Source organism: Azospirillum picis (genome assembly GCF_017876115.1).
In the GTDB taxonomy this organism is placed as follows: domain Bacteria; phylum Pseudomonadota; class Alphaproteobacteria; order Azospirillales; family Azospirillaceae; genus Azospirillum; species Azospirillum picis.
Genome location: NZ_JAGINO010000001.1, coordinates 1 through 56,072, shown reverse-complemented (window position 1 = coordinate 56,072; position 56,072 = coordinate 1). Strand labels below are relative to the sequence as shown.

The 56,072-nt window shown below is 68.4% G+C and carries 50 protein-coding genes, 2 tRNA genes and 2 pseudogenes (1 of these 54 running past the window's edge); 20 read left to right on the top strand and 34 right to left on the bottom strand.

All coding sequences use genetic code 11. From position 1 onward, the window contains the following. From J2850_RS00265 to J2850_RS00250, 4 genes are all read left to right on the top strand, one after another. Positions 1-107: the 3' end of a ribonuclease E/G gene (locus J2850_RS00265; RefSeq protein ID WP_211113719.1), read on the top strand. 1,120 nt of this gene lie to the left of the window's left edge; only the last 107 of its 1,227 coding nucleotides appear in the window; the start codon falls outside the window, past its left edge; it ends in the stop codon at positions 105-107. Positions 108-238: 131 nt separating this feature from the next. Further along, positions 239-454 carry a DNA gyrase inhibitor YacG gene (locus tag J2850_RS00260; protein WP_209977603.1) on the top strand — a complete coding sequence of 72 codons (216 nt, stop codon included), beginning with the start codon at positions 239-241 and terminating at the stop codon, positions 452-454. Between the two features lie 119 nt (positions 455-573). Continuing rightward, a tRNA-Phe gene (locus tag J2850_RS00255) sits at positions 574-649 on the top strand. A 112-nt stretch (positions 650-761) separates the two neighbouring features. Then, a tRNA-Phe gene (locus J2850_RS00250) sits at positions 762-837 on the top strand. A 361-nt stretch (positions 838-1,198) separates the two neighbouring features. On the opposite strand, the gene J2850_RS00245 is transcribed toward J2850_RS00250, so the two are convergent. Together J2850_RS00245 and J2850_RS00240 are read right to left on the bottom strand one after the other, a co-directional pair. Beyond that, a complete protein-coding gene (locus J2850_RS00245) occupies positions 1,199-1,669 on the bottom strand; it encodes a glycine-rich domain-containing protein (RefSeq protein WP_209977601.1) in 471 nt (156 codons plus the stop codon). Further along, entirely contained in the window at positions 1,656-2,651 is a 996-nt protein-coding gene (locus tag J2850_RS00240) for a helix-turn-helix transcriptional regulator (RefSeq protein WP_209977599.1), read from the bottom strand. The genes J2850_RS00245 and J2850_RS00240 overlap by 14 nt, the downstream gene beginning before the upstream one ends. Positions 2,652-2,711: 60 nt before the next feature. Between J2850_RS00240 and J2850_RS00235 the strand changes: the two genes are divergently transcribed. Further along, positions 2,712-3,050 carry a hypothetical protein gene (locus J2850_RS00235; RefSeq protein WP_209977597.1) on the top strand — a complete coding sequence of 113 codons (339 nt, stop codon included), beginning with the start codon at positions 2,712-2,714 and terminating at the stop codon, positions 3,048-3,050. 54 nt (positions 3,051-3,104) lie between these two features. On the opposite strand, the gene J2850_RS00230 is transcribed toward J2850_RS00235, so the two are convergent. Both J2850_RS00230 and J2850_RS00225 read right to left on the bottom strand, forming a co-directional pair. Then, the gene (locus tag J2850_RS00230; RefSeq protein ID WP_209977595.1) at positions 3,105-3,794 is read right to left on the bottom strand and encodes a phage tail protein; all 690 of its coding nucleotides are present in this window, start codon (positions 3,792-3,794) and stop codon (positions 3,105-3,107) included. 136 nt (positions 3,795-3,930) lie between these two features. Further along, positions 3,931-4,572 (bottom strand): phage tail protein, encoded by a 642-nt coding sequence (locus J2850_RS00225; protein ID WP_281414944.1) that lies wholly within the window; start codon positions 4,570-4,572, stop codon positions 3,931-3,933. A 687-nt stretch (positions 4,573-5,259) separates the two neighbouring features. Here J2850_RS00225 and J2850_RS00220 point away from each other — a divergent pair. Beyond that, positions 5,260-5,430 (top strand): hypothetical protein, encoded by a 171-nt coding sequence (locus J2850_RS00220; RefSeq protein WP_209977591.1) that lies wholly within the window; start codon positions 5,260-5,262, stop codon positions 5,428-5,430. Between the two features lie 177 nt (positions 5,431-5,607). Here J2850_RS00220 and J2850_RS00215 read toward each other — a convergent pair whose 3' ends face one another. The 11 genes from J2850_RS00215 to J2850_RS00165 form a co-directional block, all read right to left on the bottom strand. Then, a complete protein-coding gene (locus tag J2850_RS00215) occupies positions 5,608-6,444 on the bottom strand; it encodes an alpha/beta hydrolase (protein WP_209977588.1) in 837 nt (278 codons plus the stop codon). A 60-nt stretch (positions 6,445-6,504) separates the two neighbouring features. Next, positions 6,505-7,038 (bottom strand): MarR family winged helix-turn-helix transcriptional regulator, encoded by a 534-nt coding sequence (locus J2850_RS00210; protein WP_209977586.1) that lies wholly within the window; start codon positions 7,036-7,038, stop codon positions 6,505-6,507. Between the two features lie 76 nt (positions 7,039-7,114). Next, positions 7,115-7,966: a tryptophan 2,3-dioxygenase gene (kynA, locus tag J2850_RS00205; protein WP_209977583.1), complete on the bottom strand. Its 852-nt coding sequence runs from the start codon at positions 7,964-7,966 to the stop codon at positions 7,115-7,117. Beyond that, positions 7,963-9,156: a kynureninase gene (kynU, locus tag J2850_RS00200; RefSeq protein ID WP_209977581.1), complete on the bottom strand. Its 1,194-nt coding sequence runs from the start codon at positions 9,154-9,156 to the stop codon at positions 7,963-7,965. The genes kynA and kynU overlap by 4 nt, the downstream gene beginning before the upstream one ends. Positions 9,157-9,159: 3 nt before the next feature. Continuing rightward, positions 9,160-10,779 (bottom strand): benzoate-CoA ligase family protein, encoded by a 1,620-nt coding sequence (locus J2850_RS00195; protein ID WP_209977579.1) that lies wholly within the window; start codon positions 10,777-10,779, stop codon positions 9,160-9,162. 129 nt (positions 10,780-10,908) lie between these two features. Beyond that, positions 10,909-11,304 carry a RidA family protein gene (locus J2850_RS00190; RefSeq protein WP_209977577.1) on the bottom strand — a complete coding sequence of 132 codons (396 nt, stop codon included), beginning with the start codon at positions 11,302-11,304 and terminating at the stop codon, positions 10,909-10,911. Beyond that, on the bottom strand, positions 11,282-11,716 hold the full coding sequence (locus tag J2850_RS00185; protein ID WP_209977575.1) for an acyl-CoA thioesterase: 435 nt from the start codon (positions 11,714-11,716) through the stop codon (positions 11,282-11,284). Before J2850_RS00185 ends, J2850_RS00190 begins: the two co-directional genes overlap by 23 nt. Next, positions 11,716-12,906 carry an acyl-CoA dehydrogenase family protein gene (locus tag J2850_RS00180; RefSeq protein WP_209977573.1) on the bottom strand — a complete coding sequence of 397 codons (1,191 nt, stop codon included), beginning with the start codon at positions 12,904-12,906 and terminating at the stop codon, positions 11,716-11,718. Before J2850_RS00180 ends, J2850_RS00185 begins: the two co-directional genes overlap by 1 nt. 4 nt (positions 12,907-12,910) lie before the next feature. Then, positions 12,911-13,735, bottom strand: a complete 825-nt coding sequence (locus J2850_RS00175) for an enoyl-CoA hydratase family protein (protein ID WP_307353778.1) — start codon at positions 13,733-13,735, stop codon at positions 12,911-12,913. A 44-nt stretch (positions 13,736-13,779) separates the two neighbouring features. Further along, positions 13,780-14,610 carry an SDR family NAD(P)-dependent oxidoreductase gene (locus tag J2850_RS00170; protein ID WP_209977569.1) on the bottom strand — a complete coding sequence of 277 codons (831 nt, stop codon included), beginning with the start codon at positions 14,608-14,610 and terminating at the stop codon, positions 13,780-13,782. Position 14,611: 1 nt separating this feature from the next. Further along, on the bottom strand, positions 14,612-16,975 hold the full coding sequence (locus J2850_RS00165; RefSeq protein ID WP_209977567.1) for a bifunctional salicylyl-CoA 5-hydroxylase/oxidoreductase: 2,364 nt from the start codon (positions 16,973-16,975) through the stop codon (positions 14,612-14,614). Between the two features lie 279 nt (positions 16,976-17,254). On the opposite strand from J2850_RS00165, the gene J2850_RS00160 reads away from it, so the two are divergent. The 5 genes from J2850_RS00160 to fdhF all read left to right on the top strand — a co-directional run bounded on the left by J2850_RS00160 (position 17,255) and on the right by fdhF (position 25,674). Beyond that, positions 17,255-18,427, top strand: a complete 1,173-nt coding sequence (locus J2850_RS00160; RefSeq protein WP_209977565.1) for an amino acid aminotransferase — start codon at positions 17,255-17,257, stop codon at positions 18,425-18,427. A 16-nt stretch (positions 18,428-18,443) separates the two neighbouring features. After that, positions 18,444-19,094 carry a YitT family protein gene (locus J2850_RS00155; RefSeq protein ID WP_209977564.1) on the top strand — a complete coding sequence of 217 codons (651 nt, stop codon included), beginning with the start codon at positions 18,444-18,446 and terminating at the stop codon, positions 19,092-19,094. 473 nt (positions 19,095-19,567) lie between these two features. Next, positions 19,568-20,872, top strand: coding sequence for a hemolysin family protein (locus J2850_RS00150; RefSeq protein WP_209977562.1), 1,305 nt, complete (start codon positions 19,568-19,570; stop codon positions 20,870-20,872). 259 nt (positions 20,873-21,131) lie between these two features. Beyond that, positions 21,132-22,889, top strand: a complete 1,758-nt coding sequence (locus J2850_RS00145) for an NAD(P)H-dependent oxidoreductase subunit E (protein WP_209977560.1) — start codon at positions 21,132-21,134, stop codon at positions 22,887-22,889. Between the two features lie 10 nt (positions 22,890-22,899). Beyond that, positions 22,900-25,674: a formate dehydrogenase subunit alpha gene (gene fdhF, locus J2850_RS00140; protein WP_209977558.1), complete on the top strand. Its 2,775-nt coding sequence runs from the start codon at positions 22,900-22,902 to the stop codon at positions 25,672-25,674. Between the two features lie 379 nt (positions 25,675-26,053). On the opposite strand, the gene J2850_RS00135 is transcribed toward fdhF, so the two are convergent. Further along, a complete protein-coding gene (locus tag J2850_RS00135; protein WP_209977556.1) occupies positions 26,054-27,724 on the bottom strand; it encodes a methyl-accepting chemotaxis protein in 1,671 nt (556 codons plus the stop codon). A 376-nt stretch (positions 27,725-28,100) separates the two neighbouring features. Between J2850_RS00135 and J2850_RS00130 the strand changes: the two genes are divergently transcribed. Further along, entirely contained in the window at positions 28,101-28,328 is a 228-nt protein-coding gene (locus J2850_RS00130) for a hypothetical protein (protein ID WP_209977554.1), read from the top strand. Between the two features lie 27 nt (positions 28,329-28,355). Here the strand turns inward: J2850_RS00130 and cysE are convergent, their stop codons facing one another. Together cysE and J2850_RS00120 are read right to left on the bottom strand one after the other, a co-directional pair. Next, on the bottom strand, positions 28,356-29,189 hold the full coding sequence (gene cysE / locus J2850_RS00125) for a serine O-acetyltransferase (RefSeq protein ID WP_209978361.1): 834 nt from the start codon (positions 29,187-29,189) through the stop codon (positions 28,356-28,358). A 74-nt stretch (positions 29,190-29,263) separates the two neighbouring features. Beyond that, on the bottom strand, positions 29,264-30,280 hold the full coding sequence (locus J2850_RS00120; protein ID WP_209977552.1) for a helix-turn-helix domain-containing protein: 1,017 nt from the start codon (positions 30,278-30,280) through the stop codon (positions 29,264-29,266). Positions 30,281-30,439: 159 nt separating this feature from the next. Between J2850_RS00120 and pobA the strand changes: the two genes are divergently transcribed. Next, on the top strand, positions 30,440-31,639 hold the full coding sequence (gene pobA / locus J2850_RS00115) for a 4-hydroxybenzoate 3-monooxygenase (protein WP_209977550.1): 1,200 nt from the start codon (positions 30,440-30,442) through the stop codon (positions 31,637-31,639). A gap of 21 nt (positions 31,640-31,660) precedes the next feature. On the opposite strand, the gene J2850_RS00110 is transcribed toward pobA, so the two are convergent. From J2850_RS00110 to J2850_RS31595, 4 genes are read right to left on the bottom strand one after another with little or no spacing between them, the layout of a single operon-like run. After that, on the bottom strand, positions 31,661-32,203 hold the full coding sequence (locus J2850_RS00110; RefSeq protein WP_209977548.1) for a cyclic nucleotide-binding domain-containing protein: 543 nt from the start codon (positions 32,201-32,203) through the stop codon (positions 31,661-31,663). Between the two features lie 17 nt (positions 32,204-32,220). Continuing rightward, positions 32,221-35,124 (bottom strand): NHLP bacteriocin export ABC transporter permease/ATPase subunit, encoded by a 2,904-nt coding sequence (locus J2850_RS00105; protein WP_209977546.1) that lies wholly within the window; start codon positions 35,122-35,124, stop codon positions 32,221-32,223. 10 nt (positions 35,125-35,134) lie between these two features. Next, positions 35,135-37,357: an NHLP family bacteriocin export ABC transporter peptidase/permease/ATPase subunit gene (locus tag J2850_RS00100; RefSeq protein WP_209977544.1), complete on the bottom strand. Its 2,223-nt coding sequence runs from the start codon at positions 37,355-37,357 to the stop codon at positions 35,135-35,137. Continuing rightward, positions 37,354-38,619, bottom strand: a complete 1,266-nt coding sequence (locus J2850_RS31595) for an NHLP bacteriocin system secretion protein (RefSeq protein ID WP_209977542.1) — start codon at positions 38,617-38,619, stop codon at positions 37,354-37,356. Before J2850_RS31595 ends, J2850_RS00100 begins: the two co-directional genes overlap by 4 nt. A gap of 242 nt (positions 38,620-38,861) precedes the next feature. On the opposite strand from J2850_RS31595, the gene J2850_RS00090 reads away from it, so the two are divergent. After that, the gene (locus J2850_RS00090) at positions 38,862-39,614 is read left to right on the top strand and encodes a GntR family transcriptional regulator (protein ID WP_209977540.1); all 753 of its coding nucleotides are present in this window, start codon (positions 38,862-38,864) and stop codon (positions 39,612-39,614) included. A gap of 5 nt (positions 39,615-39,619) precedes the next feature. On the opposite strand, the gene J2850_RS00085 is transcribed toward J2850_RS00090, so the two are convergent. From J2850_RS00085 to J2850_RS00070, 4 genes are all read right to left on the bottom strand, one after another. Next, the gene (locus J2850_RS00085) at positions 39,620-39,997 is read right to left on the bottom strand and encodes a hypothetical protein (RefSeq protein WP_209977537.1); all 378 of its coding nucleotides are present in this window, start codon (positions 39,995-39,997) and stop codon (positions 39,620-39,622) included. An 86-nt stretch (positions 39,998-40,083) separates the two neighbouring features. Further along, the gene (locus J2850_RS00080; RefSeq protein WP_209977536.1) at positions 40,084-41,064 is read right to left on the bottom strand and encodes an endonuclease/exonuclease/phosphatase family protein; all 981 of its coding nucleotides are present in this window, start codon (positions 41,062-41,064) and stop codon (positions 40,084-40,086) included. A 34-nt stretch (positions 41,065-41,098) separates the two neighbouring features. Then, on the bottom strand, positions 41,099-41,749 hold the full coding sequence (locus J2850_RS00075) for a chemotaxis protein (protein WP_209977534.1): 651 nt from the start codon (positions 41,747-41,749) through the stop codon (positions 41,099-41,101). 119 nt (positions 41,750-41,868) lie between these two features. Beyond that, entirely contained in the window at positions 41,869-43,350 is a 1,482-nt protein-coding gene (locus J2850_RS00070) for a D-alanyl-D-alanine carboxypeptidase/D-alanyl-D-alanine-endopeptidase (RefSeq protein ID WP_209977532.1), read from the bottom strand. A gap of 102 nt (positions 43,351-43,452) precedes the next feature. Between J2850_RS00070 and J2850_RS00065 the strand changes: the two genes are divergently transcribed. Beyond that, positions 43,453-45,291 (top strand): FHA domain-containing protein, encoded by a 1,839-nt coding sequence (locus tag J2850_RS00065; protein WP_209977531.1) that lies wholly within the window; start codon positions 43,453-43,455, stop codon positions 45,289-45,291. Between the two features lie 19 nt (positions 45,292-45,310). Here the strand turns inward: J2850_RS00065 and pyk are convergent, their stop codons facing one another. From pyk to J2850_RS00050, 3 genes are all read right to left on the bottom strand, one after another. After that, complete coding sequence (gene pyk / locus J2850_RS00060; protein ID WP_209977529.1) at positions 45,311-46,735, bottom strand: pyruvate kinase; 1,425 nt, start codon at positions 46,733-46,735, stop codon at positions 45,311-45,313. A 258-nt stretch (positions 46,736-46,993) separates the two neighbouring features. After that, the gene (locus tag J2850_RS00055) at positions 46,994-47,764 is read right to left on the bottom strand and encodes a hypothetical protein (RefSeq protein ID WP_246512649.1); all 771 of its coding nucleotides are present in this window, start codon (positions 47,762-47,764) and stop codon (positions 46,994-46,996) included. 265 nt (positions 47,765-48,029) lie between these two features. Further along, positions 48,030-48,380, bottom strand: coding sequence for an alanyl-tRNA editing protein (locus tag J2850_RS00050; protein WP_307353788.1), 351 nt, complete (start codon positions 48,378-48,380; stop codon positions 48,030-48,032). On the opposite strand from J2850_RS00050, the gene J2850_RS32295 reads away from it, so the two are divergent. Further along, positions 48,274-48,969: a DDE-type integrase/transposase/recombinase gene (locus tag J2850_RS32295; protein ID WP_209977525.1), complete on the top strand. Its 696-nt coding sequence runs from the start codon at positions 48,274-48,276 to the stop codon at positions 48,967-48,969. The two genes, J2850_RS00050 and J2850_RS32295, sit on opposite strands and share 107 nt — an antisense overlap. Positions 48,970-49,049: 80 nt before the next feature. Here J2850_RS32295 and J2850_RS00040 read toward each other — a convergent pair whose 3' ends face one another. Further along, on the bottom strand, positions 49,050-49,502 hold the full coding sequence (locus tag J2850_RS00040; protein ID WP_209977523.1) for a VOC family protein: 453 nt from the start codon (positions 49,500-49,502) through the stop codon (positions 49,050-49,052). Between the two features lie 64 nt (positions 49,503-49,566). Here J2850_RS00040 and J2850_RS00035 point away from each other — a divergent pair, with 64 nt between their 5' ends. Further along, a complete protein-coding gene (locus J2850_RS00035) occupies positions 49,567-50,520 on the top strand; it encodes a LysR family transcriptional regulator (RefSeq protein WP_246512647.1) in 954 nt (317 codons plus the stop codon). After that, a pseudogene (locus J2850_RS31585) lies at positions 50,511-50,724 on the top strand (IS5/IS1182 family transposase); the annotation flags it as partial. The gene J2850_RS00035 and the pseudogene J2850_RS31585, both read left to right, overlap by 10 nt. Before the next feature lie 93 nt (positions 50,725-50,817). Here the strand turns inward: J2850_RS31585 and J2850_RS00030 are convergent. Then, entirely contained in the window at positions 50,818-51,738 is a 921-nt protein-coding gene (locus J2850_RS00030) for a LysR family transcriptional regulator (protein ID WP_209977521.1), read from the bottom strand. Positions 51,739-51,901: 163 nt separating this feature from the next. Between J2850_RS00030 and J2850_RS00025 the strand changes: the two genes are divergently transcribed. After that, positions 51,902-53,305, top strand: coding sequence for an MFS transporter (locus J2850_RS00025; protein WP_209977519.1), 1,404 nt, complete (start codon positions 51,902-51,904; stop codon positions 53,303-53,305). Between the two features lie 101 nt (positions 53,306-53,406). On the opposite strand, the gene J2850_RS00020 is transcribed toward J2850_RS00025, so the two are convergent. Next, positions 53,407-54,618: an MFS transporter gene (locus tag J2850_RS00020; protein ID WP_209977518.1), complete on the bottom strand. Its 1,212-nt coding sequence runs from the start codon at positions 54,616-54,618 to the stop codon at positions 53,407-53,409. 148 nt (positions 54,619-54,766) lie between these two features. Between J2850_RS00020 and J2850_RS00015 the strand changes: the two genes are divergently transcribed. After that, positions 54,767-55,249, top strand: coding sequence for a winged helix-turn-helix transcriptional regulator (locus J2850_RS00015; RefSeq protein ID WP_209978359.1), 483 nt, complete (start codon positions 54,767-54,769; stop codon positions 55,247-55,249). A gap of 36 nt (positions 55,250-55,285) precedes the next feature. Here J2850_RS00015 and J2850_RS00010 read toward each other — a convergent pair whose 3' ends face one another. Together J2850_RS00010 and J2850_RS00005 are read right to left on the bottom strand one after the other, a co-directional pair. After that, positions 55,286-55,540, bottom strand: a complete 255-nt coding sequence (locus J2850_RS00010; protein WP_209977516.1) for a response regulator — start codon at positions 55,538-55,540, stop codon at positions 55,286-55,288. 343 nt (positions 55,541-55,883) lie between these two features. Then, a pseudogene (locus J2850_RS00005) lies at positions 55,884-56,072 on the bottom strand (methyl-accepting chemotaxis protein); the annotation flags it as partial.

Sequence of the window (56,072 nt, the reverse complement as noted above, 5' to 3'; positions counted from 1 at the left end):
AAGACGACCCGGTGCAGACCCAGGTTTATGGCATGTCCAAGCTGGGGCTGGTCGAACTGACCCGAGCCCGACGCGGCACACCGCTGTCGGCGCTTCTACAGCCCTAGAGTCTGTCTGGTGTGTATTGAAGCACCAGACAGACTCTAGGCTTTTGGTTTTCCGTGTGAGTCACGTTTCAAGCGATACCGCTTGAAGCGATCACACTCTAGCCCGTCCCGGACCTTCCACGGAGGTTTTCTTGTCCAGCGGCTCCCCCGGCGCTTCCCGGCGCACCGTTCCCGAAGCCGGCTCGCAATGCCCGATCTGCGGCCGCCCGACGGAACCGGCCACCCGCCCCTTCTGTTCCAAGCGCTGCGCGGACATCGACCTGTCGCGCTGGCTGGGCGGAGTCTACCGAATCGAAGGCCCGGAATCCTCACCGGACAGCCGGAACTCCGAATTGGACGAGGATTGACGGGCGGGTCGCATTCTCGCGATTTTTTCTCTGGACAGCCCCGCTGAACCTCTCTAAAAAGCGCCCCACGCGACGCAGGGACGGGCCGGAAACGGCTTCCAAACCCGACGGTGCCGGATGCCCAGGTAGCTCAGTTGGTAGAGCAGGGGACTGAAAATCCCCGTGTCGGTGGTTCGATTCCGCCCCTGGGCACCACCCTTCCTCAAGGGTTCAGGTTCGATCCGCAGCTTGCATCATGCAGGTCGGTGGACAGCAAGTTTCGTCTATGCCGCACTGGCCGGAGTGGCCTTTCTTCGCGGCCTGGATTGCCCAGGTAGCTCAGTTGGTAGAGCAGGGGACTGAAAATCCCCGTGTCGGCGGTTCGACTCCGTCCCTGGGCACCATTTCCCCTTTTTGATGAAGCCCGTTCTTTTCTGTCGTCACCCGGGATGGGCCGCGTGAGCCTGTCGAACGTGTTGTGGCAGATTTGTGGCGGGTGTGGCGTCGACAGCCGCCGCCCGGGTCCCCAAGCCGCGAGAGCGCATGGGAAATATCGATACTCCAGGGAAACGGCAACAAGCCGCCCCCGCGGATCGGCTCATCGAAGGACCAACCGGTGCCGGACCGTCACCCGATCATCGGTACCGCCGTCTTCCGTTTCCCTCCTCAAGCCGCGACCCTGCGCCCGAGCTGACCGCTGCCTGACAGCCGGACCGGTGCACCCACCTGGACAAACAGGCGGGTGCACCGTCCAATCCGGATTGGTTACGCCACAGAGCGCACTATCGGCGCCTCTTCTTCCTCACCGGGCTCCACGGGACGGTTGCAGAGCGCAGCCATATTCCACTGCTGGCCGCGTCCCGCCTCGCGCGCTTCGGGATCGCGGTCCAGGAAGATGCCGAAATGCTTGGCGGCCAATTCCACCGTCTTCGACCAGCCGACGCGGAACTCATCGGTTCCATAGGCATCGGGCCAGTGATGCAGCATCCGGCCAAACGCCCCCTGGCAGAACTTGGCATACTCCCGCGTGTCCAGGATGAAGGCATGCCACGCCGGCTCCATGCCCTCCCAGGCGACAAGGCAGGTCGGCGAGTTCATGTACATCACGTTCAGCGCCATGAAAGCCCGGAGCTGTTCGGCCGACCGGGTGGCGTCGTCCTGGGAGGTACCATCGCGCATGATATGGGCGACGACGCGCGAGAAGTCGTAATTTTTCACAAAATCAAGGCTCGCCATTATGGTCCCCTTCAATCTTCGGCAGCGGGATGCCGCCGAATAGCGTTGCCGCCCGCGTAACGATGCGGGCGATATCTTGCTGACCTCCGACGGCGATCTTCGCCTTCGAGGTTGCGATCTGTCGCCGGACGGTGCCCAGCTTTCGATCGAGAGCCGTGGCTATCTGCTCGGCGCTTTCACCAGCCGCCACACGCACAGCCACTTCGGCTTGGCGCCTTGTCAGGCCATAGGCCGAGACGAGGAGCTCCTGGAGGGGCTCAGGGGGGGCGATGTCCTGTACGACGACGATGGCATGTCCTCCACGCGCCGGCATGACGGCAACGAGTTGCACGGCAGCACCGTCGTCGATCGGGACCAGGGCTTCGCCTTCCCGGCCGGTCACCACCGCAGCGATGGCCCGATGAAGCCGCATCGCATTCTCCGGGTCATCGCAGGTCAAGCGGTTTCCCAGGCCGCGCTCCAGAGCGCCACCACTCCGCAACCGGCGCACCATGAGGGACGAGCTGTCGATGAGCCGCCCCTCGGCGGTCACGACAGCAACGGCAACCCCCATGCGCTCCAGCAGCGCGGCCGTTGTGGCCTGCACCCTGTTGCGCTTCGCAAGCTCCTGTAGGCCGGGCGCAATCTCGTCACAATCGTCGTCGAACACCGAGCGCCGGGCTGGGACCCATATCTGGGCATTCCAATCGGCGTTCACTCCGGTGTGGTAGCGATCGAACGGAACGCCATCGTACCGGCGGCGAAACTGGAAGCTCTGCTCCCGCGCCCGTGCCATCCTGGCATAGGCAAGGTGCGTTTCAGGGTCGGCAAGGATGGCGGGGTCGTTGATCCGCCCTTGCTCGACGCCCACACGGAAGATGCCGTCGAACGTGACGGTCGCCGACCAATCCTGTTGCGGATGCAGCAATTGGGCCGCTGTGTTCGCGTAGACGACCACATCCCGTTCGTAAATCAGGAGTGCACCCTGGACGTCGGACGCCATTCGGATCAGATCTGCCAACGGATCTGGGATATGGGTTGTGGCCATCGACCAGGAGCCGCCTTGGGTAGAAAATCAATGAAGAAAAATCTACCGAAGAACCACCTCATTAAAATAGCAAAATTGAGATCATTCGCCGATTTTCTCCTAAAAGCTTTAAATTATGTTGCTGATATGCAACTAGGAGATATCAGGAAACAAAATTCCTTTCCAGGTTGCCCCTCTCATAAGGCGTGCTTCAAGGTGGGAAGCGCGTCGCTGGTGCGTTTGCCAATACATGACACCATGTATCCGGATAGGTCGGGTACGACCAACCGTCCATTGGTCGGCAGCGCAGATCATGACGACCTTGCCATGCATCAGTCGGTGATCGTCGATATGGGTTGGAGCAGGATGCTATGACGGAAGGGTGGTGCCATGGCTGGGTTCTCCAGACATAATCCCACCCCTGCGCCATCAGGGTCGCGGCGGATAAATCCCGTTGACGACGATACAGTAGCGGGTTGCGAGGGATGGAGAGACAGTGGGGATCGCGGTACCCGCCCCGGTGTTCCCGATGGTGACGGAACTGATGAGACCGCCACCGGATACACCACCCAGTGCCACGTCGGTGCCCGAGGAGACTGTCGGGTCGATATAGGTGTTGCTCGGATCAAGACCGTTGGTGCCCTGCGCCAGCATGTAGCCAGCCTGCGGAACGTTGGTCGTTCCGTCCACCTGCCGCGCGTTCACCTGAGCCGGAGCACCGCCGCTACCGCTCACCATTGCGGCATGCGCATGCGGCGCTAGCATGCCGACGGTCTGCGAGACACCTTCCTGACCGAACTGGCTGCCGATTGGATGGTTGGTCAGGCCGGGGCCCTGGCCGTAATGCACCGGCGTGCGTCCGCGCAGATCAGGAAGGCCGAACGTAGTGCGCCCGTCGCCGCCGTAGGTAACGCCAACAAGAGAATACAGTCCATTGTACGGATTGATAGGCAGGAGCTGCCCCGCGGCTTCCATGGTGTTATTTGGGCAATAGCTACCGGGCATAACACACACTTGGCCGACATATGCGTCATCCCCGCAGGCAGCAGCCGGCTTGGATGTCGCCACGATGGCCGCAAGGGATGCCAGGGTACAGGCCGAAAGGAATGCAGCTTTCATAATTTGCGGACCTCGCACTATTCATACGCTGGCACCCGCCCGACATCGGTGAGCGGCCATCGGTGCCAGACTGGACGGAACGCATGAAGGCGATGCCACGCCTGGAAAATCCGGGCATGGCATCGGCGCCGCCCCATCAGGGTCGCGGCGGATAGATCCCGTTGGCAACGATACAGTAACGGGTTGCGATGGATGGGGGGACGGTGGGGATCGCGGTGCCCGCCCCGGTGGTCCCAATGATGACCGCGCTGGCGGCACCGCCGCCGGAAACGCCGCCCAGCGCCACATCGGTGCCCGTGGAAACGGCCGGATCGATATAGGTGTTGCTCGGATCAAGGCCGTTGGTGCCTTGCGCCAGCATGTAGCCAGGCTGCGGAACGTTGGTCGTTCCGTCCACCTGCCTCGCCTTCACCTGAGCCGGTGCATCACCACTCCCGGTCACCACGGCCGTATGATTGTGCGGCGCCAGCATGGCGATGGTCTGCGAGACACCTTCCTGTCCAAACTTCTGCCCGATGGGATGGGCGGTCAGGCCCGGTCCCTGGCCATAATGCACCGGCGCGCGCCCACGCAGGTCAGGCACGCCGAACGTGGTGCGCGCATCGCCGCCATAGACAGTCCCCAACAAAGAATACAGCGCCTGATATTGGTTGATCTGCAAAAGCTGCCCTGTTGCTTCCAGGGTATTATTCGGGCAGTAGTTGCCGGCCATGATGCACACTTGGCCAGTGTATGCCTCTGTCCCACAGGCGGCAGCCGGCTTGGATGTCGCCGCCATCGCCGCAAGGGACGCCAGGGCACAGACCGAAAGAAACGCAGCTTTCATAATTTGTGAACCTCGCAACGATCATAAGCACAACCAATGTAGAGCAGGATTATATGGAATCACAGCTTTTAAATCCTGAATTGCTCTGATGCGTCGCGAATGAGGGAAACAGGTTTTCTGGTTGGTTCGTTAAAGGCATCCTATGGTAACGGTTGGCGCCTCTTTAATTGAAAGATTATGAAAGATATTCAGCGTGCAGAAAACGTAGCCGCGATATTTTTAAAGCGTGAATCCAATAATTGTAAATCAATCATAAGGTGAATTCCTGTGTATCTCACTGATAGACGAAATAATATCCATCGGTATCTTTATAATAAGATCTATATGCCAGAATATAACTGAAAATTTCGGCCATTTTCCTGTGATATTTCTTACTTTGTAATGACGTCCATGTGACATAACGGCAAGGATATTTGCGAAGGCGTGGCTCTGGCCGGTCCGGCGGCGAGCCGATCGAGCATCGCGCTGCGTTCGATTCCAATCGCTTTTGTGCAAACATTCGGACCTGGACATGGCAGCGCACCCAGGAGCGGGTAATTTACCGGAACACATATTCCTCAGGGGATAGCTATCCGGATGGTCATTAGAAATCCTATTTCGTAGGGCGTAATATACCTCATCCTTTAGATGGAGGTAGCCATGTTGCAGCCGACCTACGACTCGGCGGTCCAAGCGATCCGCCGTGTTCGGGAGCACAGCCGGTCGTGCTGCGATCTGAAGGCTCGCGAATACCTGATCCGGGTGGAGCGCCACATGATCATGCTGCTGGTGGATGTGGCGCATCAGGATGTGTCGGGCATGCAACACTGAACGGCAGGCCGCCGGAAGGCTCGGTCGCGGCCGGTTGTGGGCCGTCACGCGCCCCACTTGCCCTCCATCGTTCGTAGAGGGCCAAGCGCCGCCGCCCAGTTCCATATGTGCCATCAGGCCTGCGGCGGTGGTTCGGACATCCCTGTTCCGACACCGGCGTTGCAATCTACCGAAGACTTATGCAAGCAGGGCCGCCATTAGGTCGGAGGCCGGATCCATCAGATCGTCGATGACATCGAAATGGTGACGGCCCGGCGCATGGAACGCCGCGGTGGCCGCCCCCAACCCACGCCACACATTGGCCAGCAGATCGGTCTGGCGGATGAACTCCGGCCGCTCGCGCCCACCGACCCAGCAGGTCACAGCAGCCCCCGGCAGCGGACGCGACAACGCCGGGCTTTCCGCCTCCGCCTCCGCCTCGTCGAGACCGAGCGTGCCGTTCATCCGGGTGTTCAGCAGCGGGCGCAGGTCATGCAATCCGCTGATCGACAGCACCGGACCGATCCGCTCCCGCACCGCGGGCGCGAGCGGCCCGCCGGCGCAGACCATCCGGCTCACCAGATGGCCCCCGGCGGAATGGCCGGTCAGCCGCAGCGGACCGGGGGCCGCCTCGGCGATCGCGGTCACCGCCCGCCCGATCTGCCGGGTGATGCCGGCGATGCGGTTGTCCGGGCACAGCGTGTAGGACGGCATGGCAACGCGCCAACCGCGGGCCAAAGCCCCGGCGGCGAGGTGCGACCAGCCGGCCTTGTCGAAAGCCATCCAATAGCCGCCATGGACGAACACCACCGTACCGGCCGCCTCCCCTTCCGGCAGGAAGAGGTCGTAACGCTCGCGTGCGGCCTCGCCATAGCGGCGGTCCGCCTGCAACCGGCCGGCCGCCGACATGGCGGCACGGAAAGCCGCCGCCTGTTCCGCCCATTTTGCCGGGAAGGCGTTTCCACCCTCGATGTGAGCGGTGTTGGCATAGGCGTCGTCCCAATCGGTGATCGCCGGCTGTAGGATCGGTGGCATCACGGTCAACCCTCTCGTCGGTCATGTCCCTGATCATGGCGAAAGCCCTCGCCGGGGGCTTCAACCGGCGGAGGTCTCCAGATGGTGCTTCAACCGGCCGAGGCCGTCCAGCAGCGTCGCCTTCGCCGCCTCGTCCAACCCTGCCAGCAACCCGACCACCCACTGCTCGTGCTCCTTCGCCATGGCGAGGAAGCGCTGGCGGCCATGGCCGGTCAACCGGATGAGGTTGGTCCGGCGATCCTGGGGATGAACCTCGCGCACGACGAAGCCATCCTCGACCAACCGGTCGACCAGACTGGTGACGGCGCCGTTCGACACCATCATGCGCTGCGACGCCTCGGTCATGGTCAGCCCACCCTCGACCCGCTCAAGCTGCGCCAGCAGGTCGAAACGGGCGAGCGTGATCCCGAAATCGCCGGCAATGCGGCTCTGCAGCACCGATTCGATGCGGCTGGCACAGAACAGAAGGCGCAGCCACAGCCGGATGTCGGCATGCCCGTCCCCGGCAGGACCGCGGTCCGGTCCCGCGGACGTGCCTGCCTCCAATGCGCCGCCGCCCTTGCGTCCACGGGCCTCACCGGCCTTCGCTGCCATATGCAGTCCTTTCACATCCTCCCGGTAGGGAGATCGCTCTCGCTCCACACACCGCCACCGATCAGCGCTTGGCCCGTCACAGCACGGTCCGGACACGCCAGAGTTCGGGAAAAAGCTCCACCGCCAGCATGTTGCGCAGGTACGACACCCCACCGGTGCCGCCGGTGCCGCGCTTGAACCCGATCACCCGCTCGACGGTGGTGACATGGTTGAAGCGCCATCGGCGGAAATAATCCTCGAAATCCACCAGCTTCTCCGCGAGCTCGTAGAGCGGCCAGTGCCGGTCGGGATCACCGTAGACCTCGCGCCACGCGTCCGTCACGCCGTCATGCGGCTGATGCGGCTGGGAGACGTCGCGGGCCAGAACCTCTTCCGGCACGGCGATGCCGCTGCGGGCGAGCAGCCGCAGCGCCTCGTCGTACAGGCTGGGACGCGCCAGTTCCGCCTCCAGCAGGGCGCTGATCTCCGGACGATGGGCATGGGGGCGCAGCATCGCCCTGTTCCGGTTGCCGAGCAGATACTCGATCTCCCGGTACTGGTAGGACTGGAAGCCGGAGGACTGGCCCAGGTCGTCGCGGAACCTGGTGTATTCGCTGGGCGTCATCGTGCGCAGCACGTCCCAGGCCGAGTTGAGCTGCTCGAAGATGCGCGCGACCCGACTCAGCATCTTGAAGGATTGGGACAGACGGTCGTCGCGGATCGCGTCGCGGGCGGCGCGGATCTCGTAGACGGCCAGCCGCATCCACAGCTCGGAGGTCTGGTGCTGGATGATGAACAACATCTCGTCATGGGCGGACGAGCGCGGCTTCTGCGCTCCCAATATGCTGTCGAGCTGGAGATAATCGCCGTAGGACATCCGCCCGTCGAAGGCCATCTGGGCACCTTCGGTCTCCGGGTCGTAGGGCTTCCCGCCGTCCTGGCCACTCATGTCACCGCCGCCTTCCTGTGATAGTCGGGACGGTCCCACAGCCGGCCGTCCAGCACCTGCCTCAGCACGGCGACCGCCGCCCGCACCTCGTCGGCACCGATATAGAGCGGGGCGAAGCCGAAGCGCAGCACGTCCGGCGCCCGGAAATCGCCGATGACGCCGCGGTCGATCAGCGCCTGCATCACGGCATAGCCCTGCGGATGGCGGAAGGACACCTGACTGCCGCGGCAGGCGCCGTCGCGTGGCGACGCCAGCTCCAGTTCGGGGCATTCCGCCTCAACCAGCGTGATGAACAGGTCGCACAGGGCGATGGAGGCGCGGCGCACCGCCGCCATGTCAACGCCGTCCCACACGTCCAGCGCCGCCTCGAGCGCCGCCAGCGCGATCACCGGCGGCGTGCCGACGCGCATCCGCTCTACCCCCTGCCCGGCCCGGTAGGAACGGTCGAAGGCGAAGGGCGCCTCGTGGCCCATCCAGCCCGACAGGGCCGGGAGGGCGGTGTCGGCGTGCCGCGGCGCCACATAGATGAAGGCCGGCGCGCCGGGACCGCCGTTCAGGTACTTGTAGGTGCAGCCGGCGGCGAAATCGGCCCCGGAGCCCAGCAGGTCGACGGGCAGTGCACCGGCGGAATGGGCGAGATCCCAGACGGTCAGCGCGCCGGCGGCATGCGCACGGGCGGTCAGCGCCGCCATGTCGTGCAGCCGGCCGGTCCGGTAATCGACCTCGGTCAGCATCAGCACGGCAACATCGTCACCGATGGCGCCTTCGACCGCCTCCGGCTCGACGACCTTCAGCCTGTGGCCCTGGCCCAGCGTCGCGATCAGCCCCTCGGCCATGTAGAGGTCGGTCGGGAAGTTGCCGCTGTCGGACAGGATCACCTTGCGGCCCGGATTGAACGCCAGTGCCGCCGCCAGCGCTTGGTAGACCTTGATCGAGAGGGTGTCGCCAACGACGACGCTGCCGGCCGGCGCGCCGACCAGGCGCGCGATGCGGTCGCCGACGCTCCGCGGCTGCGTCATCCAGCCGGCGCTGTTCCAGCCGCGGATCAGTTGCCGGCCCCATTCCTCCTCCAGGGTGCGGCCCACCCGCTCCGCCGCCGCGGCGGGCAGCGGCCCCAGCGAGTTGCCGTCCAGGTAGATCACGCCGTCGGGCAGGCGGAAGCGCGCACGGGTCTTGGTGAAATCGGTCATCGCTCAGGCCTGCTCCCTCAGGCGGAAACGCTGCAGCTTGCCGGTGCTGGTCTTGGGCAGGGCGTCCACGAACCTCACCGATCGCGGGTATTTGTAAGGGGCGATCACCGCCTTGACGTGGTCCTGCAGCCGCTTCGCGGTGTCGTCTCCGGGAGCGACGCCGGGTGCGAGCACCACATGCGCCTCGACGATCTGCCCGCGCTGGGGGTCGGGGACGCCGATCACCCCGCATTCCCGTACGTCGGGATGGGTCAGCAGCGCCGCCTCGACCTCCGGCCCGGCGATGTTGTAGCCCGACGAGATGATCATATCGTCCGACCGCGCGGCGAAATGGAAGACGCCGTCCTCGTCCTGGATGAAGCTGTCGCCGGTCAGGTTCCAGCCGCCGCGCACGTAGCCGGCCTGCCGCGAGTCGGCGAGGTAGCGGCAGCCGGTCGGCCCGCGCACCGCCAGCCGGCCGACGGTGCCGCGCGGCAGCTCGTTCATCTCGTCGTCCACGATCTTCGCCTCGTAGCCGCCGACCGGCCGGCCGGTGGCGCCGGGCTGCGCGCTGCCCAGCCGGTTGGAGATGAAGATGTGCAGCATCTCGGTGGCGCCGATGCCGTCCAGGATCGGCTTGCCGGTCTTCTCGACCCAGTTGCGGAAGACGGGGGCCGGCAGCGTCTCCCCGGCCGACACCGCGACGCGCAGGCTCGACAGGTCGGCGCCGGCCTCCATCGCGGCGAGCATGGCGATGTAGGCGGTGGGCGCGGTGAAGCAGATGGTCGCCTTGTAGGCGTTGATGATGGCGATCATGTTGGCCGGGGACGCATGCTCCAGCAGGGCCGCCGCCGCTCCGAAACGCAGCGGGAACACCGCCAGCCCGCCCAGCCCGAAGGTGAAGGCCAAAGGCGGCGAGCCGACGAAGACGTCGTCGGGGGTGACGCCAAGGACCTCGCGGGCATAGCCGTCGGCGATGATCAGCAGATCCCGGTGGAAATGCATCGTCGCCTTGGGCTGCCCGGTGGTGCCGGAGGTGAAGCCCAGCAGCGCCACGTCGTCGCGCCCGGTCTCAACCGCCTGGAAGCGCACCGGCTTGTCGAGCGCCGCCCGGTCCAGCTCGGCATCGTGGTTGGCGGTGCCGTCGAAGCCGACCACCCGCCTCAGGAACCGGCTCTCGGCGGCGCACGCCCGCAGGTCGTCGAGCAGCCGCGTGTCGCACAGCGCGAAGGCGATCTCCGCCTTGTCGACGATCTGCGCCAGCTCGCCGGCGCGCAGCATCGGCATGGTGTTGACGACCACCGCCCCCGCCTTGGTGGCCGCCAGCCAGCAGGCGACCATCGCCGGGTTGTTGGCGGACCGGATCAGCACGCGGTTGCCCGGCCGGATCCCGTAATCCTCGACCAGCGCATGGGCGATGCGGTTGGTCCAGTCGGCCAGTTCCTTGTAGGTGCGCCGCCGGCCATTGCCGATCAGCGCGACATGGTCGCCGAACCCCTTCTCCACCATGCGGTCGGTCAGCTCGACCGCCGCGTTCAGGCGTTCGGGATAGTCGAACCCCTCCAGCAGGAAGTTCGGCTGGAGGTCTGAAGGAGGCAGATTGTCCCGTGCGAAGCTGTCGGTGTGCGCTGTCGGTCCGAGCATTGTCAGTCCTCTCGACCAGAGCCGTTGCGGAACGATGATCCCGTCGCCTATTACTTTCAAGGCATAATTTTTAGGTTTGAAATATCGGCGCACCATCCTTTCCCTCGGCGGTGCGCCGTGCGCCCACGGTCAGTCCGGGACGACCGCGTGTGCCTGGATCTCGACCTTGGCGCGGTCCTCGATCAGCGCTGCGACCTGCACCACCGCCATCGCTGGGAAATGACGTCCCATCACCGCGCGGTAAGCGGCGCCGATCTCCTTGCGGCGGGCGAGATAGTCGGCCTTGTCCGTCAGGTACCAGGTCATCGAGGTCACATGCTCCGGCCCGGCCCCGGCTTCGGCCAGCACGGCGACGACATTCTCCAGCGTCTGGCGCACCTGGTGCGCCAGGTCGTCGGATTCGAACTCGCAGCGCGCGTTCCAGCCGATCTGTCCACCAACGAAGATCAGCCGGCCGTGGGCGGCGACGCCGTTGGCATAGCCGAGGGGCTTGGCCCAGCCTTCAGGCTGCAGGATGCTGTGCATGGTCGCTCTCCAGGTAGCGGGTGACGGCGGCACGGAGATCGTCCGGCCAGGGCTGCGGGCGATTGGTGGCGAGCGCGGTGCACACCACGGTCTGCTCGGCGCGGAAGCGCACCCCGTCGTCACCGGCCACGCTGTGGCGCAGGTCCAGCGATGCGCCGCCGAGCCGCACCACCGTCAGCGTGCAGACCAGCTCGTCGCCCAGCCGCGACGGGGCGACGAAGTTGGCGGCCATGGCGACGGTGGGCAGGCCGATGGCGCGCTCCGGGATCATGACGCGCCAGGGGATGCCCATCTCCGCCCACCAGTCCTCGACCACGCCGTTCAGCAGGTCGAAGCAGCGGGGGAAATACACGATGCCGGCAGGATCGCAGTCGGCGAAGCGCACGGTGCGGCGGGTGACGAAAGCCGGCATCACGCACCGCCCTTCAGCAGCTCGCGGGCGACGATCAGCGTCTGCACCTCGGTGGCGCCCTCATAGATGCGCAGCGCGCGGATCTCGCGGTAGAGCCTCTCCACCACCTCGCCGCTGCGCACGCCGCGACCGCCGAACATCTGCACGGCGCGGTCGATCACCCCCTGCGCCGTCTCGGTCGCCGTCATCTTGGCCATCGCCGCCTCGCGCGTGGTGGGCAGCCGCTGTACGTCGCGGCGCCACGCCGCGCGGAAGGTCAGCAGCGCCGCGGCGTCGATGCCGGTCGCCATGGTGCCGAGCGCCGCCTGGGTGAGTTGCAGGTCGGCCAGCATGCCGCCGAACATCCGCCGGGCCTTTGCATGAGCCAGCGCCTCGTCCAGCGCCCGGCGGGCAAAGCCGAGAGCCGCGGCGGCCACCGAGGCGCGGAAGATGTCGAGCGTCCGCATCGCGATCTTGAAGCCCTCGCCGGCGGCGCCGAGCCGGCGGGAGGCCGGGATGCGGCAACCCTCGAAGCGGATGCGCGCCAGCGGATGCGGGGCCATCACCTCGATGCGCTCGGCGACCGTGAAGCCGGGATCGTCGGCGAAGACCACGAAGGCCGAGATGCCACGCGTGCCGGGCGCCTCGCCGGTGCGGGCAAAGACGGTGTAGACGTCGGCGATGCCGCCGTTGGAGATCCAGGTCTTCTCGCCGTCCAGCACATAGCTGTCGCCGTCGGAGCGGGCGGCGCAGGTCATGGCGGCGACGTCCGACCCGGCGTCAGGCTCCGACAGGGCGAAGGCGGCGAGCCAGTCGCCCGACCGCACCCGCGGCAATACCGCGGCCTTCAGTTCGGGCGTCCCGGCCAGCCCGATGGCCCCGGTCCCCAGCCCCTGCATGGCGAAGGCGAAATCGGCCAGCCCGTCGTGCCAGGCCAGCGTCTCGCGTGCCAGGCAGACGCGGCGGGACTCGATGGGCGGGCCGTCCGGCGCCTCCGACGCGACGCAGGCGTCCAGCAGCCCGGCCTTGCCCAGCCGCCGCACCAGTGCCCGGCAAGCGGAGTCGACGTCGCCATGGTCGATGCCGGACAGGGCATCGGAACCGGCGAAGCGGTCGAGCGTTTCGGCGAAGCCGCGGTGTTCCTGGCCGAAGAACGGCCAGTCGAGATGGTCGCGGGTCGGCCCGGCGGCCGGCGAGGGGCTGGCGGTCATGGTTTCAATCCCCCTTGAAGGCGGGTTTCTCCTTGGCGGCGAAAGCCTCGAAGGCACGGCGGAAATCGTTGGTCGCCATGCAGATCGCCTGGGCCTGGGCCTCCGATTCGATCAGCTCGTCGATCCCCATCGCCCATTCCTGGTTCAGCATGGTCTTCGTCATGCCGTGGGCAAACCATGGGCCGTCGGCCAGTGAGCGGGCGAGCGCCGTCGCCTCGGCTTCCAGGCTTTCCGGCTCGACGATCCGGTTGTGGAAACCCCAGGCATGCCCCTCCTCGGCACCCATGGCCCGCCCGGTGAACAGCAGTTCGGCGGCGCGCCCCTGGCCGATGATCCGCGGCAGGATCCCGCAGGCCCCCATGTCGGCGCCGGCCAGCCCGACGCGGGTGAACAGGAAGGCCGTCTTGGCGCGCGGCGTCGCCAGCCGGAGGTCCGACGCCATCGCCAGGATCGCCCCGGCCCCGGCGCACACGCCGTCGACGGCGGCGACGATCGGCTGCGGGCATTTGCGCATCGCCTTGACCACGTCGCCGGTCATGCGGGTGAAGGCCAGCAACTCGGGCATCGCCATCTTGGTCAGCGGCTCGATGATCTCGAACACATCGCCGCCGGAGCAGAAGTTGCCGCCGGCGCCGGTCAGCACCACCGCCCGCACGTCCTCGGCATGGGCGAGGTCGCGGAACAGGTCGCGCAGTTCGGCGTAGCTGTCGAAGGTCAGCGGGTTCTTGCGCTCCGGCCGGTCGAGCCGGACGGTGGCGACCCGCCCGTCGCCGCTCACCTCGAAGCGGAAATGCTCGGCCTCATGGTCCTTGAAGGGACGCTTCTTCACGACGGTGGTCCTCCCAGTCTCAAGCCTGTCTCGTCCGCGCATCCTCAGCCCGCCATCACTTCGCCGCCGTCCACCGGGATCGCCTGCCCGTTGACCGAGGACGCCCCCGGCGAAACCAGCCACAGCACGGCGTCGGCGACCTCCTGCGGGCGGACGAGACGACCTTGCGGGTTGGCGCGGGCGAGGGCCGCGGCGGCCTCTTCCGCCGTGCGGCCGGTCTTGGCGGTGATGGTGCGGATGGCGCCGTCCAGCAGCGGCGTGTCGGTGAAGCCGGGACAGACGGCGTTGACGGTAATGCCGCTGCGGGCGAACTCCAGCGCCAGCGCGCGGGTCAGCCCGACGACACCGTGCTTGGCCGCGCAGTAGGCCGCGACATAGGGATAGCCGCTGAGCCCGGCGGTCGAGGCGATGGTGACGATGCGCGCGCCCGGCGCTTCGGCCTTCAGGTCCGGCAGCACCGCCTGCGTCACCACGAACACGCCGGTCAGGTCGACCGCCAGCACCCGGTTCCACAGATCCAGCCCGGTCGCCTCGAAAGGGGCGCTCGGTGCCTCCCCGGCGTTGTTGACGAGAATGCCGACCGGCCCGAAGGCGGCGCGCGCCCGTTCCAGCCCCGACGCCACCGCCGCCGGGTCGGTGACGTCGAACCCCGGCAGCGCCAGCGCCCGCCCGCCGCCCAACCCCGCCCCCAATTCCGCCCCTAATTCCGATGCCAGATCGTGCAGCGGATCGGCACGGCGGCCGGCGAGGCTGACGCGGGCGCCGGCATGGACGAGGGTGGTGGCGACGGCGCGGCCGATGCCGCTGCCGGCGCCGGTCACCAAGGCATGGCGGCCGGCCAGCGGGCCGGCCCAGGCATCGCGGGTTCCCGTCATGTCACCGTCCCTCCGCCACCTGCGTCGCCGCGGGCATCGCCGCAGCCGCCGCGCGGGCGAGGTTGGTCTCGTATTGCGTCTTGCCGGAGCGGTACTGCCGCGGCCAGGGCAGGTCGGTCACGCCGATCTTCGCGGTCTCGTGCAGCGTCCAGGCCGGGTCGGCCAGATGCGGGCGGGCAATCGCGCACAGGTCGGCGCGCCCGGCGGCGATGATCGAGTTGACATGGTCGGCCTCGGAGACGGCGCCGACGGCGATGGTGGGAATGCCGAGCTCGTTGCGGATGCGGTCCGAGAAGGGTGTCTGGAACAGGCGGCCATAGACGGGCGCCTCATGCTTCACCACCTGGCCCGAGGAGCAGTCGATGATGTCGGCCCCGGCCTGCTGGAACAGGCGGGCGAAGATCACCGCGTCATCCGGCGTGTTGCCACCCTCGGCCCAGTCGTGGCAGGAGAGCCGCACCGAGATCGGCCTGTCGGCCGGCCACACCGCGCGGATCGCGCGGAACACCTCCAGCGGGAACCGCGCACGGTTCTCGTGCGGTCCGCCCCACTCGTCCGTCCGCCGGTTGGTCAGCGGCGAGAGGAAGCTGGACAGCAGGTAACCATGGGCACAGTGCAGTTCCAGCAGATCCGTGCCGGTTGTGGCCGCCAACACCGCCGCCCGGCGGAAATCCTCCACCACCCGCTCCATGTCGGCCCGGTCCATCTCCCGCGGTACCTGGGAGTGCGGCAGGTATGGCAGGGCGGAGGCGGAGATCAGCGGCCAGTCCTCCCCCTCGTCCAGCGGCTGGTCGATGCCCTCCCAGCCGCGGCGGGTCGCCCCCTTGCGCCCGGCATGGCCGAGCTGGATGGCCACCTTGGCGTCGGAGTTGCCGTGGATGAAGTCGACGATCCGCCGCCACCCAGCCGCCTGCGCCTCGTTCCACAGGCCGAGGCAGCCGGGGGTGATGCGGGCGTCGGGCGAGACGCAGGTCATCTCCCCATAGATCAACCCGGCGCCACCGAGCGCCCGCGAGCCCAGATGGACCAGGTGGAAATCGCCGGGCTCGCCATCCACCGCCGAATACATCGCCATCGGCGACACCACGACGCGGTTGGGAATGGTCAGGCCGCGCAAGCGAAACGGCGTCAGCATCGGCGGCTTCGGCCGCGCGTTCCCATCCTCCGGCACAGCGGCGCCGGCCGGCGCTGCCCGGGCCGCGAACCAGCGCTCGAACCCCTCAAGCCACGCCGGGTCGCGCAGGCGCAGGTTCTCGTGGCTGATCCGCTGCGAGCGGGTCAGCATGGAATACATGAACTGCTCCGGCTCCAGCCGGTCGGCATAGCGGGTGCCGACCACCTCGAACCACTCCATCGCGTTGCGCGCCGCGTTCTGGATGCGGGCGACGTCGACCCGCCGCACCTCCTCGTAAGCGGCCAGCACCGCCGGGATGCGGCCGGCGTCATGGCCGAGGCGGTCGAACTGGCGGGTCAGCTCGATGGCGTCGTCGACCGCCAGCTTGGTACCGGACCCGATGGCGAAATGGGCGGTGTGGGCGGCGTCGCCCATCAGCACGACATGGCTGCGGCCGTTGAAATGGCTCCAGGCGCCGCAGATCAGCCGGTTGAAGTTCAGCCAGGCGGAGCCGCGCAGGTGCCGCGCGTTGGACATCAGCGGCGCCCCCTCCAGCACCTCCGCGAACAGCGACTCGCAGAAGGCGATGGAGCCGTCCATGTCGGCCTTGTCCAGCCCGTGCGCCCGGAAGGTCTCCTCGGTCGTCTCGACGATGAAGGTCGAGGTGGTCTCGTCGAACTTGTAGACGTGGGCCTGGAACCAGCCGTGGTCGGTCTTGCGGAAGTCGAAGGTGAAAGCGTCGAACAACCGGTTGGTGCCGAGCCAGATGTAGCGGTTGGGCCGCACCAGCATGTCGGGCCGGAAGACCTCCTCGTAGCGACGGCGGATGCGCGAGTTCACGCCATCGGCAGCGACGATCAGGTCGGCGTCGGGAAACTCCAGGTCGCTCTCCACCTCGTGCTCGAACCGCAACTCGACCCCGAGATCCTCGCAGCGGCGCTGCAGGATGTTCAGCAGCCGCTTGCGGCCGATGCCGACGAAGCCGTGGCCGCTGGTGCGCATGCGGCGGCCCTTGATCAGGACCTCGATGTCGTCCCAGTGGTTGAAGGCCTGCTCGATCTCCGTGGCGGTCTCGGCATCCCATTGCCGCATCGCCTGCATCGTCGCGTCGGAGAACACCACGCCCCAGCCGAAGGTGTCGTATGGCCGGTTGCGCTCCACCACCGTCACCGAATGCGCGGGATGGCGCTTCTTCATCAGCAGCCCGAAATAGAGCCCGGCCGGGCCGCCGCCGATGCAGACGATGCGCATGCCTGTTCCTTCCGAGTGGAAAAGACCTGTCGGAGACCGGAACGGACGACGGCGCCCGTCCATATTGCTGACCCTGCAGATTTTTTAACATTCAAATATTCAACCGTCAAACATCATGCGTCGTAATAGCGCCGTCCCCTGGCGGATGCCCTCGAAAACAATGGCATTGTCAGCGCCACGGGGAAGGAGGAGGATCGCGCCGGCCGCCCCGGAACGCGGCTCTGGGCGCGGCTGCGCCCGCCGACGCTCCACTCCAACCGCAAGGACCGACCGACCGCCATGTTCAACGCGCTCTCCCGCCAGCCCGACGACGCCCTGCTCGCCCTGATCGGCCTCTACAAGCAGGATCCGCGTCCGGGCAAGGTCGACCTCGGCGTCGGTGTCTACCGCGACGAGGAGGGGCGGACTCCCGTCTTCCGCGCGGTGAAGGAGGCGGAGCGCCGCCTCTTGGAGGGTCAGGACAGCAAGGCGTATCTAGGGCTGGAAGGCGACGCTCTCTATCTGGAACGGCTGTGGTCGCTGGTCGGCGGGCCGGAAGGCACGCGGGTGTCGGCCGCCGGCGTGCAGACCCCCGGCGGCTCCGGCGCGCTGCGTCTGGCCGCCGACCTGGTGCTGCGCGGCGGCGCCCGGCGCATCCTGGTCGGCCAGCCGACCTGGCCGAACCATGTCGGCATCTTCGCCGCGGCCGGGCTGGAGGTGGTGAGCCACCCCTTCTTCGACACCGCCGGCCAGACCGTGCTGTTCGACTCCATGGCCGCCGCCTTCGAGGCGGCATCCCCCGGCGATGTCGCCCTGCTGCACGGAAGCTGCCACAACCCGACGGGCGCGCCGCTGTCGCTCGACCAGTGGCGCACCCTGGCAGCGATCCTGGAGCGGCGGGGCGTGCTGCCGCTGGTCGACCTCGCCTACCAGGGGTTCGGCCGCGGCCTGGACGAGGATGCCGCCGGCCTGCGCCACCTGATCGGCGCGGTGCCGGAAACGCTGGTCGCCGTCTCGTCGTCGAAATCCTTCGGCCTCTACCGCGAGCGCACCGGCGCCATCTTCGCCGTCGCCGCCAGACAGGACGCGGCGGAACTGGCCAAGTCCAACCTGATGGGGCTCGCGCGCACCAGCTATTCCATGCCGCCCGACCATGGCGCCGCGGTGGTCCGCACCATCCTCGACGACGAGGCGCTGGCGCGCGACTGGACGGCGGAACTGGACGGCATGCGCGCCCGCATCATCGGCATCCGCCGCAAGCTGGCCGCCGGCCTCGCCGGCAGCTTCCCGGCGCTGGCCGCGGTGGCGGAGCAGGAAGGCATGTTCTCCCTGCTGCCGCTGACCGAGGCGGAGGTGCTGCGCCTGCGCGCCGACCACGCCATCTACATGCCGACGTCCGGCCGCATCAACATCGCCGGCCTGAAGACGGCGGAGGTCGACGGTGTCGTGGCGAAGTTCGCCGCCCTGCGCTGATTCCGGAGCCGAGCCGATGGCAGAGACCCTTCCCGCCTCCGGCCCGCAGCAGGGTGCCGCAGCGGACCGCACCGAACACCATCGCCTCTACGAGGACGCATTGGCGATGCTGCTGGGCACCCTGTTCATCGCGCTCGGCATGCTGCTCTACGCCAAGACGACCCTGCTGGCCGGCAGCACCGCCGGGATCGCCCTGCTGCTGAGCTACGTCACCCACATCGAGTTCGGCGCCCTCTTCTTCGTGATCAACCTGCCCTTCTATGTGCTGGCGTGGAAGCGGATGGGGTGGAAGTTCACGGCGCGGACCTTCCTCGCCGTTGCCCTGGTCACGCTGTTCTCGCGCCTGACAGGGTCCTGGATCGGTTTCGACCATCTCGACCCGGTCTATGCCACGGTGCTCGGCAGCGGCTTGTGCGGCACCGGCCTGCTGATGCTGTTCCGCCACCGCACCGGACTCGGCGGCGTCAACATCCTGGCCCTCTATCTCCAGGAGCGCCACGGCATCCGTGCCGGCTATTTCCAACTGGGCGTCGACCTGTCGATCCTGGCCGCGGCGCTCCTCGTGCTGTCCCCCGACCGCCTGCTGCTGTCGGTGGTCGGCGCCGTCATCGTCAACATGCTGCTGGCGATCAACCACAAGCCCGGGCGCTACCTGGGCATTAGCTGACGGGAAGCCGCAGCCACCCTGTGCAAAGGGCCTTCTCAGGGAACGGCGCAACTTTCTGCAGGTGCGGTCCTTGCAAACGGCCAAGCTCGCACCACATGCCCGGCCAGCGTGCAACCAGGATGGAGCAGCCCCGCCTGGCAGGCGGGGGTCGGATGAACAGTTCGCCAAGTGGCCCCAGACGGCCGCGGGGGACCGGAGACCCGGTCGCCCGCGGCGCAACGATTTTCCCGGCGGGCAGTCAACCGGCAGGCTTTCCCCTGCACGGCCCAGCGCCATGAGCGGGTTTACCGCCTCCACGCAGCTTCCCTTGCGCGTTCCGTCACGCCGACGGGTGCGCCGACGCGCCAGGCCCCATCCCCGGCCGGAATCCGCAAGTCCGGCCGTCCGCATTCCACCCATCCGGTTCCGTCGAACGCGGGGCGTCACCGCCCGCCGCGCCATGACGCATGCCCTCTCCACCCGGGAACCCTTCGATGCTCTCGCTTGAGATCGCCATCATCATAGCGCTGACCCTCCTCAACGGCGTGTTCGCCATGTCCGAACTCGCCGTCGTCTCCTCGCGCCGGGCCCGGCTCCAGCATCTGGCGGACCAGGGCGATCGCGGCGCCCGCACGGCGCTGCGGCTGATCGACGAGCCGAGCCGTTTCCTCAGCACGGTCCAGATCGGCATCACCCTGGTGGGCGTCGTCGCCGGCGCCTACGGCGGCGCCACGCTCGGCGACCGGCTCGGCCAGTGGCTCGAAGGTTTCCCCATCTTGGCCGGGCGGGGCGAGGTCCTGGGCGTCGGCGGCGTGCTGGTGATCATCACCTACATGTCCATCGTGCTGGGCGAGTTGATCCCCAAGCGCGTCGCCCTGAAGAATCCGGAGCGCGTCGCTTCGCTGATCGCGCCGCCGATGCGCGTGCTGTCCCGCATCGCTGCCCCCTTCGTTTGGCTGCTCGGCGCCTCGACCGACCTGCTGCTGCGCCTGCTCGGGCTGCATGGCGAGCGGGAGGAGGTGGTCACCGAGGAGGAGGTCCGCTCGATGATCTCGGAGGGCACCCAGGCCGGCGTCTTCGCGCCCGCCGAGAAGGAGATGATCGACGGCGTGCTGCGTCTGGCCGACCGGAGCGTGCGCAGCATCATGATCCCGCGGCCGGATGTCGCCTGGCTCGACCCGGCCAGGCCGCAGGCGGAATTGCTCGAGGCGATCCGCGCCGGCAGCCACTCGCGCTATCCGGTGTGCCGCGGCTCCCTCGACGAGCTGGCCGGCATCGTCCACACCCGCGACCTGCTCGGCGCCGTCGTCCAGGGCCGCCCCTTCGACCTGGAAAGCGAAGCCACCCGGCCGCTGGTCGTGCATGACGGCACGCCGATCCTGAAGCTGCTCGACCTGATGAAGACCTCCGGACACCATCTGGCGATGGTGGTGGACGAGTATGGCAGCATCGAGGGCCTGGTCACCCTCACCGACATCCTGGAAACCATCGCCGGCGACCTGCCGGAGGCCGGCGAGGCTGTGGAGACGGCCGCCATCCGGCGGGAGGACGGCTCCTGGCTGGTGGAAGGCTGGATGCCGGTCGACGAGTTCGAGGATACGGTCGGAGTGCGCGGGCTGCGCGATGCCGGCGACTTCCACACGGTGGCCGGACTGGTGCTGCACCGGCTGGGTCATGTGCCTCAGGCCGGCGAGGTCGTCGAATGGGCCGGCGTCCGCTTCGAGGTTGTCGACATGGACGGACGGCGCATCGACAAGGTGCTGGTGGTTCCCCACGTCGACCAGCCGGCGGGGACCTAGAGTGTGATCGTTTCAAGCGGTATCGCTTGAAACTTGAATCACACGGAAGATCAAAAGTTTAGGGCCTGCCTGGTGCTTCAATAAGCACCAGGCAGGCTTTAGGAGCAGGCGGCGGCCGGGCCGGAACGTCAGGCGGGAATTATCTTTATATCCTACAATCAGTAACACGTACTGCTTATGATACGTCGTATGCCGCGTGCCGAGATGCTAGGTTGGGGATCATCAGGGACACGACGCATCCAGCGGAAGCCAGACATTCGTGACCTCGCCGCCCCCCAGGACCAGCCCGACGGCCCCGCGCGCCAACGCTTCCGCCCGCAGCGTCCATCCGGGCTCGGGCCGCCGCAAGACGCGCCAGCAACAGAAGGGCCGGCAGGTCGACCCTGCCAGCCTGGATGAGGTCCGTGCGCTTCTCGGCGACCGGCCTCGGCGGCCCGACCTGCTGATCGAACACCTGCACCTGATCCAGGACCATTACGGCTGCCTGCAGGCGCGCCATCTCGCCGCCCTGGCGAAGGAGATGCGACTGGCACTGGTCGAGGTCTTTGAGGTCGCGTCCTTCTATGCACATTTCGACATCGTGCTGGACGGCGAACCCGCCCCACCGAAGGTGACCATCCGCGTCTGCGATTCGCTGAGTTGCACCCTTGCCGGGGCCGGGACCCTCCTGGAAGCGCTCAAGGCCGGTGTGGACGGAACCCAGGTCCGCGTGATGCGGGCTCCCTGCATGGGCGGCTGCGACAAGGCGCCGGTCGCGGCAATCGGCCACAGCCTGCATGAGAAAGCGACGGTCGGCAGCGTGCTGGACGCCGTGGCGCACGGCCGCCTCCAGCCGGCCATCCCCGATTACATCGGCTTCGCCGACTATCTCGCCGGGGGTGGTTATCGCGTTCTCGGCGAATGCCTCGACGGCACGCGCGACACCGAAAGCGTGATCGCGAGCCTGGAGGATTCCAGCATCCGCGGCCTCGGAGGCGCCGGCTTCCCGACCGGACGGAAATGGCGCGCCGTCCGGGCCGAGCAGGGCCCGCGCCTGATGGCGATCAACGGCGACGAGGGAGAACCCGGGACCTTCAAGGACCGCTTCCACCTGGAACGCGATCCCCACCGTTTCCTCGAAGGGACGCTGATCGGCGCCTGGGCCATCGAAGCCACCGACATCTACATCTACCTGCGCGACGAATACCCGCAATGCCGGGAAATCCTGCTGCGCGAAATCCCGAAGATCGAGGCTGCCGGCTTCTCACCCCACACCAGGATCCATCTGCGCCGGGGGGCGGGCGCCTATATCTGCGGCGAGGAATCGGCGATGCTGGAGAGCATCGAAGGAAAACGCGGCCTGCCGCGGCACAAGCCCCCCTTCCCGTCGGTGGTCGGCCTGTTCGGCCGGCCGACCCTGATCAACAATGTCGAGACGGTGTTCTGGGTCCGCGAGATCCTGGAGAAGGGCAGCGCCTGGTTCGCAAGCCATGGCGCCAACGGCCGGCGGGGGCTGCGCACCTACTCGGTTTCGGGGCGGGTCAGGGATCCCGGCGTCAAGCTCGCTCCGGCCGGCACGACGCTGCGGGACCTGGTCGACACCCATTGTGGCGGCATGGCCGACGGGCACCGGCTGGCGGCCTATCTGCCCGGCGGACCGTCCGGTGGCATCCTGCCGGCGTCCATGGCCGACATCCCGCTCGATTTCGGGACGCTGGAGCCCTACGGCTCCTTCATCGGGTCCGCCGCCGTGATCGTGCTGTCGGACAAGGACGACATCCGCGAGGTCACGCTGAACCTCCTCAAGTTCTTCGAGGACGAGAGCTGCGGCCAATGCACGCCCTGCCGCGTCGGCACCGAAAAGGCCGTGCAGTTGATCAGCCAGCCGGCATGGGACGAGGATCTCCTGGCCGAACTCGGCAGGGTGATGGGCGACGCGTCGATCTGCGGCCTCGGCCAAGCCGCGATGAACCCGATCAAACAGGTCATGACGCACTTCCGCGACGCGTTCACCCCGCTGCGGAGTGCCGGGGGATAAGGAGACCGCCATGTCCGAGGGCATCGGGTTCACCCTGGACGGGGTTGCGGTGGTCGCCCGCCCCGGCGAAACCATCTGGCAGGTCGCCGAGCGGCTCGGCACGGACATTCCCCACCTCTGCCACCGGCCGGAGCCGGGCTACCGCCCGGACGGCAATTGCCGGGCCTGCATGGTGGAAATCGAGGGCGAGCGCGTGCTTGCCGCCTCCTGCATCCGCAAGCCAATGCCGGGCATGGCGGTCAGGTCGGCCTCGGACCGCGCCAAGGCATCCCGCAAGCTGGTGTTCGAGCTTCTGCTCGCCGACCAGCCGGGTCGCGAGACGGCGCATGATCCCGACTCCGGGTTCTGGAGATGGGCCGATCGCGTGGGGGTGTCCGGCAGCCGCTTTCCCGCCGCCGACCGTCCGACCAAGGTCGACGACCTGTCGCATCCGGCGATGGCGGTCCAGCTCGACGCCTGCATCCATTGCACCCTGTGCGTCCGCGCCTGCCGCGAGGTCCAGGTCAACGACGTCATCGGCATGGCCGCGCGCGGCCCCCTGGAGAAGATCATCTTCGACTTCGACGACCCGATGGGCAACTCGACCTGCGTCGCCTGCGGCGAATGCGTCCAGGCATGCCCGACCGGCGCGCTGATGCCGGCGACGCTGCTGGACGGCCGGGGCGTCTACGCCAATGCGCCCGAGCGCGAGGTCGCGTCCGTCTGTCCCTATTGCGGCGTGGGCTGCCAGCTCACCTACAGGATCCGCAGCGACAGGATCGTCGCCGTCGATGGCCGCGATGGCCCATCCAACCGCAACCGCCTGTGCGTCAAGGGCCGCTTCGGCTTCGACTATGCCCATCACCGCGACCGCCTGACCGTGCCGCTGATCCGGAGGGAGGGCGTTCCCAAGCGCGATGTCGACATCGACCCGCTGGATCCCTTCACCCATTTCCGCGAGGCGACCTGGGACGAGGCGCTGGCCGCAGCGGCCGGCGGCCTCAAACGGATCCGCGACGAGCGGGGCGGCGGGGCGCTTGCCGGCTTCGGCTCGGCCAAGGGCAGCAACGAGGAGGCCTATCTCTTCCAGAAGCTGGTCCGCAGCGGCTTCGGCACCAACAATGTCGACCACTGCACGCGGCTCTGCCACGCCTCATCGGTCGCGGCACTGATCGAGGGCGTCGGGTCGGGCGCGGTGTCGGCGCCGTTCATGGCCGCCGCCGATGCCGAGGTGATCGTCATCATCGGCGCCAACCCGACGGAAAACCATCCTGTGGCGGCGACGTTCTTCAAGAATGCCGCGGAGCGGGGAGCCAAGCTCATCGTCATGGATCCGCGCGGGCTGGCGATGGCCCGCCATGCCACCCACATGCTGCAGTTCACGCCGGGGCGTGACGTGTCGATGCTCAACGCCATGCTGCACACGATCATTGAGGAGGATCTCTACGACCGCCAGTACGTCCAGGCGAACACCGAGGATTTCGAGACGCTGGCAGAAACGGTCAGGCCGTACCCGCCGGAGGCGATGGAGGCGGTCTGCGGCATTCCGGCGGCGACCCTGAGGGAGGTGGCACGGCTCTTCGCCCGGGCCAAGTCGGCGATCATCTTCTGGGGCATGGGCATCTCCCAGCACATCCACGGCACGGACAACAGCCGCTGCCTGATCGCGCTCGCGCTCATCACCGGGCAGATCGGCCGCCCCGGCACCGGGCTGCATCCGCTGCGCGGCCAGAACAATGTCCAGGGCGCCTCCGACGCCGGCCTCATCCCGATGTTCTATCCCGACTACAAGCCCGTCGAGGATCCGGAGGTCCGGGCCTTCTACGAGCGCTACTGGGGAACCAGGCTGGACGACAAGCGCGGGCTGACCGTCGTCGAGATCATGGATGCGGTCCATGACGGTCGGATCAGGGGGCTCTATGTCGAGGGCGAGAACCCCGCCATGTCCGATCCGGACGTGAACCACGCGCGCGAGGCGCTGGCCATGCTGGACCACCTCGTGGTGCAGGACATCTTCCTGACCGAAACCGCCAAATACGCCGACGTCGTCCTGCCGGCCTCGGCCTGGCCGGAAAAGGACGGCACCGTCACCAACACCAACCGTCAGGTCCAGATGGGCCGCGCCGCGGTGCCGCTGCCCGGACAGGCTCGCCAGGACCTGTGGATCATCCAGGAGATGGCCCGCGGTCTCGGTCTCGACTGGGATTACCGCCACGCCCGCGACGTGTTCGCCGAGATGGCGGGAGCCATGCCGTCGCTCGCCAACATCACATGGGAGCGGGTCGAGCGTGAGGGATCTGTGACCTACCCCGTCGACAGCCCCGACGAACCCGGCCACGACATCGTCTTCGGCAACGGCTTTCCGACCAAGTCCGGCCGCGGCCGGATCGTTCCGGCGACGCCGATCAATCCGGCCGAGATGCCCGACGCGGACTACCCGCTGGTGCTCACCACCGGCCGTCAACTCGAACATTGGCACACCGGCTCGATGACCCGCCGATCCAGTGTCCTCGATGCCGTCGAGCCGGAGGCGGTGGCTTACGTCTCGCCGCAGGATCTCACCCGCGCCGGCCTCGGGGCCGGGGATTGCATGCAGGTGTCGAGCCGCCGCGGCACGATTCGCCTGAAGGCGCGAGTCGACGACCGCATGCCGGTCGGACTGGTGTTCATCCCCTTCGCCTACGCCGAGGCGGCGGCCAACCTGCTGACCAATCCGCAACTCGATCCCTTCGGCAAGATCCCGGAGTTCAAGTACTGCGCGATCCGGATCGGGAAAGCCCCAGCCTTCACGGACGAGGCGGCGTGACGCCGCCGGCGGCTCTCAGCCGTCGCTGGACGGCAGCAGCGGGATAACCCGGCCACGGGGTCGGCGGTGCGAGTTCGACGCAGGCTGCGGGACCGGAATGCCGTCGAGCGCCGCGTGGCAGAGAGCGGCCTCGCCTCTGCGGCCGGGTTCGTTGGCGGCGGAAGCCTCCAACCCGCCGACGAAACGCGGGGACTCCAGCCGAATGGGCGGCCCAGTTCCTCTTCCACCTCTCGGGCGAACGTCGCCCCGTCTTTTCCGGGCTCCCGTCTGCCTCTTCCCGCCGCAAGCCGGGGCGGCCGCTCAGGCACGACGATCGCATTTGGCGATAATCGCCCTCTCCCGGGCGGAAGAGGGCGTCATATGCGCGCGCCGTGGCCGCTCAGGCCGCCTGACGAGACCGGCTGTTCGCCTTCATGGCGGCGAAGGCTGCCTGGAAGCTTTCGCAGTCGGCGAGATCCTGCCGGAAGGCGAAATGGGCGCCATGGTCCCCGGCGCCGAGGACCGTTGCGAGGATGCTGGCCCGGTAGCGCGGGATGTCCAGCGTGACCGTGCTGCCGGTGACCAGACCCGCAACGCCCTGGATGTGGGCACCACCGAGCGAAATGTTGACGATGCGCCCCTCAAGGTTTCCCTGCCGGCGTGCGATCAAGCACGGCTCGTCCAATTCCAGGCGTTCGGACTGACGGCGATCCGCGTCGCTGGTGGAGGTACGGACCACCCGCACCAGGACCCGCCGGAGCGCCTCGATGCTGTGCGCCACCTCGCGGGCGTTCCTCTGCACGCCGGATGCCTGTGTGCCGGTTTGGACAGCCTCGCTCGACACCGCACCGATCCGGTCGGACACTTCCCGCGCGGCATCGGAGGTATCAACGACGCTGCGGCTGATCTCCTGCGTCGCCTGGGCCTGCTGCTCCATCGCCGCCGCGATGTCGGCGGAGACCTGATTGATCTCGTCGATCGTGACGCTGATTTCGGCGACCGCCGTCACGGCGGCTGCGGTGACCGTCTCGATGTCGCCGATCTGGCGGGCGATCTCCTCCGTCGAACGGGCGGTCTGGCTGGCGAGGTTCTTCACCTCCTGGGCGACGACAGCGAAGCCCTTTCCGGCCTCGCCGGCGCGAGCCGCCTCGATGGTGGCGTTGAGCGCCAACAGGTTCGTCTGGCCGGCAATGGCGCCGATCAGCTTGGCGACCTCGCCGATCCTTCCCACGGTGTCGGACAGGGAGCGGATCGTCGCCTGGGTACGGTTGCCATTTTCGACCGCCCGGCGGGTGACGGTGCCGGAATGGGTCACGCGCTGCATGATGTCGCTGATCGAGGCCGCCAGTTCCTCGGTGGCTGCAGCCACCGTCTGCGCCGTATTGAGCGCCTGGTCGGCGGCAGCGGCGACCTCGCGGGAATTGTTGCCGACGGTCAGGGCGGAGTTCGCCATGCTCTCCGCATCGCGGGCCATGCCGTCGGTGTGCCTTGCGACCAGGGCGACGGCGTCGCGGGCTTCACGCTCCACCGTGTCGGCCATCGCTTCCAGGGCATGACGGCGGCTTTCCTGCTCGGCTTCCGCATAGGTTTCGAGAAGCAGTTCCAAGTCCATCCAGGCCAGCTTGGTGATCGCCGCGCGCAGGGCATGCGCCTTGCGTTCCTTGGCGGGGCTGAAAAGGCCCTGGAAGGATCCGGCCGCCCCGTTGAGCCCGAGCACACCCAGGATGCCGGTCATGACCGTGTGGTGACAGATCGCCACGGCGTAGCTCGGAACGCCGTTGGCGTAGAAGATGGCGGCCAGTCGCTGGGCGGATTCGACGAAGCCGTCATCGAGCCGGCCTGCGGCGACCCGCATCCAGTGTGCGACCCGCAGCTTGTGCACCTCCGGTTTCATCAGGGCGGAATGGATTTCCGGCCATGGTGCGAAGTGCGCTTGCCAGGACTCCAGCAGGCCGGGCAGGTCACGATCGACGAAGTGGGCGTTGTCCCGCAGCAACCGGATGTCGTCATCGGTGATACCGAAAGTCGTGAAGCGCTTCCGCTGGGCGTCGTGCGTCGTCATCGTGATCATGGTGTTTCCGGGCGCTGGAGGAATGGCGCGAACGGTCCGCGTCGCTTACGCGCGTCCGCCATCATTCGCATGCAGCAAAAACGAGGCCAGACACTGGATCGATGCGTCGGCGGCCTTTTCATTCCGCAGGCCACATTGCCTTTTGTTACGATAATGCCACCGCCTGCATTCCCGGTCGCATTTTGAGACGGCACCTTGCAATTTGCGGTTTTCCTGTCGCGCCCCGCGTCACGGCACGTGCCGCGGTCGGAGATTACGGGGCGCCACCGCCTGCCGATGTTGGCTCACGACATGATAGGATATATACCCGGTCCGTCTTGAGAAGCGCCGCGGCGCTTCCGCCAGGACCTGTGCCTTGACCATCCCTGAGAGCCCCATGTCCGTCCCTCCCGTCTGGTCCGTCCGCAACGCGATCACCCGCATCCACGGGTGCGAGCTGGCGGTGACATGGCGCCCGGATTGCTGGACATGGGTGGTGACCGTCGCAGGAGAGCAGGTCGCCAGCGGAAAGGCGCGCAGCCAGGACGGCGCGCAGGATGCGGCCGTCCTGGCTGCGCGCCGGCATGCCGACGACGGCGGGAAAATACAGCTTCCGCTGCTCTGAACGGCAGGGGCGCCGGGCTATCGCTCCTCAGATGCTGTAGTCGCCCTGCTGCAGGCTCTGGTCCATGGTCAGCGCCGGCGCCGGCTCGCCGCGGCACCAGCCGACGACCTTGGCTGGCACACCGGCCACCGTGGCACATCCGGGCACGTCCTTCAGAACGACGCTGCCCGCTCCCACCTTCGCATGAGCGCCGATGGTGATGTTGCCCAGCACCTTGGCCCCGGCCGACAACAGCACGCCGTCCCGGACCTTGGGATGGCGGTCGCCATGTTCCTTGCCGGTGCCGCCGAGCGTGACGTTCTGCAGGATCGAAACGTCGTTGCCGATGACCGCCGTCTCGCCGATCACCACGCCGGTGCCATGGTCGATGAAGACGCCGCGCCCCACCGGAACCGCCGGGTGGATATCGACGGCAAACACCTCCGACACCCGGCTCTGCAGGAAGTGGGCGAGGTCTCGGCGCCGCCCCCTCCACAGCCAATGGGCGACGCGATGCCATTGCAGGGCATGGTATCCCTTGAAATAAAGAAACGGTGTCAGGCAGCCGTCGGCCGCCGGGTCGCGCGCCAGGATGGCGGCGAGATCGGCGGCGGCGGCTTCGACGATGGAGGGATCGGCGTCCATGGCGTCGCGCACCACGGCGGCCAGCCGGTCCTCCGGCATGGCGCGGTCTGCCAGCTTGCGCACCAGCAGGGCTGCCAGCGCCGGGCCGAAGCCGTTACGCGCCAGGATCGCGTCGTACAGGAAGGGCGCGAGGCCGGCCTCCTCCTCCGCCACCCGAACGGCATCGGTGCGCAACCGCCGCCACAGCGACAATTCGACCGTTTCAGTCTCGCGCACCGTGACGTCCAGGCTGTCCATCGCCTTCACCCTCGTTCCCGATCCACCCGCGGCGCACCGCAGCAGCACCGTCGGCATCCTCCTGACGCAGGCAGCTACTGTGGTGATCCCTCCCCCGGCCGGTCAAGATCGTTGCCGTCAAGCCTGCCTCCCGCAACCGGCGTGCTGCTCCGCGCCTCGCGGGCGCGGCGGAAAGCCAGCGGCGAGCATCCCTCGCGCTTGGTGAAGAAGCGGGAGAAATAGGCGGGATCCGCAAAGCCGAGCGCATAGCCGACCTCCGCCATCCCATGTCCGGTGTAGATCAATGAACGCTTGGCTTCCAGCATCAGGCGGGCATGCACCAGTTGCAGGGTCGATAGTCCGGTGACGCGCCGGCAGGCGGCGTTCAGCCGGCCGGGCGTGACGCCGAGTTCGCCGGCATAGCGCCCAACCGTCCAGTGCTCGCGAAATCTCCGGTCGATCAGCGGCTTGAGGCGGGCGAGCAGATACACCTCGGCGGATATTTCCGCCGACGGCCCGTGCCCGGCAAGGTCGGAACCGCCGCGACGGCGCCGCATGACCAGCCGCAGTGCCGCCACCAGGATCAGCATGACATGAGCGGCGATGGCGTCGGCGCGACCGGGACGATGGCCGTGAAACTCCCGCCCGATATCAGTGAAGGCCCGCGTCAGGTCCGTTTCGTCCTGAGCCCCCGCCACCAGATCACAAGCTATCGGCAAAGCCAGCGCCGTTCGCATTTCTCCCTCCGGTGACGCATTGAGCACAGCCGCCAGGAAACCCTCGGATAGCGTCAGGACATGGCCGTCGGTTGCGGGGTCGAAGCGGAAGCCGTGCACCACCTGTGCGGGGATGGCGAGGAAAGCCGGTGCTCGGAACGACGTCTCCACTCCGTCGACGGTCACCCATCCGCCACCGGCGGTAACCAGCAGCGCATGGCTCAGTCCATCGTGCCGATGTGGGCGCACCTCCCAATTGTGCAAGCGCATACGATCGGGGATGGTCTCGATATGGACGAAGCGCAATTCCGGCACCGCCGGCGGTTCTCCATAAAGCCAATAGCGGGGAACGGATGCGACGAGAAGATCGCGCTCTGGATCAGGATGGGCGGACATCGCACGAGCTCCCGCTGCCGCCGATGAAAAATACAAGAGTATCCCCGATTCTTCTATGTCCGGTTCCCCTCCCGGAAAATATCATTATTCTGATAATCAGTTGTACGGAATATAAACCACTTCCGCGTCTCCCGACGTCCACCGAGGAGGGCGAGACACATGTACTTGGCGAAAGGCGTCCGCACGCAGGTCGCAATCGTCGGTGCTGGCCCGGCCGGGCTGTTCCTGGCCCACCTGCTGCACCGCCAGGGCATCGAGTCGGTGATCCTGGAGCAGCGCAGCCGCGCGGAGATCGAGGGCACCATCCGTGCCGGCGTGCTGGAGCATTGGGTGGTGGACCTGATGAACGACATGGGGCTGGGCGACCGCCTGATGCGCGAGGGGCACTTCCACTCCGGGATCACCCTGCGCTTCGGGCGTCGAAGCCACCACATCGACATGTCGGAGCTGACCGGCGGCAAGCGCGTCACCGTCTACGCCCAGCATGAGGTGATCCGCGACCTTGTCGCCGCCCGACTGGAGGATGGCGGCCGCATCCTGTTCGGCGTGTCGGACGTTGACGTCCGGGATATCGACTGCGCGGCGCCGCGCGTGCTTTTCCGGCAGTCGCCCGACGGACCGATGGAAGAGCTCCCTTGCGACTTCATTGCCGGCTGCGACGGTTTCCATGGGCCGAGCCGGCAAGCCATCCCGGCGGCGTGCCGCCGCGAGTACCAAATTACATATCCCTTCGGCTGGCTGGGCATCCTGGCCGAGGCGCCGCCGTCCCACCCGGAGCTGATCTACGCCAACCACGAGCGCGGATTCGCCCTGCTCAGCACCCGCTCGCCGGAGGTGCAGCGGCTCTACATCCAGTGTGATCCCAGAGACGACATCGCCAACTGGTCCGACGACCGCATCTGGTCGGAACTGCACCGCCGGCTGGAGGATGGGAGCGGCTGGACGCTGACCGAAGGCCCGGTGTTCCAGAAGGGCATCATCGGCATGCGCAGCTTCGTCTGCGAGCCGATGCGGCACGGCCGCCTGTTCATCGCCGGCGACGCCGCCCATATCGTGCCGCCGACCGGCGCCAAGGGCCTGAACCTGGCTGTGGCCGACGTGCTGGTGCTGTCGCGGGCAATGGCGGCCTATTACAGCACGGGCAGCAGCGACGGGCTGGACGGCTACTGCGCCACCTGCCTCGCCCGCATCTGGAAGGCGGAGCGTTTCTCCTGGCACATGACCACCATGCTGCACCGGAATCCGGGAGAATCGGCCTTCGAGCAGCGACTGCATCTGGCGGAGCTCGATCACCTGGTCCACTCCCGGGCGGCTATGGCCGCCCTGGCGGAGAACTATGTGGGTCTGCCGATGGAATGAGGCCGGCGTCGGGCCGACCGCCTATGCCCGTGCGCCCATCAGCGTCTTCAGCATCCTCTCGAACCGCGCGCCGGCCAGAGACACCTGATCGAGCAGCCCCTCGTCCAACTCATCCTCCATGATGCGGCCGGCATCCATCGACTGGGCCTCGCCGACCCTCAACCGGTCGACCGTACCGCGCAGGCGGTCGGCGAGGAAGATCGCCAGTGCCTTGTAGAAGCGGCCGGCGAAGCCGCCGTCGCTGCGCAGCCGCGCCTCGATCTCGCGCTTGGACAGCGCCAGCGCGATGCAGCGACCGTCGGCCGTGACGGTCGCCGACGGCAAGGCGCTGTCGACGAAGGACACCTCACCGATCACCTCGCCGCTACCCAGCCGCGCCACCGTCCCGACCCCGGCGACCACGACGGCGGCATGACCCTCGATCACGATGAACAGCGAGTCCGACGGCTCTCCCTGGCGCACCAGCACGTGCCCGGCTGCCAGGTCCAGCCGCCGGCCGGCGCGGGCCATCCATTCGATGTCCTCGTCGCTGAGGTTCCCCAGGATGTACAGGACCTTGCGCATGTCTCCCCCGTAGAGCGTCAAAGCAATTGCCGGCTGGCCAGCCTGCGGAACGCACCGTCTGCCGCCATCAAGTCATCGTAGGGTCCTGCCTGCACCAGACGCCCCTCCTCCATCACGAAGATCCGGTCGACGTCGCGGATCGTGCTGAGCCGGTGGGCGATCACCACGCGGGTGACGCTGAGCTTGGACAGCGAGGCGGTCACCACCGCCTGGGTGCGGTTGTCGAGCGCGCTGGTCGCCTCGTCCAGCAGCAGCACGCGCGGTCGGTGGACAAGCGCACGGGCGATCATCAGCCGCTGGCGCTGGCCGCCCGACAGGGTGCCGCCACCATCCATCAGCACGGTGTGCATACCCATGGGCATCTGCTCGATGTCCCGGTCCAGACCCACCAGCCACGCCGCGTGCCAGGCGTCGTCCAGACCGAGAGGTGCGGTGCCGACGATGTTCTGGAACAGGCTGCCGGCGGTGACCCGGCCGTTCTGCAGCACCACGCCGATCTGCCGGCGCACGGCGGCGAGGTCGAGCCGCTCTGCAGCGCGGCCGTCGAAGAACACCTCGCCTTGCTCCGGCCGCTCGAAGCCCAGCAGCAGGCGCATCACCGTGGATTTCCCGCTGCCGGAAGCACCGACGATGGCAACGAACTCGCCGGGCTCGATCGTCAGGCTGAGGTCGTGGAGCACACGCGGGCTGTCCGGACCGTAGCGGAAGCCGACGCGGCTGAGCCGGATGCCTCCCTGCAGATCGCCGGGCGCGTCGCGGCCTGCCGGCACCTCCGGAGCGGTCTCCAGGATCGGGCGGGCACGCTCCATCAGCGGCAGCACGGTCAGGCATTTGGTCAGCGCCTGGGCCATCCCGGTCAATGCCGCCATCAGTTGGCCGAAGGCGGTGAGAAAGGCGACGAAGCTGCCGGTGGTGAAGGGCGCCGCCGCATCCCGAGGTGCGGCGGCCAGCGCCTGCTGCTTGGCGTCATGTTCCATCAGCAGCGCCACCGCGAGGAAAACCAGCGCGGTCGCCAGCGTCGGGAAGGCAGCCTGGAAGGTCTCAAGAACATTGGCAAAGCGCTGGGCGGAGACGGCGCGAGATTTCTGGGCGGCAAAGCCGCGGGCCCACTCCGCCATCGCCCGCGGCTCCGCCCCTGCGACACGCAGCTTGCCGATGCCGACGATGAGCTGCAGCACCAGCCCGTCGAGCCGACCCTGGCGACGGATGTGCTCGCGCTCGTGCCGCAACTGGCCATAGGACAACGTCGCCGTCACCGCTGCCGACAGCAGTGCCAGGGTCGTGGCGATGATCGCGAGGCGCCAATCATAGACCGCCAGCAGTCCCAGGCTGACCAGTCCCAACAAGGCGCCCAGCAGGCCGCTCATCGTGCTGGCCGCCAGGATCTCGCGCACTGTCTGCAGGCCGAGCGCCCGGTCGGCGAGGTCGCCGGCGGTGTAGCGGCGAAAGAAGCCGACCGGCAGGGACAACAGCCGGTCGATGAAGGCCGCCTGCATCACACCATCGATCCGGCTTTCCAGCCGTAGCACCGCCAACAGCTTGACGAGGTCGAAGACAGCCCCACCGATCGCGGCGGCCATCAGGCCGACGACGATGACGACGAGCTGCCCGCGATCGGCACGCGGGATGACGCCATCGAACAGCAGGCCGGTGGCGACCGGCACCAGCAGGGCCAGCACCGCCCCGGCCAGCCCGCAGAACAGCAGCCGCATGCCGTCGCCGCCCAGTCCGCGCAGCGGAAAGCGGATGGCCTCCTTCGCCGTCAGGGCTCGGGCAGGCAGCGGCCGGTAGAGGTGAATGCCCTCGGCAGCCAACTCGTCGGCGAGCCCCTGGGTGATGCGGCGCCGCCCGGCGGCGTCCTCGACCTCGAAGCCGGCCGGCGTCGGCAGCAGCGCCACCGGCGCTCGTTCTTCCCCCAGCCAGCCGATCATCGCGGCGCCGTCCCTCCGCCACCAGCCTTCGCGCAGGACCACCTTGCGCCCGCGCAAGCGGGCGGCGGCGAGCAGCGCGTCAAGCGCCTCCGACGCCCCCTTTCCGGCAAGGTCCAAGCGGGGAGGCGGTTCCTCTACCCCCATGTGGCCCGCCAGGGCCACGAACGCGGCAGCGAGAGGATGGGCGACGCCGGTGGCAGCCCGAGGCGTGGCATCCCGTCCACCGGCGGCGAGACCGGCCAGACCCTCCAGCGCTCCCGACAGCGACTCCCGCGCCACCGCCTGGCTGCGGGCGACGCGGGCGGCCTCATCGGCGGCCTGACGGGTAAAGCGAGCCGCGATGCGCTCAAGCACCAGCGCGTGGAAACGGTCGAGCGCAGGCCACAACCGCTCGGGTGACGGCCATGCCTCGGTCAGCGCGACCGTGGATTCGCCAGCACCCTCGATCCAGGCACGGTCCACCAGCGGAAGGGAAAGGCATGGTTCACCGGCATCGGCGGGTGGGCCGCCCAACCAGGACACCCGCCCATCCGTTACCGTCAGCCACAACGGACGGCGCGGGTCGGCATGAAGCCGCTCACCGGAGCCAAGGCGGTGGTCTCCCGGTTCCGCCACCCGGTCCGGCCATATCGCCTCCCCGCCGGTCGCCGCATCGGTCAGGCGCAGGATCCACGCTTCTGCGCGAGGCAGGAAATCCTCTTCCGCGGCGAACGCCGCCCACTCCTGTCCATGCAGGCGCGAACCGATGGAGCCGACCGCCACCAGGGTCGCCCTGCCCGGCTGCCCGACGCCGAACAGCAAGGCCCCGGTCTCGGCACGGAACAGATGGCGGCGCAGGACTGCGTTGCCATCCGGGGAATCGACCAGAAAGAGGTCGACATAGCCGTCCTCGACACGCCAGCCGAACCGCGGGTCGCGCAGATTCAATGGCCGGTGGCTGCCACCTTCCAGCAGGACGGGCGCCGCGAGGGTTTCGTTGCTGTCCAGCACGTCCATCGCCTCAGCCCGCCGCGATCAGCGAAGCGTATTCGCCGCCACGCGCCAGCAAGTCCTCGTGGCTGCCCCGCTCGACCACCCGGCCACGATCGAGCACGATGATCTCGTCGCAGTCACGGATCGTGCTGAGCCGGTGGGCGATGATGATGCAGGTGCAGCCGCGCCGCCGCAAATTGTCGTCGATCAGCTTCTCGGTTGCGACGTCGAGCGCCGCCGTCGCTTCGTCAAGCACCAGGATGGACGGATCGCCGGCAAGTGCCCGGGCGATTTCCAGCCGCTGACGCTGGCCGCCGCTGAAATTCACCCCGCCCTCGGCAACCGGCGCGCCAAGCTGACCGGGCCGGCCGGCGACCTCGCCCAGGATGGCGGCGTCCTCCAGCGCATGGGTCAGCGCCGCATCGGGCACGGTACCATCCCACAGGGTCAGGTTGTCGCGTACTGTGCCGTCGAACAGGAAGACGTCTTGGTCGACATAGGCGATGGATGCGGCACGCAGCGGCACCGGGATGTCCGCCGCGGGCCGCCCGTCGAACAGGATCTGCCCGGACCAGGGTTGGGCCAACCCACAGATCAGTCGGCCGATGGTGGATTTCCCGCTCCCCGATCCACCGACCAGCGCCACGCGCATGCCGGGCGACAGCGACAGCGACAGCCCTTCGATCAGCGGAGGGTCGAGCACGCTGTAACCGAAGGAGACATCGGCCAACGCCACCGCGCCACCGAGCCGCGGCGGTCCGTCCAAGTCGGCCGTTGCCGCCACAGCAGGAACGGCTAAACCCGATTGGGAATCTACCGCATGCTCCAGCGTGTCGTTGAGGCGTTGCAGGTCGGCCTTCACGCGCTGGAGCGTGCCGCCCATGCCGATCAATTTGGTGATGGGGGCGGAGAAGCTGGACGCCAGGCTTTGAAAGGCTGCCAATGCACCGACGGTCATCGCGCCATCCATCACCCGAAGGGCTCCCAACCCAACGATCGCCGCGGTGGCGAGCGCATTGAGGAAGGCCGGCGCCACGGTAAGCAGCGAGGAATGGACCCCCAGCGTCTGCCGCACCGCCAGCAGCCGCGCCTGATAGCCCGCCCAGCGCTCGAAGGCCTGCCCTTCCAGCCCGGCCGACTTCAGCGTCTCGATAGCCTGGATGCTGCCGATGGTGACGGCTCCCAGCTTGGCCTGTTCGGCCAGCAGACGCCGCCCGGCATCCTCCCGCCCGCGCGATGCTCCCCGCAGGAACAGCACGTTGCCCAGCGCCTGCAGGATGGCCACTGCCGCCAGGGCGGCATCGTAGCTCAGCATCACCAGCCCGAAGAAGAGGATGGTCAGCAGGCTCATCGCCGCGGTCGCCATCTCCCCCGACAGCAGCCGCGCCACCCTGTCGTTGGCGGCGACGCGGCCGGCGATGTCGCCGGGATGGCGCTGGCCGAAGAAGGGCACTGGCAATTGCAGCAGCCGCCAGACATAGCGGCTGGCCATCACCATGGCGAATTTGGTTTCCAGCTTCAGCAGGGCCGATTGCTGCAGGGCCGTCAGCAGCGCCCTGACCAGCGCGGTGACCGCCATGCCCAGCAGCAGCGGCACCAGCCAGTTGCGCTGGGCGCCGACCAGCACCTCGTCGACGAACGCCTTGGTGAAGGCGGGAAGTGCGATCCCCGGCAGCACCAGCGCCAGACTGGCCGACAATGCGTAAGCCACCGCGGCGCGCGAATGGCGCAACTGGCGGCCCAGAAGCGCGGCCACACCCGGTGGCTTGGCGCCGGCGACGAACTCCGGCCCTTTCTCGAAGGCCAGCGCCACCCCGGTGAAGGCTTCGGAGAACTCGGCGCGGGTGACGCGCCGCGGACCGGTCACCGGGTCGTTCAAATAGGCATGGCCGCCCTTGAATCCTTCGAAGACCAGGTAATGGTTGAAGTTCCAGTGGACGATCAATGGCCAGGGCATGTCGGCCAGCGCCTCTGGTTCCTTCTTGAACCCCTTGGCAACCAGACCGTAGCGCCGGCCGGCGCGCAACAGGTTGCTGGCCTTGCTGCCGTCGCGCGACACGCCGCAGGCGACACGCAGCTCCTCCAGCGGTACCCAGCGGCCGAAATGGGCGAGAACGATGCCAAGCGACGCGGCGCCGCACTCCACCGCCTCCATCTGGAGCAGGGTGGGCGTGCGGACACGCCTGCGCCGGCTGCGCGGCGCTCCAACGGCCTTGCTGGAGGCGGCATTGCTGGTGGAAGCACCGCTCACAGGCCGGTCACCTTGCGCAAGGCGGGGATAACGAAGGCAAGCGGTGGCTGCTCGCGCACCGTCACCTCGCCCTCGGCCAGCGTACCGCTGGTGATGGCCATCGCCGGCCCGGCACCCGAGGACCAACGATAGCCGGAAGGAGCGGTGGCATCGGGCAGCAGGTCGACACGGACGGCGAAGGGCGGGCCCTTGGCAGAGAATTGCTGGACCAGCCGGTCGTTCTGCAGCACCGCCTGCATGCCCTGTGGGGTGGAGGGGAAATCGGAAACCTCGGCGACGCGGCCGATCAGCGTGCCGTACTCCTCCTTGCGCGCGGTGGAAGGCGCAATGCGGACATCCATGCCGGGCTTCAGCGCCTTGCCGTGCTCCGGTGGGACATAGAGCACGAGCTGCAGACCGCGTGCCCCGCTTTCGATGCTGACCACCGGCATGCCGGCGGCGACGCGGGCGCCGTCCGCCACCTTCCACTCGGTGACGCGCCCGTCGGTCGGGCTGAGGATGCGGGTGTCCTGCTCGATCTGCAGGACCAGCTCGTCCACCCGACGGCGGGCGTCGGCGACACGGTCGCCTCCGTCCGCCCGCGCCTGCTCGGCGCGGCTGGCCATGTCCAGCTCCTCGGTGTCGATCTGGAGCAACTGGCTTTTGGCGTCACTGACCTTCTGGCGGGCGGCGGCGAGCTCCTGGCGGGTTTCTTCCACCCGCTGGCGCGTGGTGAAGCCCCGGCTGGCGATATCCTCCTGCCCGCGCAGGAGGGTGGCCAGGAACTCCACCCGCGCCTCCGCGGCGGCGACAACCTGTTTCAATGCGACGCGCCGGGCGGCGAAGTTGGCCTGCCGCGCCAACGCCTCGCGGTCGAGCTGGGCGGAGCGGCGGGCGAGGTCCCCCTCCCGTTCCGCCAGCACTGCCCTGGCATGCTCCAGCGTCTGCTCCAGCTCGGCCTTGTCGATGCGGGCGAGAAGCTGGCCCGCCGCCACGGTGTCTCCGGGTTTGACCCCCGGCATCACCAACGTTCCCGAGGCCGTGGCAACGGCATCGAACACCCGCCCCCCGCTGCCCACCAGCAACCCGGAGCCGGTCACCCGCGTCGGGATGGTGCCGACCACACTCCAGACCACGGCGACAGCCAACAGAGCCAGCAGAGCGGCCAGCGCCAGCCAGCCGCGCGGCGACGTCAGCGCAACCACCCGGTCCAGTTCCTCCGGCGAGGAGAGGCGGTCGAGCGCCGCCTTGCGAAACAGGCGCTCCGATGGGGAAACGGTCATTGGCGCGGCGGCTCCGGGTTCCCCCAACAATGGCGATTTGGAGAGTGTGCGAATGGGCAGTCTAAGCACTTTCGTACAGGCAACGGCGGCAAGGCAACCCTGCTGTCGCGACAGCCGCGACTTGCAACGGGCGACGAACGGTGGTGGCCTGCGGCCGGTACCGAAAAACGTTCCGCTGCCGGAATCGCAGCGATATATTAGTTAATCCGGCACCCTGCCGGGACACTGACCGGACGAGCCTCATGGACTTCAACGCGGGCGATTCCAACACGCTGGCCGCACCGGCGCGCCGGCGGCGGCGGCGTCCCGCCAGCGCCGCCGCGCGCCCCGCCCACCGCGGGGCCACCGTCTCGGGCACCATCTACCGCGACCTGCGGGACGACATCGTCTCCCTGCGCCGCAAGCCCGGTGAACCGGTGATCGAGAAGCAGATCGCCGAAGCCTACGGCGTCAGCCGCACCCCGGTGCGCGAGGCGATGCTGAAGCTGGCGGACGAGGGGTTGGTCGAGGTGTTTCCGCAGTCCGGCACCTTCGTCGCCCGCATCCCGCTGAAAGCGCTGCCAGAGGCCATCGCCATCCGCCGCGCGCTGGAAGAGGCCACGGTCCGCTACGCCGCCGAACAGGCGACCGGCAGCCAGATCGCGTTGCTTCGCGCCAACCTGGAACTGCAGCGCGAACGCCAGGAGGCCGGCGACCTCGACGGCTTCCACGATGCGGACGAGGCGTTTCATGCGCTGCTGGCGGAGATCTCCGGTTATCCCGGCTTCTGGGCGGTGACGCAGCAGGTCAAGCGGCAGGTCGACCGCTATCGCCACCTGACCCTGCCGGTGGTCGGCCGGATGAACAAGGCGCTCTGCGAACACGCGGCCATCGTCGATGCGATCGCGGCCCGCGATCCCGACCGCGCCGTGGCCGACCTGCGCCGGCACCTCACCGACCTGCAATCCGGCATCCCGGACGTGCAGCGGGCCAATCCCCACTATTTCACGAGCTGAGGTTTTCAGTCGCCCTTGGCGGCCCCCTGCGCGGACGCCTTCTCCTTGTCGACCACGTCCAGGATCCGGCGCAACGCCTCGGCGGTCAGCGGCGTGTCCATGGTGAGGCCGTCGGCGAACTTGCGGAGCGCGCCGATGGAGCGGCGCTTGGCGACGAAGTCGTCGTCACCGGGCTCGAAGGGTTCGACCACCGGCCCCTTGTAGTAGCTGCCGCGGAAGCCCCATTGGCGGCGCCCGTCGGCGCGCCATTCGCTGCCGTCGGACAGCACCATGCAGCGGCCGTCGTGGGTGTAGCGCTCCACCGTGGCGATGGACTGCGGAATGGACTGGCCGCTGCGGATCGTGACGCGGTCGCCGACGCGGAAGCTGGCGGCAGTGAACATGCTATCTCCCCGGATGGCGCCTCCCGGCGCCGCAAGTCTGGTCAAGGCGCTCTTTTCCACCAACCGCGCCGCCGGATCCAGCCCTTCTATTCCCCCGGCAGCAGGAACCCTGCCACCACCGGCGCGTGGTAGCTGACCGGGGAGGGGACGTCGGGGTGGAAAACCTCGTCGGTCAGCTCCTCGTTGTGGATCGCGACGTCACGCGCAGCCGCGGCCAGGCGGGGTGAGGCCAGCAGATGATCGAGCAGGACCGGGGTACCGGCATGCAGGACGGTGTAGCGCCGCTCCTCCGCGATCGCCTGCTCCAACGGCTCCAGCACACGGTCGGCAAGCTCCGGGTTGCCGGTGAAGTCGGGCGCGGCGCGGATGATGCGCACCGCCGTCTGCTCCAGGTCGGCGTTGCAGTCGCCGGCAACGACGATCAGCGCATCCGGATCCTCGTCGAACAGCCGGTCGACCGCCATCCGCGTCTCCAGCGCCTGCCCGGCCCGCTTGATGGAGGCGAGGTAGAACCCCTCGGCCCAGCCGGCGGCGGTCTTCCAGACCTGGGCGCCGGCCTTCTGTCCCGGCACCGGAGCGGCGATCGGCGCCCGCAGGTGCAGGTCGAAGACATGCAGTGTCCGGGCGCCGGGAAGCTCGATCTCGGCATGGAGCACCGGTCGGTCCCAGGCGACTTCGGTCTCCTGCTCCTCCGGCGGGGCGGCGGTGGCGAAGCGGACACGGGGCGGCGGCACCAGGTCGTGGCGCAGCAGGCGGGCCGAGCGGACCGGCCAGCGGCTGACGATGACCGGATTGTGGCGGTCGGCCGGCGACTGCGCGTCGCCGGCCGTGACGTGCCAGCCCTGGTAGCGCGTCCCCTCCAGCAGGCGGCCGAGCGCCCGCAGGATGCGGGGCTCGCTCTTCACCGGATGCTGGGCATCGACCTCCTGCAGGCAGAGGATGTCGGCCTCGAGCCTTTCCAGTTGCGGGCGCAGGGTGGCGATCCGCTCCTCGAAGGGCAGGTCGTCGGCATCATCGTCCAGGTTCTCCAGATTGAAGGTGGCGATCCGGAACTGCAGGTCGGCCATGGCGGGCTCCGCGGAAGGAGGGCGGTCGAGCTTATCAGAACAGCTCGACGTCGCCTTCGATCCGCGACTTGCGCAGATGCTCCATGTAGGAGGACTCGCTGCGGGTGATGTCGTGCAGCGTCTCGTCGCCGATCAGCCGGCGCTGGCTGCGTCCGCTGGTGGGGAAGAAGCGCACCGCCCGCGGGCTGGCGCCGCCGACGTCCCAACTGACGGTCGGAATGCCCTCGGTTGCCAGATAGTCCATGACGAACCCGACGTTGCGCTGGCCGATGTTGGCGCTGCGCAGGGTGGTCAGGTTGACATTGGCGCCGCCGAACACCTTGGCGCGCAGCCGGTCGCGACGCCCGGTGACCCTCAGCAGGCGGTTGATGAGCTGCTCCATCGCCGTGGCGCCGTAGCGCGAGGAGAGCGACAGCGTGTCGAGCCCGGCGTCGGGCAGCAGGAAATGGTTCATGCCGCCGATCTCGGCCACCGGGTCGTACAGGCAGGCGGCGACGCAGGAGCCGAGCGTGGTGGTGATGACGACGTTCGGGTCGTCGCTGACCACGCAGCCGCCGACGACGATGTTCACCACTTCCGCCCCGAGGCGGCGGTCATGGTAGCGGTTGGCGGCGACGTCCTGCCGTTCCAGCCGGCGGCGCAAGGCGCTCTGTGCGGCGGAGGAGCGGGGACGGTCGAGGCTCATCGGCAGGGTCATTCCTTTGTGCACGCTGCATAGACATTGGGGCGCAGGGAGTGCCGATCAAATCGAACTTTATATGCATTTTATCATACCAGCCATCCTGTCCGGTCGGACGGCATCGGTCAATAGGTGGAAACCCAGCGGTCGAGCATCCCGGCCTGCACGGCGCGGGCGCGCAGCGCCCAGCCCTGCGCCTCCGGCGGCGCGGTCGTCACCCGGCGGTCGAGCGCGGCATCCAGCGCGGCGCGGCGCCCGGCATCGGCGATGAACAGGACGAAGCCCAGCCTGCGGCCGCTCGCCGCCGTCAGCAGACCCGCCAAGCCCTTGACGTAGGCCAGGGTCCCCGACTTGGCATGAACGCCCGGCGGCAGCGCCTTGCCGTCCTCCTCCCCCGGCAGCAGTTCCCACAGGGCGGGGCCGCCGGCCCGCAGGAGGGCAGCCATCTGCCGGGGCGTCGCCCGCGACCCGGTGCCGAGCCCCGAATGGTTGGCCAGCCGCAGCCCGGCCCAGCCGCCGCCCTCCAGCGGCTTTCGCGTCAGCATGCCCTGGAGCAGCGCCGCCGAGCGCTCCAGCGTCGCCACCGTGCCGTCGAGGCGGCGGGCGGCGGCCAGCCCGATCACCTCGGCCGACAGGTTGTTGGAGTGGCGCAGCAACCGGCGCGCCAACTCGGCCAGCGGCGGACTGTCGAGCGTCGCCAGCACCGCCGCCCCGTCGGCGACACCGCCGGCCTGCGACGCCATCTGCGGGGCCATCTGCGGGGCCATCTGCGGGGTCGGCAGCGGCAGCCCCCCGGCGGCGGCCAGGCGGCGGAGCAGGCTGGCGGCAGCCAGACCCGGCCGCGCCACCGGAAGCCAGCGGGCCGCCGCCTCGCCGCCGGGCGGCGCCGCCAGCCAGCGGTCGACCCCGTCGGGCAGGACCGGGAACGGGCCGCCGGCCGGCACCGGGCGCACGGCGACGCTGTCGAGCGGCAGCCGCGCGGCATCGGCCACCGAGAGCAGCTCCGGCCGCGGCGGACCGCCGGCGGCCGGACGCCAGACCAGCAGGGCGCGGTTGTAGTTCACCGACAGGCCGCCGACACCGGTGTTGTAGGGCGCCGCCCAGGGCTGGCCGGAGTCGATCTCCGGCAATTCCGGCAGCGGGCCGGACGCATGGAGGAACCGGCCGGCGACCTGGCGCAGGCCGGTCGCGCGCAGGGCGTCCAGCAGCGACTGCAGCCCCTCGGTCGCCAGCGACGGGTCGCCGCCGCCCTGCAGGATCAGGTCCCCCTCCAGCACCCCGTCCCGCAGCGGGCCGGTGCCGAGAAGGCTGGTGGTGAAGCGGTGGTCCGGCCCGAGCAGGGCAAGCGCCGCCGCCACCGTCGGCAGCTTCGCCACCGAGGCGGGGATGAAGGGGCGGTCGGCCGCGCCCTGCTCCAGGATGCCGCCCCCCTCCGGATCGAACAGCACATGGCCGACCTCGGTCCCCTCCAATCCGGAGGGCAAGTCGCCGGCGGCGGCGGTCCGGCCGAAGGCGGCCAGCAGGCCGAGCGCCGAGAGGCGGCACAGGAACGGCCGCCGGCCGAAGGACCGGGAGGGCGGGGCGTCGAAGGGCGGGGTCACGGTCATCCGGGCATCGGGCGGGAGATTTCTCCAACTGTCCATACCCTTTGCTAACCTATCGTGCCAACAATCGCTGATCGGATGGCGGGGCCGCGGACGGGGGAAGCGATGACGATGTCCAAGCGGCGCGAAACGCGCTTCGAAGTGGTGGTCGAGCAGGAGGGCAAGCCCAACATCGACGGCGTCTTCGACGACGAGAAGGCGGCGACCGAGCGCGCCAATTACCTGCTGCGGCTCGCCCGGTTCCCGGTGGTCCGCGTCGTCCGGGTGAGCGGCAGCGGCCGCGAGGAGACGATCTTCCAGAAGGCCTCGTCCGCCGGCGGCAAGCTGACCACCATCTCGCCGATCGAGGACGCCACCCTCTGCACGGACGTCCTGCAGGTCTTCTCCTTCGACAGCCGGATGACGCTGCTGCGGCTGCTGCGCGGCTATTGGGACGACCAGGGCGTCGTGCCCTCGGAGCAGCTCCACCGCTATTACCCGCTGCGCCAGTTCGAGCGCGAGGCCCTGCTGTTCAACCCGGCGGTCAGCCGGCTGGCCAGCATCCAGGCGCCGATGCTGGGGCTGAAGCCGCATGAGCGCTACGACCAGCTCATCCGCCTGTTCGGCGGGCTGAAGGAACTGGCCCAGGCGTCCGACGCCCTCGCCCCCTTCGATCAGGCGCTGGCCCGCGGCGGGGTTCCGGGGCTGCTGCTGGCCGCGGCCGGCCGGCCGGCCGGGGAGCGGGACCGCATCGTCACCCATGCCTTCGGCAGCCTTCTCGAACCGCATCGCGACTGGGGCGCCAAGCTGGCCGCGGTGCTGCGCCTGCACCGTGACGGCGACGGCGACGGCAACGGGGACGGCGAGACCACCCGGCTGGTCGACGAGGTCGCGGCGGAGATCGTCGACGGCCGCGAGCCGATCCGCTCGCTGATCGGCTATTCCCCCGACCTCGGCTCGGCCATCCTGGCGCTGCTGGCGACGCTGCGCGGCGACCTGGACGACCGGCTGCCGCACACCGGGCCGCTGCTCGCGCTGTCCGGCGCGGTCGGCGGCGGCGGCTTCATCCACACGACGGAGGCGCTGCTGCGCCGCATCCGCGGCGGCCTGGACGGCACCACCCCGCTGACCCGCACCGGCGGCGCCAGCGACGCCCGGATCTTCGGCGCCATCGTCGACGCCATGGCCGCCCATGACGGCTTCCCGGGCGGGCCGGCGATGGCGGAGACGCTGACCCGCCGCGGCAAGACGGTGTGGGCGGCCGGCGGCACCGACCTGCCCTTCGAGGACGCGGTGGCGCGGCTGGCCGGGCGCTTCGCCAAGCCGGGCGGCCGGCTGGGCTACCTGCTCGACCTCGGCGCCAGCCCCTATGGCCGGGCCAGGATCAGCGTGGTCATCCAGCGGGTCGCCGAGGAGTTCAACCGGGTCGGGAGCGCTGCGGAGCTGGCGGTGCCCGGCGTCTCGATGCAGGAGGTGCGCGACGGGCTCGGCCGCCGCCTGCGTGCCGCCGGCATCCCGCGGGCGCTGGCCGACGGGCTGATCGCCAGGATCGCCGCCATTCCCGACGACCTGCGGCCGCCGGTCACCGGCAGCCGGGCCGGCTCGGTGACGCTCGACCTCCGGCAGCCGCCCGCCCCGCGCCTGACGCTGAGCTACCAGGGCCGGACGATCGCCCTGCCCGACGCCGGCGACGAGGTGGTCATCGGCCGGGCGGCCGACTGCGCCATCGTGCTGGACCACGCGTCGGCCTCGCGGCGCCACGCCGCGATCCGGCTGCGCGACGGCGCCTGCCTGCTGGAGGACCTGAGCCGCAACGGCACGCGGCTCGCCGCGAGGGACGGCGGGCAGCGCGTGCTGAAGCGGGGCGACGTGGTGCCGCTCGCCGGGCGGGGGGAGATCGTCATCGGCTCGCTCGACCTCGGCGAACATCCCGCCCGCATCGCCTGGGAGGTGACGGGGCTCTGAACCGGAGCCCCGCCGCCCCTTACGCCTTCCCGTCCATGTGGATGATGCGCAGGTTGTTGGTGGTGCCGGCCTGGGCGAAGGGGATGCCGGCCACCACCACCATGGTGCCGGTCGGCCCGGCGAACTCCTCGGCCCGCGCGGTGGCGATGGCGCGGTCGACCATCTCCTCGTAGGTGCGGATGTCGTCGGACAGCACGCTGTGGGCGCCCCACAGCAGGCAGAGCCGGCGCGACACCGCCTGGTCGGGGGTGATCGCCAGGATCGGCACCTCCGGCCGCTTGCGGGCGATGCGGGCGGCGGTGGTGCCGCTGGAGGTGTAGGCGACGATGGCCGAGGAATGGATGGTCTGGGCCAGGTCGGCGGCGGCGGCGGCCACGGCGTGGGGCGCCGTCTGCTCCTCGCCCGGCTGGGTCGCCTGGATCAGCGAATGGTAGAGCTTGTGCTGCTCGGTGGAGCGGATGATGCGGTCCATCATCGTCACCGCCTCGACCGGGTAGGAGCCCGACGCCGATTCGGCCGACAGCATCACCGCGTCGGCGCCGTCATAGATGGCGGTCGCCACGTCCGACGCCTCGGCGCGGGTCGGGGTCGGGGCGGAGACCATCGAGTCGAGCATCTGGGTGGCGACGATCACCGGCTTCACCGCCAGGCGGCAGGCGCGCACCAGCTCCTTCTGGCGGCCGGGCACGTCCTCGTGCGGGATCTCGACGCCGAGGTCGCCGCGCGCCACCATCACCGCGTCGGACAGGCGGATGATGTCGTCGATGCGGTCGAGCGCCTGCGGCTTCTCGATCTTCGCCATCAGCCCGGCGCGGTCGCCGATCAGGCCGCGGCCCTCGATGACGTCGGCGGGCTTCTGCACGAAGGACATGGCGACCCAGTCGACGCCCAGCTCCAGCCCGAAGGCGAGGTCGGCGCGGTCCTTGGCGGTCAGCGGCGACAGGTCCAGTACGGTGCCCGGCAGGTTGACGCCCTTGCGGTTGGAGATGGTGCCGCCGACCACCACCCGGGCCTCCATCCAGTCGTCGCCGAGCTCGGTGACCTGCACGCGCACCCGGCCGTCGTCGATCAGCAGGTGGTGGCCCGGCAGGATCGCCGCGAAGATCTCCGGATGCGGCAGCGGGATGGCGGTCTTGTCGCCGTCGCTGCCCTGCAGGACGAAGCGGACCGTCTCGCCGGTGGCGACGGCGATCTTGCCGTCGCGGATGGTGCCGACGCGGATCTTCGGCCCCTGGAGGTCCTGGAGGATGCCGATCGGCCGCCCGACCTCGGCCTCCAGCGCGCGGATGGCGCGGTGGACCTTGGCGTGGTCGTCGTGGGTCCCATGGCTGAAGTTCAGCCGGAAGGTGTCGACACCGGCCAGGAACAGGGTCTTCAGCATCTCCGGGGTGTTGCTGGCGGGACCGACGGTGGCGACGATCTTGGCGCGACGATGGCGGCGCATGTGGTTCCGGCCGCTGGGGCCGTCCTCTGTGGCTGGGCCGTCCGGTGGGCCGGCAGGGCGGCGGCCACCATGGGAGGACGGCGGGGTGACTGGTCAGCAGCGGAACGGCCTGGACAGGCGCCCGTCCGGGGCGGCCTGCCGGCCGTCCGCATGCCCGAACAAGGTGTCGCCATCGCGCCCGGAAAGCAAGGCGGCAGGCGGGGTTAGGGATGGAACAGGGTGAAACATCGGTCGGCCCGGCGTTCCATCCGGCCCCGCCTACCGGGACCGGGAGAAGGCGCCCGCGCCGCGCCGGCACACCGGGCCGCCGGCGAGGTTGGGGAAAGGGTCTTCCGGATTGAGGGTCCAGGGATAGACGCCCTTCGGCCCTTCGGCCTCCGGCCGGGCCAGGATGGCGGCGACGATGGCAGGATGGGGTGGCGTGCGCTCGCGCAGCGCGCCGGGGCCGGCGGCCGGGGCGTCTTCGGGCCGGGAAGCCGCCGGCAGGGGCGGTGCAGGTGGGGCTGCCGATGGGCTGGCCGGCTGGGCAGCCGGTGGGCTGGCCGGCTGGGCAGCCGGACGGGCGGCGGCGGCGTCGAGGCCGGCGAACAGGCCGAGCCGCTCGGCCAGCCAGCGCACGGTCGAGGGATCGCCGGCCGAGACCAGCCGCTCGACCTGCTCGGCCACCAGGGCACGCAGAGAGGACAGGCGCAACTCGGCCTCGCGGTTCAGCGCCTCGCGCTCCCACCAGATGCGGATGCGGAAGTCCTTCGACCCGTAATAGGCCCGCCACAGCGTGGTCCGGCTGCAGCCCATGGCGCGGGCGACCTGAAGGAAGGAATTCCCTCGCGCCAGCATGCCGGCGGCCATGATCCACTGCTCCTCATGGAACTGCGATCCGGGAACCAGCGTGCCCTCCGCGGGGGCAGGCGGCTCCGCCGCCCAGCGGGGGAAGTGGTCGGCAGCAAGAGAGTTAGGGGCAAGAGAGTTGGGGGCAAGAGAGTTGGAGGCAAGAGCGTCGGCAGTGAGGGTGCGCGGGTCGACGGGCATGGCGGGGCTCCACGGATGGTGGGTTCACGCCAATAATATAAGAATTTTTTCCTTTAATGGGGCTTTTTCCAAAACGCCGGCCGCCTTCGCGCCGACGGCGATGGCGACGGGTTACCGCAGCGCCGCGGCTGCCGCCGTCGGCGGTCACGCTGTGCTCGCCCGTCGAGCAGCCGGAGAAGATCCTGATGGCAGGCCTGAACGTCCTGCACCAAGTCAAGGAAACCAGGCACGAGATTCCGAAAGTGCCAGGCAGGACCCTATCTCGCTAAATATTGAACCCAACCTTGATGCGCCGGTTCTGGCGACCTTTGTTGTCCACCTTGAGTATCCGCACCGGCCTTGCTTCTCCGGTCGATTTCAGGTGCGTGCCGCCACATCCCTGCCGGTCGATGTCTTCAATCTCCACGATGCGGACATTGCCGTCGGCCTGACGGGGCGGCGGTACGGCTTTGCTCCGGAACAGCCCCGGAACCGCATTCGCCTCGTCCCAGGGCATCGGGAACGCTCCTATGGGCAAATCCATCCGAATGACATCGTTGATCGGACCGGCCAGCATGCGAAGCCGATCGACATCCGAGGCGGGAAGACCGAAATCCAGCCGGAACGTTCCATCCACCGACAGTTGCGCCCCCGTCAGCAGCGCTCCGTCGAATGTCTGGAATACAAATTCCCTCTGGCGGGCAGTCGATCAGGACGGCTTCGCTCTCGACACCCTGGTCCAGAGCCGGCGCGACACCAAGGCAGCCAAGCGTTTGCTGCGCAAGCTGCTGAAAAAGCAAGGTCGGGCTCCGCGCGTGCCGGTCAGCGATAAGCTGAAATCCTACGCCGCCGCCAAGCGGAAGCTGGGGACGAGCGGGGAGCACCGCCAGCACAAGGGGATGAACAACCGGGCTGAGACCTCTCACCAACCCACTCGGCGGCGCGAACGGCAGAGAAAGCGCTTCAAAGACCCCGCCAGGTCCAGCGCTTCCTGGCCATTCACGACCCGGCCGCCAACCTCTTCCATCTCCGCCGCAACCATCGCCCCATTGCCGACTATCGGAAGGCCCGCGCCCAGGCGCTCCAGGTCTGGGCCGAGGCCGCCGGCGCGCCGCTGGCGGCATAAGCAGCAGACCCCCGCCATCTGCCGAATCCTCGCTCGGCCCGGCCGCCGACAAGTTGACGGTACCTCGGCCCCTTCCGGCTGGACCGCGGATGGGGGGTAGCAACCGGCTCGCGGGGGCCGCCCCCCGCCCTGCCGGGGAGAGCGCCGGCTCACCGTCGCGGCCGATGCCGGAGCCGGACGTCAGGACGTGCCGGCTCCGGCATCGGCCCTCTCCACCGTGAAGGCGATTTCCTGCCCGAAGGACAGTTCGAGCGTGTTGCCATCCGGGTCGGCAATGTAGGTCCAGAGACCGACGGGAGGCCCGGAATCGCGGGGAGCGGAGCGCAGGATGCCCCGGCGTTCGGCTTCGGCCGCCCGGTTCAAGACGGCCTCCCGCGTCGCGCAGGCGACGCCGAGATGCCCGAACGGTCCGAGCGGGGTATCGGCCAAGCTTGTGGACGCAACGAGGACAAGGGCGAACGGGCGCAATCCGTCCGCCATCCACGCCACCTCCTTGACGTCACCACCCGCGGTTCGGCGGTGAACCACCTGAAGACCGGCAAACTCACGATAGAAGGCGATGCTTCTGTCGAGATCGCGCACGAGCAGCGCCACATGAGACAAACCGAGATCGGGATTGGGGGAGTGGGTCATCGTCAGGTCTCCTTTCCCGGCGAGCTTGCCTCATCGAAGAAAGTTATGAAAATCGTAACGCGATATGATGAGCATGCACGGCATGAATGGCCCTCTCCCTTCCGACCTGAATCTGCTGCTGGTCCTTGAGGCCCTGCTCGCCGAGCGGCATGTCTCGCGTGCGGCGATGCGGCTCAACCGCTCGCAACCGGCGGTCAGCCATGCCCTTGCGAGGCTGAGGGACATCTTTGGCGACCCGCTGCTGGTGAGGGGCGAAGGAGGTCTGCAGCCGACGGCGCGCGCCCTCCAGCTCGCCGGACCTCTGGCCGAAGCCCTCGCGCTGGTGCGCTCGATGGTCGATCCGCCGACCTTCGATATCGGGCAGTGCAGCCGCCATTTCCGGTTGTCCCTGTCGGATTATGGGACAGCGATCCTGCTGCCGCCCCTGGTCGCGCGGTTGCGGAAGGCCGCGCCGCTCATCGACCTGTCCGTCGTGTCCTATGGCAGGGACCGGGCGCTTGCGGCGCTGATCGACGGGGAGATCGATCTGGCCGTCGGTGTTTACCCCGAACTGGCGGCGGCGGGTCGTCGCGACCTCATGAGCGATCTTCTGTTCCGGGAGACATTCGCCTGCCTGTCCGATGGAGCGGTCCAACCCGGGGCGCTTTCGATCGAGCGTTATCTGGCACGGCCGCATGTCAGGGTCACCGTCGCGCTGGAGGACGACAGCGAGGTCGACGCGGCGCTCGCCCGCCTGGGCCACAAGCGCCGCATCGCCATCCAAATCCCGCATTGGTCCGCCGCTCCCGACCTTGTCAGGGGCACCGACCTCGTGCTGACCGCAGCGAAGCGAAGCCTTGAGGCCCTGGAAACGGGAAGCCTCCGGTGCAGCGAACCGCCGTTCCGTCTGGCCGGCTTTCCCTTCGTACAGACGTGGCATCGCCGCCGCGAAAAGGACGCGCCGCATCGCTGGCTTCGTGAGGAAATCGCCCTGGCAGCCCGAGGGTCAACGGGGGAGCGTGAACCGCGCCGGTCCTGAAGGGGACCGGGTTCTCCACCTTGCCGGCCGACAAGGCCGCCGACAGCAACGCCATCCGCGCTTGGCTCGCCGAGCGTGGGGGTGGTCGAGACCGTCTTCCGCAAGATCAATGAAGTCCGCCGCGTCGCCACCCGCCGCGACAACCCCGGCACCGGTTCCGCGGCGGGCATTCACCTCGTAGCGGCCGTCTTGGCGACCCGATGAATGTCAACAGACCCTGAAGGTGATGGGTTCAAGCGGGATCGCTTGAAGCGCGACTCACCCGGAAAACCAAAAGCTCAGGGTCCGTCCGGCGCTTCAATGAGCATCCGACGGACTCTGCTGGCCGCGGGACGACCTCAGGAAATCGGCAAGCGCGCGCACGGTGGCCGGCGTGTAGCGTTGCCTGGGATAACAGAGATGCCAACCGGGAAACCGCGGCGACCAATCCTCCAGGACCGGCACGAGCTTGCCCACCTCGATCAGCGGCCGGACCTGCTCCTCCTCCCAAAAGGCGATTCCCACGCCTTGCACGGCGGCGGTTATCGCGACGTCGCGGTGCGATACGACGAGCGGGCCGTCAACAGCCACCGCCACGTCCTGCCCGTCCTTCTCGAACTCCCAATTGTAGAACCCATTGGTTCCCGGCTGCCGCCAATTGATGCATCGGTGCTTCAACAGGTCCGACGGCGTCGTCGGCCGGCCGTGCTGGGCAAGATAGTCCGGTGAGGCAACCGCCACTTGACGAACGCTGCCGCCCAGCGTGATCGCCACCATGTTGCTCTCCAGGAACTCTCCCAGCCTGATGCCGGCGTCGAAACCAGACTTGACGATGTCGATCACGGCATCGTCGATCGTCATGTCGAGCACAATGTCCGGATAAGCCTCCCTGAACAGGCCCAGGACCGGTTCCAGGAACGTCGCCGAAGCAAGCCGGGGCAGGTGCAATCGGACCGTCCCGGCGGGCGTGTCGCGGAAACTGCGAACGGCGACGACCGCAGCCTCCATTTCCTCCATGGCCGGTTTGAACCGTGCGAGCAGGTGGGCACCGGCATCCGTCAGGGAGATGCTGCGCGTGGTGCGGTTCAGCAGCCTGACGCCCAGCCGTTCCTCAAGCTCCCTGATCGTCTGGCTCAGGGTTGACGGCGCAACTCTCAGATGCTTCGCCGCGCGCGTGAAGCTCCCCTGCTCGACGATCGTCACGAACGCGCGCAAGTCGGCATATTCGTTGCCGCGCATTATGCCTCCGAAGGCAATGAGTGAATTCCGTTTATTCACCATAGACCCATCAGTTGCCCTCGGTAGACTGAAAGGCGACGTCCATGGACGCCTTCGCAACGGCTGACGCTGCATGGCACCTGATACCGACCCCCGCCCCGAATCCGTTCAAGGATGGTCCCGCGTGAGCGCGCCACCCCCACCCCGGGCCGCCGAGCCTTGCGCGGACGTCCGCCGGCCGACCCTCGTCCTCGTTTCCGCGATGATGGGCGTCGTCCTCGTTTCCCTCGATGTTTCGGTGGTGAACGTTGCCCTGGAGGCGTTGCGCCAATCCTTCGACGTGCAGATCGACGGGCTGCAATGGATCCTCAACATCTACACGCTCGTCTATGCCGTCCTTCTCCTGAGCGCAGGGGCTCTCAGCGATCGGATCGGAGCCCGGGCGACGTTTCTTCTCGGCTTCCTTTTCTTCACCCTCTCGTCGGCGGCCTGCGGATTGGCACCGTCCTTCGGCATCCTGCTGGCCGCCCGCGCTGTGCAGGGTGTCGGAGCCGCATTGCTGGTGCCGTCCGCGATGGCACTGCTCCAGCATACCTATCCCGACCCGCGGCGACGCGCACGGGCCGTGGGGCTATGGGCGGGTGCGGGCAGTCTGGCTCTCGCGGGAGGCCCCGTGCTCGGCGGCGCGCTCATCGCGCATGTCGGATGGCGCAGCATCTTCCTGATCAATCTTCCGTTCGGCCTGATCGGCGCCTGCCTGAGCCTGCGATACGCCCCCCGCATCGGGCAGGCGCTGAAACGGGGCGCCGATCCCGGCGGTCAGATCGTTGCCGCGATGGCGCTCACCGGCTTCACCGGCGCCCTGACCCAGGCCGGCGCCCTCGGCTGGAGCCATCCATTGATCCTTGCAGGGCTGATCGCGGGCGGCGTTCTCTTCGCCGCCTTCCTCGCCATCGAGGCGCGGAGCCCCCATCCCATGATGCCGCTGGAGCTTTTCAGGAACCCGGGATTTTCAACGGCATTGTTCGTCGGCATGGTCATCAACTTCGTCTATTATGGCCTGGTCTTCGTTTTCAGCCTGTTCTTCCAGATGGTGCAGGGAAAGTCGGCGCTGGCGACCGGGCTGGCATTCGTGCCGCTGACCGCCCTCATCATGGTCGTCAATGTCATTGCCGGAACCCTGATCGGCCGCTTCGGCGTACGGCCGGTGATGCTTGCCGGGCTTACGGTGGCGGCCATCGGCTATGTCGCCATGTTGTCGATCCAGGCCGGATCGTCCTACGCGGCAATCGCTCCGACCTTCATCGCCGCCGGCGTGGGCATCGCTTTGACGGTCCCATCGATCATGACGGCAGCCTTGTCCGGTGCCAGTCCCGCACGGGCCGGCATCGGCGCCGGTGTCCTCAACTCCGCCCGGCAGATCGGCGGCGCCATCGGCGTGGCACTGTTCGGCTCGATCCTCGGGGCAATGGGGCCGGACAGGTTCGTCCTCGGCATGCACATCTCGATCGCCCTGACGGGCGCCGCACTGGTCGCCGCGCTGCTCGTCGCACTCGCCTTCATTCCGTTGGACGAGCATCGGCCCTGACCGACCGGGCCGCTTCGACATGAGGCGGCGCCGGGCTCCAGGCCTTTGCCTTTCCCGCGTGAGTCACGGGGTCGGGCGTGTCCGCCTGGAGCGATCACCCCCTATCCGGCGGATGCGGAGGAGTTCCGGCAGGACTCCCGCCCGGCCGCCGCCGCATCGCCGGTCCCGGCCGGCAGGCGGAGCGTGGCGGCCCAGGCCAGCAGCGCGGCCGTGCCGAAGGCGGCCCCCAGCAGCGAGACGCCGGGCCAGCCGGCATGGGCGTGGGCCATGGTCGCGGCACCGGCGCCGAGCGCGCTGCCGATGGAATAGAAGACCATGTAGCCGCCGATGAGGCGGCTGCCCGCCTCCGGGTGGCGGGCGACGATGATGCTCTGGCTGGTGACGTGGACGGCCTGCACGGCAAGGTCGAGCAGGACGATGCCGGCCAGCAGAAGCGGGATCGACCAGGGCAGGCAGGCGATCAGCCCCCAGGACAGCAGCAGAAGCACAAGGGAGGATCCCGTCGTCCGCTGGCCGAGGCCGCGATCGGCGAGACGTCCCGCACCGGTCGCGGCAACCGCCCCCGCCAGGCCGGCCAGGCCGAACAGCCCGATTTGCGTGTGCGAGTAATCGAACGGCGCGGTGCCGAGCGGCAGCACGAGGCTGGTCCACAGCGTGCTGAACGCCGCGAAGACCAGCAGGGAGAGAAGGCCGCGAACCAGCAGGACGCGGTCGCCGAGGAACAGGACGGGGATGGACCGCAGCGTCGCGCCATAGCCGCCGCTGCCGGCCGGCACCGGATCGCGCGGCAGGACGCGCCAGAGCAGCCCGGCCATCGCCGCGGTCAGGACGGCCGATGCCAGATAGACCGTCCGCCAGCCGCCGAGATCGGCGAGCAGCCCGGCGACGAAGCGGGCGGCGAGGATGCCGATGACGATCCCGCCCGTCACCATGCCGACCGCCCTGCCCCGTTCGGCCGGCACCGCCAGGGCCGCGGCGAAGGCGACCAGCACCTGCACCACGACGGCGAACAGCCCCATCGCCGCGAGACCCGCGAACAGGACCATCTCGGATCGCGCCGTCGCGACGGCGAGCAGCGCGCCGGTCGACAGCAGGCCCTGGCCAACGACGAGGCGGCGGCGGTCGAGGAGATCGCCGAGCGGAACGATGAAGACCAGGCCCAAGGCATAGCCGGCCTGGGTCAGGGTCACGACGAGGCCGATCGCGGCGGGTGAGATGCCGAAGTCCCCCGCCATGGCGTCGAGCAGGGGCTGGGCATAATAAATGTTCGCGACGCCGAGACCGGCAGCGACGGCAAAGATCAGGGTGGTCATTCCCGGCAACCCGCCGTCCGGCCGATGCCGTGCCGGTGTTCCGCTTGCGTCCCGCATGGCGATCCCGATGTTGAAACCCAATCTGGTCTTGAAATGAGACCACTTGCGCCGATGGCGATCCAGTTCTAATTTAGGACCAGATTGGGTGATGAGGATCGGCGGCGTGGCCAAGCGGGTCAGTCTGTGGGATGCGGGGTGCCCGGTGGCGCGCGCACTGGACGTCATCGGCGACTGGTGGTCGCTGCTGATCATCCGCGATGCCTTCGACGGGGTGCGGCGCTTCGGCGAGTTCCAGACCGGGCTCGGCATCGCCAAGGGGATGCTGGCGGCGCGGCTGCGCGCCCTGACCGAGCGCGGCATCCTGGAAACCGTGCCGGCGTCGGACGGCAGCGCCTACAAGGACTATGTCCTGACCGAAAAGGGACGTGGCCTCTTCCTCGTCATCGTCGCGCTGCGCCAATGGGGCGAGGACCATCTCTATGGTCCCCGCGACCCGCGATCCTCGTTGGTCGACCGGGAAACCGGTGCCCCCGTCGCCCGGCTGGACCTGCGCGCGGCGGACGGGCGGCGGCTGGCATGGAGCGACACGGAGGTGAGGAAGGTGGCGCGCTCCCGAACCGGCGGCTCCTGATCCGGCTGGCCGCCGGGACCGGGAGCGTCGGCAGACTCATTCGAGAACGACGGCAGCGGGGCCTACCGAAACGGCCGAGGGGAGCGAAGAGGGGTGCAGGAGCCGGAGCGCCTCCTCGCCGTTCGGTCCCATGATGAGGTCATGCGCAAGCCCGGTCACCTGATAGGCTTCCGAGAACAGGTCGCGGTCTTCGGGATTGCTTTCCACCAGCAGGAGCGGCTTGCGGTCTGACATCAGGCTCAATGGGCAGTTGGCACGGTTGGACGGGGTAAGGTCGAGGTCATGCCTCAACCAACGTCCCGGCGCCCATGTCGCGCAATCTACCCCTTTCAGGGCGTTCCCCCTGTACTTTCGTAAAGGAAGGCGCGTCGGCGGCCCGTCCGGCGGACGGAGGACACGCCGGCCGGTGCCGATGCCGATGCCGATGCCGGCGTCGCGCAGACCTCTCCTTTCGCGTGTTCGGTCAACAGGACGAGGATTGGGAACGCCGGTACGGGGCGACACCATGGAACGGGCAAAATACATCCCAAAAGGACAGTGCCTGCCTTATCGCCGGCGGAACCGGTGCATGCCGGGGGATTGCTTGTAGAAGGCCACACCGGTCCCGAATGCGCGGCGGTCGGCGTCCACCGCTTTATGCGGCCCTGATGCTGGCAAGGAACGTTTCGACCTCATGCCGCAAGGTCTCCGCCTGCCTCGACAGGTCCGTGGAGGCATCAAGAACCTGTGCGGCCGCTGTCCCGGTTTGGGTGGCGGCGTCACTCACCTGCACAACATTGCCGGTCACCTGCTCGGTGCCTTGCGCGGCTTGCTGCACGTTGCG

What these genes read in the sequence shown, in the direction of transcription:
- J2850_RS00210 (WP_209977586.1), bottom strand. Translation starts at nt 7,038, where the DNA reads ATGGCAGCGAAGGCCGGTGAGGCCCGTGGACGCAAGGGCGGCGGCGCA.
- J2850_RS00015 (WP_209978359.1), top strand. Translation starts at nt 54,767, where the DNA reads ATGAGGATCGGCGGCGTGGCCAAGCGGGTCAGTCTGTGGGATGCGGGG.
- J2850_RS00075 (WP_209977534.1), bottom strand. Translation starts at nt 41,749, where the DNA reads ATGAGCCTCGACCGTCCCCGCTCCTCCGCCGCACAGAGCGCCTTGCGC.
- J2850_RS00220 (WP_209977591.1), top strand. Translation starts at nt 5,260, where the DNA reads ATGTTGCAGCCGACCTACGACTCGGCGGTCCAAGCGATCCGCCGTGTT.
- J2850_RS00065 (WP_209977531.1), top strand. Translation starts at nt 43,453, where the DNA reads ATGACGATGTCCAAGCGGCGCGAAACGCGCTTCGAAGTGGTGGTCGAG.
- J2850_RS31595 (WP_209977542.1), bottom strand. Translation starts at nt 38,619, where the DNA reads ATGACCGTTTCCCCATCGGAGCGCCTGTTTCGCAAGGCGGCGCTCGAC.
- J2850_RS00135 (WP_209977556.1), bottom strand. Translation starts at nt 27,724, where the DNA reads ATGATCACGATGACGACGCACGACGCCCAGCGGAAGCGCTTCACGACT.
- pyk (WP_209977529.1), bottom strand. Translation starts at nt 46,735, where the DNA reads ATGCGCCGCCATCGTCGCGCCAAGATCGTCGCCACCGTCGGTCCCGCC.
- J2850_RS00230 (WP_209977595.1), bottom strand. Translation starts at nt 3,794, where the DNA reads ATGAAAGCTGCATTCCTTTCGGCCTGTACCCTGGCATCCCTTGCGGCC.
- J2850_RS00130 (WP_209977554.1), top strand. Translation starts at nt 28,101, where the DNA reads ATGTCCGTCCCTCCCGTCTGGTCCGTCCGCAACGCGATCACCCGCATC.
- J2850_RS00185 (WP_209977575.1), bottom strand. Translation starts at nt 11,716, where the DNA reads ATGCCGGCTTTCGTCACCCGCCGCACCGTGCGCTTCGCCGACTGCGAT.
- J2850_RS00215 (WP_209977588.1), bottom strand. Translation starts at nt 6,444, where the DNA reads ATGCCACCGATCCTACAGCCGGCGATCACCGATTGGGACGACGCCTAT.
- J2850_RS00190 (WP_209977577.1), bottom strand. Translation starts at nt 11,304, where the DNA reads ATGCACAGCATCCTGCAGCCTGAAGGCTGGGCCAAGCCCCTCGGCTAT.
- kynU (WP_209977581.1), bottom strand. Translation starts at nt 9,156, where the DNA reads ATGACCGATTTCACCAAGACCCGTGCGCGCTTCCGCCTGCCCGACGGC.
- J2850_RS00110 (WP_209977548.1), bottom strand. Translation starts at nt 32,203, where the DNA reads ATGCGCAAGGTCCTGTACATCCTGGGGAACCTCAGCGACGAGGACATC.
- J2850_RS00090 (WP_209977540.1), top strand. Translation starts at nt 38,862, where the DNA reads ATGGACTTCAACGCGGGCGATTCCAACACGCTGGCCGCACCGGCGCGC.
- J2850_RS00030 (WP_209977521.1), bottom strand. Translation starts at nt 51,738, where the DNA reads ATGCGCGGCAACGAATATGCCGACTTGCGCGCGTTCGTGACGATCGTC.
- J2850_RS00085 (WP_209977537.1), bottom strand. Translation starts at nt 39,997, where the DNA reads ATGTTCACTGCCGCCAGCTTCCGCGTCGGCGACCGCGTCACGATCCGC.
- J2850_RS00170 (WP_209977569.1), bottom strand. Translation starts at nt 14,610, where the DNA reads ATGACGGGAACCCGCGATGCCTGGGCCGGCCCGCTGGCCGGCCGCCAT.
- kynA (WP_209977583.1), bottom strand. Translation starts at nt 7,966, where the DNA reads ATGAGTGGCCAGGACGGCGGGAAGCCCTACGACCCGGAGACCGAAGGT.
- J2850_RS00080 (WP_209977536.1), bottom strand. Translation starts at nt 41,064, where the DNA reads ATGGCCGACCTGCAGTTCCGGATCGCCACCTTCAATCTGGAGAACCTG.
- J2850_RS00150 (WP_209977562.1), top strand. Translation starts at nt 19,568, where the DNA reads ATGCTCTCGCTTGAGATCGCCATCATCATAGCGCTGACCCTCCTCAAC.
- J2850_RS00155 (WP_209977564.1), top strand. Translation starts at nt 18,444, where the DNA reads ATGGCAGAGACCCTTCCCGCCTCCGGCCCGCAGCAGGGTGCCGCAGCG.
- J2850_RS00020 (WP_209977518.1), bottom strand. Translation starts at nt 54,618, where the DNA reads ATGACCACCCTGATCTTTGCCGTCGCTGCCGGTCTCGGCGTCGCGAAC.
- fdhF (WP_209977558.1), top strand. Translation starts at nt 22,900, where the DNA reads ATGTCCGAGGGCATCGGGTTCACCCTGGACGGGGTTGCGGTGGTCGCC.
- cysE (WP_209978361.1), bottom strand. Translation starts at nt 29,189, where the DNA reads ATGGACAGCCTGGACGTCACGGTGCGCGAGACTGAAACGGTCGAATTG.
- J2850_RS00240 (WP_209977599.1), bottom strand. Translation starts at nt 2,651, where the DNA reads ATGGCGTCCGACGTCCAGGGTGCACTCCTGATTTACGAACGGGATGTG.
- J2850_RS00160 (WP_209977565.1), top strand. Translation starts at nt 17,255, where the DNA reads ATGTTCAACGCGCTCTCCCGCCAGCCCGACGACGCCCTGCTCGCCCTG.
- J2850_RS00165 (WP_209977567.1), bottom strand. Translation starts at nt 16,975, where the DNA reads ATGCGCATCGTCTGCATCGGCGGCGGCCCGGCCGGGCTCTATTTCGGG.
- J2850_RS00120 (WP_209977552.1), bottom strand. Translation starts at nt 30,280, where the DNA reads ATGTCCGCCCATCCTGATCCAGAGCGCGATCTTCTCGTCGCATCCGTT.
- J2850_RS32295 (WP_209977525.1), top strand. Translation starts at nt 48,274, where the DNA reads ATGGGCAAATCCATCCGAATGACATCGTTGATCGGACCGGCCAGCATG.
- J2850_RS00055 (WP_246512649.1), bottom strand. Translation starts at nt 47,764, where the DNA reads ATGCCCGTCGACCCGCGCACCCTCACTGCCGACGCTCTTGCCTCCAAC.
- J2850_RS00070 (WP_209977532.1), bottom strand. Translation starts at nt 43,350, where the DNA reads ATGACCGTGACCCCGCCCTTCGACGCCCCGCCCTCCCGGTCCTTCGGC.
- J2850_RS00035 (WP_246512647.1), top strand. Translation starts at nt 49,567, where the DNA reads ATGATGAGCATGCACGGCATGAATGGCCCTCTCCCTTCCGACCTGAAT.
- J2850_RS00245 (WP_209977601.1), bottom strand. Translation starts at nt 1,669, where the DNA reads ATGGCGAGCCTTGATTTTGTGAAAAATTACGACTTCTCGCGCGTCGTC.
- J2850_RS00195 (WP_209977579.1), bottom strand. Translation starts at nt 10,779, where the DNA reads ATGCTCGGACCGACAGCGCACACCGACAGCTTCGCACGGGACAATCTG.
- J2850_RS00180 (WP_209977573.1), bottom strand. Translation starts at nt 12,906, where the DNA reads ATGACCGCCAGCCCCTCGCCGGCCGCCGGGCCGACCCGCGACCATCTC.
- J2850_RS00040 (WP_209977523.1), bottom strand. Translation starts at nt 49,502, where the DNA reads ATGACCCACTCCCCCAATCCCGATCTCGGTTTGTCTCATGTGGCGCTG.
- pobA (WP_209977550.1), top strand. Translation starts at nt 30,440, where the DNA reads ATGTACTTGGCGAAAGGCGTCCGCACGCAGGTCGCAATCGTCGGTGCT.
- J2850_RS00225 (WP_281414944.1), bottom strand. Translation starts at nt 4,572, where the DNA reads ATGGCGGCGACATCCAAGCCGGCTGCCGCCTGTGGGACAGAGGCATAC.